This window comes from Clostridium algidicarnis DSM 15099 (genome assembly GCF_002934235.1).
Taxonomy (GTDB): Bacteria; Bacillota; Clostridia; order Clostridiales; family Clostridiaceae; genus Clostridium_L; species Clostridium_L algidicarnis.
Window position 1 is genome coordinate 1 of record NZ_PTIS01000004.1, and the last position, 57,671, is coordinate 57,671.

At 29.8% G+C, this 57,671-nt stretch carries 53 protein-coding genes, 2 riboswitches and 1 other annotated feature; of the genes, 38 read left to right on the top strand and 15 right to left on the bottom strand.

Annotated elements, in window-relative coordinates:
- Positions 1 to 954 (top strand): hypothetical protein (locus tag BD821_RS13380; RefSeq protein WP_169993970.1); only part of this gene is annotated, 954 nt, incomplete at its 5' end.
- Between the two features lie 99 nt (positions 955 to 1,053).
- Here the strand turns inward: BD821_RS13380 and BD821_RS04345 are convergent.
- The gene (locus BD821_RS04345; protein ID WP_104409486.1) at positions 1,054 to 1,611 is read right to left on the bottom strand and encodes a hypothetical protein; all 558 of its coding nucleotides are present in this window, start codon (positions 1,609 to 1,611) and stop codon (positions 1,054 to 1,056) included.
- 365 nt (positions 1,612 to 1,976) lie between these two features.
- On the opposite strand from BD821_RS04345, the gene BD821_RS04350 reads away from it, so the two are divergent.
- Positions 1,977 to 2,141: a zinc-ribbon domain-containing protein gene (locus tag BD821_RS04350; RefSeq protein WP_104409487.1), complete on the top strand. Its 165-nt coding sequence runs from the start codon at positions 1,977 to 1,979 to the stop codon at positions 2,139 to 2,141.
- Positions 2,142 to 2,308: 167 nt separating this feature from the next.
- On the opposite strand, the gene BD821_RS04355 is transcribed toward BD821_RS04350, so the two are convergent.
- The gene (locus BD821_RS04355) at positions 2,309 to 2,893 is read right to left on the bottom strand and encodes an MORN repeat-containing protein (RefSeq protein ID WP_423236756.1); all 585 of its coding nucleotides are present in this window, start codon (positions 2,891 to 2,893) and stop codon (positions 2,309 to 2,311) included.
- Between the two features lie 295 nt (positions 2,894 to 3,188).
- Here BD821_RS04355 and BD821_RS04360 point away from each other — a divergent pair, with 295 nt between their 5' ends.
- From BD821_RS04360 to add, 3 genes are all read left to right on the top strand, one after another.
- Positions 3,189 to 3,998: a ZIP family metal transporter gene (locus BD821_RS04360; protein ID WP_104409575.1), complete on the top strand. Its 810-nt coding sequence runs from the start codon at positions 3,189 to 3,191 to the stop codon at positions 3,996 to 3,998.
- A gap of 173 nt (positions 3,999 to 4,171) precedes the next feature.
- Positions 4,172 to 5,347 carry a THUMP domain-containing class I SAM-dependent RNA methyltransferase gene (locus BD821_RS04365; protein ID WP_104409489.1) on the top strand — a complete coding sequence of 392 codons (1,176 nt, stop codon included), beginning with the start codon at positions 4,172 to 4,174 and terminating at the stop codon, positions 5,345 to 5,347.
- A 92-nt stretch (positions 5,348 to 5,439) separates the two neighbouring features.
- Positions 5,440 to 5,539, top strand: a riboswitch (purine riboswitch).
- A gap of 58 nt (positions 5,540 to 5,597) precedes the next feature.
- Positions 5,598 to 6,590 carry an adenosine deaminase gene (gene add / locus BD821_RS04370; protein WP_104409490.1) on the top strand — a complete coding sequence of 331 codons (993 nt, stop codon included), beginning with the start codon at positions 5,598 to 5,600 and terminating at the stop codon, positions 6,588 to 6,590.
- A gap of 157 nt (positions 6,591 to 6,747) precedes the next feature.
- Here add and BD821_RS04375 read toward each other — a convergent pair whose 3' ends face one another.
- Together BD821_RS04375 and BD821_RS04380 are read right to left on the bottom strand one after the other, a co-directional pair.
- Positions 6,748 to 8,403 carry a DEAD/DEAH box helicase gene (locus tag BD821_RS04375; RefSeq protein WP_104409491.1) on the bottom strand — a complete coding sequence of 552 codons (1,656 nt, stop codon included), beginning with the start codon at positions 8,401 to 8,403 and terminating at the stop codon, positions 6,748 to 6,750.
- Between the two features lie 79 nt (positions 8,404 to 8,482).
- Positions 8,483 to 8,878, bottom strand: a complete 396-nt coding sequence (locus tag BD821_RS04380) for an RDD family protein (protein WP_104409492.1) — start codon at positions 8,876 to 8,878, stop codon at positions 8,483 to 8,485.
- Between the two features lie 387 nt (positions 8,879 to 9,265).
- Here BD821_RS04380 and BD821_RS04385 point away from each other — a divergent pair, with 387 nt between their 5' ends.
- The 8 genes from BD821_RS04385 (at position 9,266) to BD821_RS04420 (ending at position 17,373) form a co-directional block, all read left to right on the top strand.
- Positions 9,266 to 10,651 (top strand): L-cystine transporter, encoded by a 1,386-nt coding sequence (locus BD821_RS04385; protein WP_104409493.1) that lies wholly within the window; start codon positions 9,266 to 9,268, stop codon positions 10,649 to 10,651.
- Positions 10,652 to 10,967: 316 nt separating this feature from the next.
- Complete coding sequence (locus BD821_RS04390; protein ID WP_104409494.1) at positions 10,968 to 11,432, top strand: C-GCAxxG-C-C family protein; 465 nt, start codon at positions 10,968 to 10,970, stop codon at positions 11,430 to 11,432.
- Between the two features lie 18 nt (positions 11,433 to 11,450).
- Positions 11,451 to 12,575: a sodium/glutamate symporter gene (locus BD821_RS04395; protein ID WP_169993973.1), complete on the top strand. Its 1,125-nt coding sequence runs from the start codon at positions 11,451 to 11,453 to the stop codon at positions 12,573 to 12,575.
- 226 nt (positions 12,576 to 12,801) lie between these two features.
- Positions 12,802 to 13,251, top strand: coding sequence for a GNAT family N-acetyltransferase (locus BD821_RS04400; RefSeq protein WP_104409496.1), 450 nt, complete (start codon positions 12,802 to 12,804; stop codon positions 13,249 to 13,251).
- Between the two features lie 61 nt (positions 13,252 to 13,312).
- Positions 13,313 to 13,852: a histidine phosphatase family protein gene (locus tag BD821_RS04405; RefSeq protein WP_104409497.1), complete on the top strand. Its 540-nt coding sequence runs from the start codon at positions 13,313 to 13,315 to the stop codon at positions 13,850 to 13,852.
- A 141-nt stretch (positions 13,853 to 13,993) separates the two neighbouring features.
- On the top strand, positions 13,994 to 14,653 hold the full coding sequence (locus BD821_RS04410; RefSeq protein ID WP_242971459.1) for a hypothetical protein: 660 nt from the start codon (positions 13,994 to 13,996) through the stop codon (positions 14,651 to 14,653).
- 201 nt (positions 14,654 to 14,854) lie between these two features.
- Positions 14,855 to 15,031: riboswitch (Lysine riboswitch) on the top strand.
- Positions 15,032 to 15,176: 145 nt separating this feature from the next.
- Positions 15,177 to 16,898 (top strand): Na+/H+ antiporter NhaC family protein, encoded by a 1,722-nt coding sequence (locus tag BD821_RS04415; protein WP_104409576.1) that lies wholly within the window; start codon positions 15,177 to 15,179, stop codon positions 16,896 to 16,898.
- A 214-nt stretch (positions 16,899 to 17,112) separates the two neighbouring features.
- Positions 17,113 to 17,373 carry a pro-sigmaK processing inhibitor BofA family protein gene (locus BD821_RS04420; RefSeq protein ID WP_104409499.1) on the top strand — a complete coding sequence of 87 codons (261 nt, stop codon included), beginning with the start codon at positions 17,113 to 17,115 and terminating at the stop codon, positions 17,371 to 17,373.
- Between the two features lie 94 nt (positions 17,374 to 17,467).
- On the opposite strand, the gene proS is transcribed toward BD821_RS04420, so the two are convergent.
- Entirely contained in the window at positions 17,468 to 18,904 is a 1,437-nt protein-coding gene (gene proS / locus BD821_RS04425; RefSeq protein WP_104409500.1) for a proline--tRNA ligase, read from the bottom strand.
- 152 nt (positions 18,905 to 19,056) lie between these two features.
- Positions 19,057 to 19,270, bottom strand: a binding site (T-box leader).
- A gap of 300 nt (positions 19,271 to 19,570) precedes the next feature.
- Between proS and BD821_RS04430 the strand changes: the two genes are divergently transcribed.
- Positions 19,571 to 21,037: an NADP-dependent glyceraldehyde-3-phosphate dehydrogenase gene (locus BD821_RS04430; RefSeq protein ID WP_104409577.1), complete on the top strand. Its 1,467-nt coding sequence runs from the start codon at positions 19,571 to 19,573 to the stop codon at positions 21,035 to 21,037.
- A gap of 178 nt (positions 21,038 to 21,215) precedes the next feature.
- On the opposite strand, the gene BD821_RS13630 is transcribed toward BD821_RS04430, so the two are convergent.
- Positions 21,216 to 22,541, bottom strand: a complete 1,326-nt coding sequence (locus tag BD821_RS13630; protein WP_242971460.1) for a sensor histidine kinase — start codon at positions 22,539 to 22,541, stop codon at positions 21,216 to 21,218.
- Between the two features lie 207 nt (positions 22,542 to 22,748).
- On the opposite strand from BD821_RS13630, the gene BD821_RS04440 reads away from it, so the two are divergent.
- From BD821_RS04440 to BD821_RS04450, 3 genes are read left to right on the top strand one after another with little or no spacing between them, the layout of a single operon-like run.
- Positions 22,749 to 23,969 (top strand): hypothetical protein, encoded by a 1,221-nt coding sequence (locus BD821_RS04440; protein ID WP_104409501.1) that lies wholly within the window; start codon positions 22,749 to 22,751, stop codon positions 23,967 to 23,969.
- A 15-nt stretch (positions 23,970 to 23,984) separates the two neighbouring features.
- Complete coding sequence (locus BD821_RS04445; RefSeq protein ID WP_029451596.1) at positions 23,985 to 24,674, top strand: response regulator transcription factor; 690 nt, start codon at positions 23,985 to 23,987, stop codon at positions 24,672 to 24,674.
- Between the two features lie 5 nt (positions 24,675 to 24,679).
- Positions 24,680 to 26,092, top strand: coding sequence for a sensor histidine kinase (locus tag BD821_RS04450; protein WP_104409502.1), 1,413 nt, complete (start codon positions 24,680 to 24,682; stop codon positions 26,090 to 26,092).
- A 78-nt stretch (positions 26,093 to 26,170) separates the two neighbouring features.
- Here BD821_RS04450 and BD821_RS04455 read toward each other — a convergent pair whose 3' ends face one another.
- Together BD821_RS04455 and BD821_RS04460 are read right to left on the bottom strand one after the other, a co-directional pair.
- Positions 26,171 to 26,383: an alpha/beta-type small acid-soluble spore protein gene (locus BD821_RS04455; RefSeq protein WP_029451593.1), complete on the bottom strand. Its 213-nt coding sequence runs from the start codon at positions 26,381 to 26,383 to the stop codon at positions 26,171 to 26,173.
- Positions 26,384 to 26,501: 118 nt separating this feature from the next.
- Positions 26,502 to 27,461: an alpha/beta hydrolase gene (locus BD821_RS04460; RefSeq protein WP_104409503.1), complete on the bottom strand. Its 960-nt coding sequence runs from the start codon at positions 27,459 to 27,461 to the stop codon at positions 26,502 to 26,504.
- Between the two features lie 171 nt (positions 27,462 to 27,632).
- Here BD821_RS04460 and BD821_RS04465 point away from each other — a divergent pair, with 171 nt between their 5' ends.
- Entirely contained in the window at positions 27,633 to 27,908 is a 276-nt protein-coding gene (locus BD821_RS04465) for a hypothetical protein (RefSeq protein WP_104409504.1), read from the top strand.
- 122 nt (positions 27,909 to 28,030) lie between these two features.
- Here the strand turns inward: BD821_RS04465 and BD821_RS04470 are convergent, their stop codons facing one another.
- Both BD821_RS04470 and BD821_RS04475 read right to left on the bottom strand, forming a co-directional pair.
- On the bottom strand, positions 28,031 to 29,134 hold the full coding sequence (locus BD821_RS04470; RefSeq protein ID WP_104409505.1) for an HD-GYP domain-containing protein: 1,104 nt from the start codon (positions 29,132 to 29,134) through the stop codon (positions 28,031 to 28,033).
- Positions 29,135 to 29,290: 156 nt separating this feature from the next.
- Entirely contained in the window at positions 29,291 to 31,192 is a 1,902-nt protein-coding gene (locus BD821_RS04475) for a type I glutamate--ammonia ligase (RefSeq protein ID WP_104409506.1), read from the bottom strand.
- A gap of 294 nt (positions 31,193 to 31,486) precedes the next feature.
- Between BD821_RS04475 and murI the strand changes: the two genes are divergently transcribed.
- From murI to BD821_RS04510, 7 genes are all read left to right on the top strand, one after another.
- Positions 31,487 to 32,275: a glutamate racemase gene (gene murI / locus BD821_RS04480; protein WP_104409507.1), complete on the top strand. Its 789-nt coding sequence runs from the start codon at positions 31,487 to 31,489 to the stop codon at positions 32,273 to 32,275.
- A gap of 128 nt (positions 32,276 to 32,403) precedes the next feature.
- Entirely contained in the window at positions 32,404 to 32,919 is a 516-nt protein-coding gene (locus tag BD821_RS04485) for a peptidylprolyl isomerase (RefSeq protein WP_104409508.1), read from the top strand.
- Between the two features lie 25 nt (positions 32,920 to 32,944).
- On the top strand, positions 32,945 to 33,316 hold the full coding sequence (locus BD821_RS04490) for a DUF3783 domain-containing protein (protein WP_104409509.1): 372 nt from the start codon (positions 32,945 to 32,947) through the stop codon (positions 33,314 to 33,316).
- 1 nt (position 33,317) lies between these two features.
- On the top strand, positions 33,318 to 34,019 hold the full coding sequence (locus BD821_RS04495; protein ID WP_104409510.1) for a S24 family peptidase: 702 nt from the start codon (positions 33,318 to 33,320) through the stop codon (positions 34,017 to 34,019).
- 312 nt (positions 34,020 to 34,331) lie between these two features.
- Positions 34,332 to 37,823, top strand: a complete 3,492-nt coding sequence (locus tag BD821_RS04500; protein WP_104409511.1) for a S8 family serine peptidase — start codon at positions 34,332 to 34,334, stop codon at positions 37,821 to 37,823.
- 68 nt (positions 37,824 to 37,891) lie between these two features.
- Complete coding sequence (locus tag BD821_RS04505; protein WP_029451581.1) at positions 37,892 to 39,241, top strand: peptidoglycan-binding domain-containing protein; 1,350 nt, start codon at positions 37,892 to 37,894, stop codon at positions 39,239 to 39,241.
- A 203-nt stretch (positions 39,242 to 39,444) separates the two neighbouring features.
- Positions 39,445 to 41,238 (top strand): heme NO-binding domain-containing protein, encoded by a 1,794-nt coding sequence (locus tag BD821_RS04510; protein ID WP_104409512.1) that lies wholly within the window; start codon positions 39,445 to 39,447, stop codon positions 41,236 to 41,238.
- An 89-nt stretch (positions 41,239 to 41,327) separates the two neighbouring features.
- Here the strand turns inward: BD821_RS04510 and BD821_RS04515 are convergent, their stop codons facing one another.
- Both BD821_RS04515 and BD821_RS04520 read right to left on the bottom strand, forming a co-directional pair.
- Positions 41,328 to 42,230, bottom strand: a complete 903-nt coding sequence (locus BD821_RS04515) for a radical SAM protein (protein WP_169993979.1) — start codon at positions 42,228 to 42,230, stop codon at positions 41,328 to 41,330.
- Between the two features lie 76 nt (positions 42,231 to 42,306).
- Positions 42,307 to 43,371 carry a YkvI family membrane protein gene (locus tag BD821_RS04520; RefSeq protein WP_104409513.1) on the bottom strand — a complete coding sequence of 355 codons (1,065 nt, stop codon included), beginning with the start codon at positions 43,369 to 43,371 and terminating at the stop codon, positions 42,307 to 42,309.
- A 144-nt stretch (positions 43,372 to 43,515) separates the two neighbouring features.
- Here BD821_RS04520 and BD821_RS04525 point away from each other — a divergent pair, with 144 nt between their 5' ends.
- The 5 genes from BD821_RS04525 (at position 43,516) to BD821_RS04545 (ending at position 48,516) form a co-directional block, all read left to right on the top strand.
- Positions 43,516 to 44,604 (top strand): hypothetical protein, encoded by a 1,089-nt coding sequence (locus BD821_RS04525; protein ID WP_104409514.1) that lies wholly within the window; start codon positions 43,516 to 43,518, stop codon positions 44,602 to 44,604.
- 110 nt (positions 44,605 to 44,714) lie between these two features.
- On the top strand, positions 44,715 to 45,656 hold the full coding sequence (gene mnmL / locus BD821_RS04530; RefSeq protein ID WP_104409515.1) for a tRNA modification radical SAM protein MnmL/YtqA: 942 nt from the start codon (positions 44,715 to 44,717) through the stop codon (positions 45,654 to 45,656).
- 80 nt (positions 45,657 to 45,736) lie between these two features.
- The gene (locus BD821_RS04535) at positions 45,737 to 46,846 is read left to right on the top strand and encodes an ABC transporter ATP-binding protein (RefSeq protein WP_104409516.1); all 1,110 of its coding nucleotides are present in this window, start codon (positions 45,737 to 45,739) and stop codon (positions 46,844 to 46,846) included.
- Positions 46,847 to 46,865: 19 nt separating this feature from the next.
- Positions 46,866 to 47,810 carry a PucR family transcriptional regulator gene (locus BD821_RS04540; protein ID WP_104409517.1) on the top strand — a complete coding sequence of 315 codons (945 nt, stop codon included), beginning with the start codon at positions 46,866 to 46,868 and terminating at the stop codon, positions 47,808 to 47,810.
- A gap of 1 nt (position 47,811) precedes the next feature.
- Complete coding sequence (locus BD821_RS04545) at positions 47,812 to 48,516, top strand: 2-phosphosulfolactate phosphatase family protein (protein WP_104409518.1); 705 nt, start codon at positions 47,812 to 47,814, stop codon at positions 48,514 to 48,516.
- A 131-nt stretch (positions 48,517 to 48,647) separates the two neighbouring features.
- Here the strand turns inward: BD821_RS04545 and BD821_RS04550 are convergent, their stop codons facing one another.
- Positions 48,648 to 48,833, bottom strand: coding sequence for a hypothetical protein (locus BD821_RS04550; RefSeq protein ID WP_104409519.1), 186 nt, complete (start codon positions 48,831 to 48,833; stop codon positions 48,648 to 48,650).
- A gap of 127 nt (positions 48,834 to 48,960) precedes the next feature.
- Between BD821_RS04550 and BD821_RS04555 the strand changes: the two genes are divergently transcribed.
- From BD821_RS04555 to BD821_RS04570, 4 genes are all read left to right on the top strand, one after another.
- Positions 48,961 to 50,889 carry an ABC-F family ATP-binding cassette domain-containing protein gene (locus BD821_RS04555; RefSeq protein WP_104409520.1) on the top strand — a complete coding sequence of 643 codons (1,929 nt, stop codon included), beginning with the start codon at positions 48,961 to 48,963 and terminating at the stop codon, positions 50,887 to 50,889.
- Positions 50,890 to 50,915: 26 nt separating this feature from the next.
- Entirely contained in the window at positions 50,916 to 51,131 is a 216-nt protein-coding gene (locus tag BD821_RS04560) for a (2Fe-2S)-binding protein (protein WP_104409521.1), read from the top strand.
- A gap of 129 nt (positions 51,132 to 51,260) precedes the next feature.
- The gene (locus BD821_RS04565; RefSeq protein WP_104409522.1) at positions 51,261 to 51,458 is read left to right on the top strand and encodes a DUF6199 family natural product biosynthesis protein; all 198 of its coding nucleotides are present in this window, start codon (positions 51,261 to 51,263) and stop codon (positions 51,456 to 51,458) included.
- A 196-nt stretch (positions 51,459 to 51,654) separates the two neighbouring features.
- Positions 51,655 to 52,383, top strand: a complete 729-nt coding sequence (locus BD821_RS04570) for an HAD family hydrolase (RefSeq protein WP_169993982.1) — start codon at positions 51,655 to 51,657, stop codon at positions 52,381 to 52,383.
- Between the two features lie 95 nt (positions 52,384 to 52,478).
- On the opposite strand, the gene BD821_RS04575 is transcribed toward BD821_RS04570, so the two are convergent.
- A complete protein-coding gene (locus BD821_RS04575) occupies positions 52,479 to 53,027 on the bottom strand; it encodes a hypothetical protein (protein WP_104409524.1) in 549 nt (182 codons plus the stop codon).
- A gap of 353 nt (positions 53,028 to 53,380) precedes the next feature.
- Here BD821_RS04575 and BD821_RS13585 point away from each other — a divergent pair, with 353 nt between their 5' ends.
- The 3 genes from BD821_RS13585 (at position 53,381) to BD821_RS04590 (ending at position 56,818) form a co-directional block, all read left to right on the top strand.
- Positions 53,381 to 53,569 carry a hypothetical protein gene (locus BD821_RS13585; protein WP_207655266.1) on the top strand — a complete coding sequence of 63 codons (189 nt, stop codon included), beginning with the start codon at positions 53,381 to 53,383 and terminating at the stop codon, positions 53,567 to 53,569.
- Between the two features lie 300 nt (positions 53,570 to 53,869).
- Entirely contained in the window at positions 53,870 to 54,391 is a 522-nt protein-coding gene (locus BD821_RS13390; RefSeq protein WP_169993985.1) for a sigma factor-like helix-turn-helix DNA-binding protein, read from the top strand.
- A 171-nt stretch (positions 54,392 to 54,562) separates the two neighbouring features.
- Positions 54,563 to 56,818, top strand: coding sequence for a glycoside hydrolase domain-containing protein (locus tag BD821_RS04590; protein ID WP_104409525.1), 2,256 nt, complete (start codon positions 54,563 to 54,565; stop codon positions 56,816 to 56,818).
- 88 nt (positions 56,819 to 56,906) lie between these two features.
- On the opposite strand, the gene BD821_RS04595 is transcribed toward BD821_RS04590, so the two are convergent.
- Positions 56,907 to 57,281, bottom strand: a complete 375-nt coding sequence (locus tag BD821_RS04595) for a hypothetical protein (protein WP_104409526.1) — start codon at positions 57,279 to 57,281, stop codon at positions 56,907 to 56,909.
- A 131-nt stretch (positions 57,282 to 57,412) separates the two neighbouring features.
- Here BD821_RS04595 and BD821_RS13395 point away from each other — a divergent pair, with 131 nt between their 5' ends.
- Positions 57,413 to 57,589 carry a hypothetical protein gene (locus BD821_RS13395; protein WP_169993988.1) on the top strand — a complete coding sequence of 59 codons (177 nt, stop codon included), beginning with the start codon at positions 57,413 to 57,415 and terminating at the stop codon, positions 57,587 to 57,589.
- Positions 57,590 to 57,671: the final 82 nt, after the last annotated feature.

Here is a 57,671-nt window from a genome sequence, read left to right on the forward strand (position 1 = left end):
AGAGGGGGTCATTGTTTTTTTAGGTTTAAAATAGAACAAACCCTTGCAATAGCAAGGATTGAAATAAATAAAACAACGATAGTGTTAACACTATCAAATCCACCAGAGGAGAAAATAGATGATGAATTAAAAGATACTATTCAGAATAATTATGATATACAAGAACACACAACTGAGAAATTGAAAGAAAATATTAAAGAGCTAAAAGAAAATGTGTATATGAATGAAGATAAATATAAAAATAGTGAAAGTACAATCACCTATAAATCTAAAACTACAGTTGAAAATACTACAGTATTAAGATGCTGCAAAAATGAAGATATTAAATCAGATTTTTTATTAAAGGATGCAGTTGTTAAGATTCCTGTTGTATTATCTGAAATAGAAGTGCCAATTTTTATAGTGGCTACTGAAGAGTTCAAAGAGCCTATATTGAAAATAATGTCTTTAGATAAAAAGGTAGTATTAAAAAGATGTCAACTAGTTACGTGTACGAATAAGTTATTTATAAAAGGAGTTGTAGAGGAGGAGATAGAATATTCTACTGTAAATTATTCTGATAAGGACTCTGTAAATGGAGAAATAAAAAAGGTTATTTTAAATATTCCATTTAAATGTTCAACAGAAATTTCTTTTGTTACTAAGCCTATACTTAATAACAATTCATATCTTTTGAATATGGAATCATTAATAGAAGGTATTAATGATAAGGGTACATATGAGAGATGCAATGAAGACTTAGACCATTTTAGTGAAAGTGTATTTTGCAACCTAAAGAGCAGTAGAATAATAGAAGTTAATAATAAACAGCATAATAAGGAATCAGAAAATGTATTAAAAGAAACAGATACATTTAAAAGGATAGATAAAAAAATGATTTTGGTTTTAAAACTTACATTATTACAAAATCAAGATGTATTTAATTATAATAAAAATAAGTCAATAACACCTTGATTTATATAAAGGTATATTAAAGTAGTACAAGTAATCATTAATTCCTACTACTTATATTTAAATATGGGTAGTTATAACTACTTGTACAACTTAAAAACCTTATTCAACTATAGATAATTCTTCGGATGCATAGTAATTATTGATGTATCCTTCATAAATGATCTCTTTATTACGTATTTTTAATAAGTCATTTGTTTTTATAAGCGATGGAGTTTTATTAGATTCATAGAGATTACAATTAATTAAAATCTCAGAAACAAATTCAGAACAAAAATAATGAGTCTTTCTCTTTATAGGGACATTAGCCAATATAGCAAATAAGCCTATAAAATTATACTTGTATTTGTACTTTTCCTCTAAGAATCTATTTACTTCTTTTTTTATAGAATTAAATTCAATTTCAGATACTTTAACTTTGTATATTAAACATTCACTATCAATAAACTTCTTGTACACACCTTCATGCAAGTTTTCTTCAACGAATCCGCCTAAGAATGGATTATTAGGATGAAGTCTGCCAAAAGAGTACATAGTAGTGAAAGATTTATCAAAGCTAATTGAGGAATGGACATATTTAATTTTACTTATTATAGTAATAAGTCTAGAAAGCCAGGTTCCTGTTTTTGAAAAGACTAGATAAATATAGTTATCATTCATAATAATATAAATTCAACTCCCTAAGTAATGGATAAGTACAGGTAATGCATTGTTGTTTAGAAAAAGATTAAAACATGTATATTTAGAATAGGGGAATATATTAATATAAAAATCTTCCTATAAACACTATTGTATGTTATAATAAAGATAGTTAATTATAACATATAAAGTTATTTAGTAATAAAAAATAATATTTAAAGATATTAAAAAATGGTTGCTTATTTAAAAAATGTATGTTATATTTAAATAGTCGCAAGAATAAAAAAAGCGACGGAGATTTAATATGATTTAAACATTACCTTTTTAGGCATATAAAGTAAATCAGTTTTTAAATCTTAATATAAATAAAAAGGAGAAATGTTTAAATGGCAGATAAGAATTTAATATGTAAAGACTGTGGTAAAGAATTTGTTTTCACTGAGGGAGAACAAGAATTTTACAAAGAAAAAGGTTTCGAAAACGAACCACAAAGATGCCCTGATTGTAGAAGAGCTAGAAAGCAACAAAACAACAGAGGATTCCAAAGATAGTCTAAACAGAATGATAAGAGTATAGAAAGCAATTTCTATACTCTTTTTTATATACCAATACTTATTGTATTTGGTTAAAGAAATTATTACTTAAATACATAAAGGTATTATAAGTAATAAAAGACGGAAGATATCTTAAAATATCTTCCGTCTTTTAGAATAATTAATTATTCTTGTATACTATCATTTTTAAAGGTACCAGTTTCTGTACTTCCATCTGCATATACATACATACCAACCCCATGCTTTAGATCATTTTCAAAATTACCAATATATTTGTTGCCATCTGACCAGGTGTGGATACCATATCCATGTCTTAAGTCATGGTCCCAGTTTCCTGTATATGAGTCTCCATCATACCAAGTGTAGGTACCAGTACCTGATTTTTCTCCATTATTCCACTGACCTATATATACTTCCCCATCGGGCCAAGTATATATACCGTACCCATTTTTTTCATCATCTTTCCATTGACCTATATATTTTTCTCCATTAGACCATATGTGGGTTCCATCCCCATCCATCTTATCATCTTTCCATTGGCCTATATATTTGCTTCCATCTTTATAAATATAAGTTCCATCTCCATGCATCTTACCATTATTTTTTTCACCTAGGTAAGTTCCTCCATGAACATGTGTAGACACAGCTTTTTTATTGCTGTCTATCTTCATTTTATTTAAGATATCACCCTTTAGTTTAATTTTATTGAAATTAGTATTTTGTATGTTTTTAATTTTAATTTTAAACACCATCCTTTGTAATTTTGAGTAAGATGCAATATTGTAACCTTTAATTTATCCAAAATTAATAATTTGTTTCGGATAATAAAGAATTAAGAACTTAATAATAGATAATTATACTAAAATAAGTTAAGAATTACTTGATAGAAGAGTTATAACTTCATTATATCATAATTCATATAAAGATTATTTTTATTATGAAAGAATAGACATTGATAATATACAAATAAAATATTAAAATAATATTGATAAGTAAACATAAACTTTGAAATTAATATTATTTTATAAGGAGGAATTTATGATTATTCAATGGTTTAAAGGATTGGATCCTATAATGCAAGCTCTTTTTGCAACTTTATTTACTTGGTTTGTAACTGCGCTTGGAGCAGCACTGGTATTTCTTTTTAAAACAATAAATAAAAAGGTTTTAAATGGAATGCTAGGTTTCGCAGCGGGGGTTATGATAGCTGCCAGTTTCTGGTCTTTGTTAGCACCTGCAATAGAGATGTCAGAAGCTAGTGGTGGAAGTGCCTGGATACCTGCCGCTGTAGGGTTTTTAATGGGGGGTGGATTTTTATGGGCTGTAGATAAGATATTGCCACATCTTCATATAGGAGCGCCTATAGAGGAAGCTGAAGGTATTAAAACCAGTTGGGAAAGAAGTGTGCTTTTAGTATTGGCTATTACTCTTCATAACATACCAGAAGGATTGGCTGTTGGTGTTGCATTTGGAGCTATAGCTGCAGATTTACCATCTGCATCTTTAGCTGGTGCTATGGCGCTAGCTATTGGAATAGCTATTCAAAACTTTCCTGAAGGCGCAGCAGTTTCTATACCATTAAGAAGGGAAGGTCTTTCAAGATGGAAGAGCTTTTTATATGGTCAAGCATCAGGAATAGTTGAGCCTATTGCAGGGGTTCTAGGGGCAGTTGCAGTAATTGCAATGAAACCTATTTTACCTTATGCCCTATCATTTGCAGCAGGAGCTATGATATATGTTGTTGTAGAAGAACTTATACCAGAAGCTCAAGCAGAAAGAAATAGTGATGTTGGAACTATTGGAGCTATGATAGGCTTTGCAATAATGATGGTACTAGATGTTGCTCTTGGGTAGAAATTAGCAATATAACTTTATAAAAGTTTAAATAAGAGGTAGATTATATGTTTTAAATTATAGTCTTCCTCTTTATTTTTAAAGATATGAATTAAATAAAACATTAGTGAAAACCTATTATAAATGATAGAATAAATATATAAATATAAAATTTACTTGTAGGGGAGAAAAACATGGAATATACGATAATAGCAACATCCACCTTTGGATTAGAAAAGGTTGTAGCAAATGAGCTTAAGGCTTTAGGATATGAAGATTTAACTATAGAAAATGGTAAAGTTATGTTTCAAGGCGATGAAATGGATATAGTAACATGTAATATGTGGCTTAGAACAGCAGATAGAGTCTTAATAAGAATGGCTGAATTTAAGGCAGAGAATTTTGAGGAGTTATTCCAAGGAACATTGGCTGTAGAATGGGGAGATTTAATACCTATAACAGGATTTATGCATATAGTAGGGAAGTCCATAAAGTCAAAGCTTCATAGCGTACCAGATTGCCAATCTATAGTTAAGAAGGCAGTTATAGAATCTATGAAAAGAAAGTATAGAAGAGATCTCTTTTCTGAAGATGGGGCTGAATATAAAATAGAAGTAGCTATATTAAAAGATATAGTAACTCTTACAGTAGATACTACAGGTCCTGGACTTCACAAAAGGGGATACAGAGGACTTTCAGGAGAAGCACCTCTTAAGGAAACATTAGCTGCGGCTATGGTGCTTTTAAGTAAGTGGGAGCCTTCGAGAACTTTAGCGGATCCTCTTTGCGGGTCAGGAACTATTGCAATAGAGGCTGCTATGATAGGCAGAAATATAGCACCAGGTATTAATAGAAGCTTTGTATCTGAACAGTGGGAAATGATACCTAAGGACCTTTGGGAAGATATAAGAAAGTATGCAAAAGAAGCTGTAAATGATAAAGAATTTAAAATATTAGCATCGGATATCAATGGTAGTGTACTTAAGACAGCAAGGGAAAATGCTGAAAAGGCAGGGGTAGGAGAAAATGTTGTGTTTCAAAAGCTAGATATAAAAGACTTTAGCAGTAAGAAAAAGTATGGATTTATAATAACAAATCCGCCTTATGGTGAAAGACTTGGAGAAGCTAGTGAAGTAGAAGCTTTATATGAAGATATGGGCGTAGTATATAAGGAATTAAATGAATGGTCATTCTTTGCTATAACCTCACATCTAGGATTCCAAAAGCTTTTTGGAGAAAAGGCTCATAAAAACAGAAAGTTATATAATGGAAGACTACTTTGCTATTACTATCAATATTTTAGCGAGGAACCAAAAAAAGAAAAAAGAGAAGATAACAAAGAAACTAAGAGTGAAGAGATTTGGAAATAAGATCTAATAAGTTATAAATTCAATGATGTTTAAATTATTAATAGTGTTGACAGACTATTTAAATATGATAAGATAATTAAAAGATAAGTTTTAATAAAAATATAATTAAGTTTCGTATAACTCTAATGATATGGTTTAGGGGTGTCTACCAGGGACCAATAATTCCTGATTACGAAGAAGGTATACTTTTGTATATCTTCTTTGTGGTCAGGATTTTTTTGTTTTAATAATTTTAAATGGAGGAAAGTATATGAATTTAAAGGATTTACCGAAAATAGAGCTTCACTGTCACTTAGATGGAAGTGTTAGGCCAAAGACCATAATTGATATAGCAAAAAGAGAGAAGATTGATATTCCAAGTTATGATATAAAAGAAATAACAGACCTTATGATAGCTCCTATGGAATGTGCTTCTCTTGATGAATATCTAGAAAAGTTTTCATTGCCTATAAAGATAATGCAAAGTGAGTATAGTCTTAAAAGGATAACCTATGAATTACTAGAAGATGCAGCAAAAGAAAATGTTAAGTATATGGAAATAAGGTTTGCTCCTTTGCTGCATACTAATGGAGGTCTTGATACTAAAAGGATTATAGAAAGTGTCTTAAGTGGCATCAAACAAGCAGAAGGGAAATATGATATTAAAGGTAATCTAATATTATCATTTTTGAAGACGTCTCCACCTAGCAGCATTTTTGAAGTTTTAGAAATTGGGAAAGAGTATTTAAATAAAGGCGTAGTAGCTGTAGATCTTTGCGGAGCTGAAAGAAAAGGCTTTGCAAAAGAATTTATTGAGCCTATGGCTTTAGCTAAAAGATATGGGTATAGAATTACTATTCATGCTGGTGAGACTGGAATTGGAGAAAATGTATTAGATTCAATTGAACTTTTAGGAGCAGAAAGAATAGGGCATGGAGTAAATATTGATAATTGCAAAAGGGCATATGATATGGTTCAAGACAGAGGAATTGCACTAGAGATCTGTATGAGTAGCAATGTACAGACAAAGGCTGTGGATACAATAAAAAACCACCCTATGTATGATTTTTATAAGGATGGAATTAAAGTTACATTAAATACAGATAATAGAACTGTTTCTAATACAGATATGAGTAAGGAAATTTCCTTAGCATTAAAAGAATTTGATATTAGTAAAGATGATTATAAGAAGATTTATTATAATGGGATAGATGTATGCTTTGCTAATGAAACAACAAAAGAAAGATTAAGGGGGTATATGTAAAGATTTTGTAAGGTCAAAAGTAACGTAAAAAAGAGCTTCTCAATTGAAAAATTAATCTCAATATTATGTTTTTTGAGTTAAGCTCTTTTAATTTACTTTTACAATATAGCTTACTTAAAAGTTCTAGCTATTTTTATATTTGATTTTTTTGAATAGCTTATTTTGAACTTTTAGCTATTTCAATGTTTACTCTTCTGCCTTCAAGACTTTTTCCTGAACAATTGTTTAATATACTGTCTACAGCATCAGATTTTACATCTATAAATGTAAATTTATCAAGTATATCTATATTTCCAATAGAGTTTCTATCTGCATTTGAATTATCAGTTAAAAAGTCTACTAGAGATTTAGGTTTTACTTTATCTAAGTGACCTATGCTTAAGAATAATCTTGAAACATTGCCATTGTTACTATTACTACGTCTATTGTTATAACTATTGCTATTATTGCTATAGCCATTGCTATTGCTGTAACTACTGTTGTTATTTGATGCAATATCATTATTTTCATTAGAATTATAACTTATTTCTTTTCCGTAGATCATAGTCATTAAAGCAGCGCTAACATCAATTAAATCATATTCTTCGTCTAGTTCTGTTACAATAGGTACAAACTTGCTGTACTCTTTGTTTTCTAAAGTTTCTTTAACCTTTTTGATAATACTTGCATACTTTGCAGTGAATATATCATCTATTGTTGGTATTGGTTTTCTTTTAATCTTGCCTTTTGTAGCACTTTCTATTTGTTTTAAAGTTTTATACTCTCTAGGACTTACTAAAGTATAAGCTACACCCTTTTTGTTTGCTCTACCAGTTCTTCCGATTCTATGAACATAAGATTCTGTATCTTGAGGTAGGTCATAGTTTATAACATGAGTTATATTAGTAACATCAATACCTCTAGCAGCAACATCTGTAGCTACTAAGAAATCTATACTGTCATCTTTGAACTTTCTTAAAGTATTTAATCTTTGGTTTTGGTTCATGTCTCCATGCATTCCTTCAACACTATATCCTCTAGATTGCATAGATTCTACTACTTCGTCTACACCCTTTTTAGTCTTACAAAAGATTAGGCAACTTTCAGGTCCTTCTACATCAAGAATTCTACATAAACTTTCAAATCGCTCATTATGCTTTATTTCATAATAAAACTGCTCTACTGTTGATACTGTCATTTGATTTTTTAATATAGAAATATGCTTAGTATCTTTTTTCATGTATCTTTGTGCAATTTTCTTTATAGTATTAGGCATTGTTGCAGAAAATAAAAGTGTTTGTCTTTCTTCATTTGAAGATTGGATTATAAGTTCTATGTCTTCAACAAATCCCATATTTAGCATTTCATCAGCTTCATCAAGTACAAGGAAGTCTATAAACTTTAAGTCTAAAATCTTTCTTCTTAAAAGGTCTAGAACTCTTCCTGGGGTTCCGACTATAATGTCGGGGTTTCTTCTTATAGCTTGAATTTGTCTATCTATAGATTGACCGCCATATACTGGTAGCATTTTTAAATTAGAATCCTTACCAATCCTTACTAGTTCATCACTAACTTGTATAGCAAGCTCTCTTGTAGGTGTAAGTATTATACCATGAATTTTATTTGAAGATCTGTTAAGATTACTTATTATTGGTGCTCCAAAAGCTAAAGTTTTACCTGTGCCTGTTTGAGCCTGACCGATAACATCAAAACCTTCTAAGATAATAGGTATTACCTCTTGTTGAATTTTAGATGGTTCTTCAAATCCCATACCTTCGATGGATTTAAGTACATTTTCATTAAGTGTTAAATCATTAAATTTTAAATTTTCCATTATTTCTCCTCCAAACATAACAACTAATTATAATATAGTATGCCAACTTTTGCAAGGAATATTTATAAAGTTGTTAATGTTATATTTTTATTACCTTAGTATTTGCAAAGATATCATGAATGCCTTGGTTATTTGGGGCAGTATTTATTAAGTAAAAAGAAAAGAATATTAATATTAAACCTAGTAAGGGTATTGTATACATTAGCTTGGCTACTTCTCTATATAATATCTGGATGGGTGACACACTAGTCGCATCCTTTGAGCAAATTTTAAGGTTAAACAAATACTTTCCAATGGTATAACCTTTAGTTATTATAGGTAATAACACTAAGAATATTATATATAATATTCCACAATATAAATAAGATATATTTATATTGAATCCAAGATTTTTAAAGATAACTAAAGGTATGGCAATAGATATTAGTAAATCTATAATTAATGACCCTAGTCTATTTATAATTTCGAATTTCATTTAATTATTAAACCTCCACTTAATTATTTGCATTGAAATTTATCCGATGGCTACCATCCGTAACATCCCTATCTTCTTCAAGGTGGGGTATGACGGCTGCTACGCCCCTGGATAAGTTCTTCTAAGACTCAAATGGAGAGATGTATTCCTTATAAGCAAACTCCACCTGAGTCTAAGAATCACTTGATAGCGCCAAATGCTATATTATGATAAAATATAAGATAACATAGAGTTTTTAAAAAGTTATAATTGAAATAATCATTTCCATTATAACGAAAGATATAGCTATTAATCAACTTAAATCAGAGCTTTAAACTTTTAAATTCTAAAAAAACAACCTTTTTTAGAAAAACTCTTAATATTAGACTAAAAATCAGGAGGGATAAGATGAGTACAGGAATTTTAGTATTAATTAATGCATTGATTATGTTAGGGCTTGTTTATGTTCTTGCAGTTATGCAAAAGAAGCACTATTCTTTTTCAAAGAGAGTTTTCCTGGCCTTAGGCGTTGGTATATTATATGGAGCTATATTGCAATTGGTTTATACTCCAACATCAGATGTTGTGTTAAAATCTAATGTTTGGTTCGCTATAATAGGTACTGGATATGTAAGACTTTTAAAAATGATAGTTATTCCGTTAATCTTTGTTTCCATCACAACTGCTATTATAAATCAGGATTCAAAAAATTTAGGTAAGATGGCAGGATTAATAATTGCCGTTTTAGTTATAACAGCAGGAATATCAGCAGGAGTAGGAGCAGGTACTGCAAAAGTTTTTAACTTAAATGCAGAAGGATTGCAATCAGGAGAAAATGAAGCTAAAGCAAGTGAAAAGCTTGAATCAACACTTAAAGATTTTGAAACAAAGTCTGTTCAAGATCAGATAATAGAGATAATACCTACAAATCCTTTTTACTCAATGACAGGTCAAGGGAGTGCTGCAACTTTATCAGTGGTATTTTTTGCAGCCTTTTTAGGTGTTAGCACTATAGGTGTAAAGAAAAAGAAGCCAGAATCTGCTGAGTTCTTTATTAAGTTTTTGAACTCACTTCATGATGTTGTAATGAGGATGGTTACACTTATATTAAGGCTAACTCCTTATGGGGTACTTGCTTTAATGACTAGGATGGTTTCTACCAGTAATTTTAGTGAGATACTAAGGTTACTAAGTTTTGTTATAGCATCTTATGTAGCATTAATTATAATGTTTGCAATACATTTGATAATAATTGCGGCTTTTGGATTAAATCCAATTACCTATATTAAAAAGACCGCTTCTGTTCTAACATTTGCTTTTACAGCAAGAACAAGTGCTGGAGCTATACCTTTAAATGTTGAAACACAAGTAGAAAAGTTAGGAGTACCAGCTGGATATGCTAACCTTTCGGCATCTCTTGGATCTAGCATAGGACAAAATGGTTGTGCGGGTATATATCCTGCTATGCTTGCAGTTATGATAGCACCCACTGTAGGTATAAATCCATTAGCACCTGCATTTTTAATTAAGCTTATAATAGTTACAGCAATAAGCTCTTTTGGAATAGCAGGGGTAGGTGGTGGAGCAACATTTGCAGCTTTAACAGTATTATCTGCCATGGGGCTTCCTGTAGGTTTAGTTGGACTACTAATAGCAATAGAACCATTAATAGATATGGGCAGAACTGCACTTAATGTAAGTGGGTCTATAGTATCAGGAGTAGTATCTAGCAGAATAATGAAAGAACTAGATACAGATATATACAATGGTGATATACAAAAGCTAGCAAAGTAAAAAGTTTTATCAAATAATTACTTTGTAAATATATACTTAAAACAATAAATTAAGAGGCTGTGGTACTAAAAAATTAGTACCACAGCCTCTTGGTTTTTTAGAGTTACTAATGCGAAGCTAAATACTTTGATTTTTGGAAATATTTAAGATTTGCGATCTATGATAATCATAGGGTAAAATTGTACAATAAAATAATGATAAAGATCATGTATTTAAAAAACCAATTGATTATATTATAGCTATTCATATTAGCTATTGGACAGGCAATTTGTTAAATGATACATTTAAAATCAAAATATGTTTAGGAGGTATTTATATGAAAAAAGATCAGTTTGTTGAGGAAGTAAGACATACTGCAGAGGGGTATTTTGAAAGAGGAGAATTCTTCTGCTCCGAAGCTGTGGTTAAAACAATTAATGATATGTTAGATAAGCCTTACGATGAAAATGTTACAAAATTAGCTTCAGGATTTCCAGTTGGTATTGGTAAATCAGGCTGTGTCTGTGGAGCTGTAAGTGGCGGTGTAATGGCATTAGGTATGGTTTATGGAAGAGAACATGGGGAAGATATGCAAGAAAAGATGTTTCCTATGTCAGCAGATTTACATGATCATATAAAAGGAATATACAAGAGTACTTGCTGTAGAGTAATGACAAAAAACTTTGAATTTACATCACCAGAAAGAAAAGCTCATTGCATAAAGATTACTGGAGAAGTAGCTGCATATATAGCAGAAAAATTATATGAAGATGATAAATTAAATAAAGATGAAAATAATTAATAGGGTGGAATGTTAGTTATGGAGCTTAATATACTTCAAACATTAGCAGTACTTATAATATTCCTAGTTATAGGATATACTCTCCAAAAAAGTGTAAATGTTTTAAGAGAGAGTTACGTGCCTGCACCAGTGATAGGAGGACTGCTATTTTCCATAGTTTTAGCTATTGCAAAGAATTATGTTACCTTAAAATTAGACTTCTCTGCACTTCCTATATTTGTAGCAGGATTTTTCTTATCTATAGGTCTTAGAATAGACTTTGCTACATTTAAGAAAAATTTAAAGTTACAGTTATTATTTTTGTTTTTAGTTATAATGGTAGCTTTAATGCAAAACGTAGTAAGCCTTGGAATAGGAAAGGTTCTTGGAAAATCATCCTATGACATAATTATATCAGGCTCATTAGGACTTATGGGTGATCACACATTAGGGGGACTCGTACCTAGTTTCCTAGAAGGTGGTAAACCAGTAATGCAGTCACTTACATCCCTTTCTATACTAACTTTATACATAGGTGCTATAGTAGGTGGGTTATTTTTTAAGAAGTTAAAAAATAAGGTAGACTTGTCCAAAAATTTAAGGATACCAGCACCGAGTTTTACACCTCAAGAATTTTTGCAATATATTTTAATCTTTGTGGTGGGGATAGCCATTTCATTGTTGCCAACTCAATATGGATTTAGTAAATATATAAATCCAGCAGGAGGAGGTTTTATATTAGGGTTAATACTAAGATGGATTTTTGACGCTTCAAAGGTCTATGAGGTTAAAGCACCTAATGTAAATCTTATAGGTAATTTTTGTTTATCCATGCTACTTATAACTACATTTTCTATGTTTGATATAACAATGATATTTAAAGTAAGCTTATATAATTTAGTTCTTATGATTATACAATTAGCTTGGTTAATAGCACTAAGTTATTACGTGGTATTTAAATTGTATAAAAAGAATCCGCTAGCATCTTATGTTGCAACGGGATTAATAGGGTTCAGTGTAGGAATGCCAGCAAGTACAATGAGTAATTTGCAATGCTTAACTGAAAGAGAAGGGGCACTTCCAATAGTTTTATTCATTGTACCACCAGTAGGGGCTTGGATAATTAATATATTTAATATGTTCATTATAAAGTTGTTTTTATAAAACATCATTAAATTTTATAATTACCTATTATGTAGATAATAAAAACACAATATTTTATGAAAAAATAGAGATAGGCTAAAGCCTATCTCTATTTTTATATGATAAATTTAGAACCTTTAGATATTAAAGAATATCATGGATTACATATTTAATTTGTCTTCATATGATATAATTAAGGTTACAATAATAACATGTAGTACATTAATTTTAGGTGGTAGGTGAAAATATGCAAGTATTTATAAAAGAGTTTAATGAACTTTCTTTAGATGAATTATATGATATCCTTTCTTTAAGAAATGAAGTGTTTATTGTTGAACAAAACTGTGCCTATGAAGATTGCGATGGTAAGGATAAGTTTTGTTACCATGTTTATTATAAAGAAGGAAAAGAGATTATAGCTTATGCAAGGATCCTTAAAAAAGGATTATCCTATGAAGAAGTTTCTATAGGTAGGGTTATTGTTAAAAAACCATATAGAAGAAAAAGACTTGCATTTGAACTTATGAAAAACGCTATAGAATTTATTCAAGTATTTTTAAAAGAAGATTCAATTAGATTATCTTCTCAGGTTTACGCAAAAGGACTATATGAATCACTAGGATTTAAAGAAGATTTAGAGGAATATCTAGAGGATAATATACCACATATAGAAATGATATATAATACAAAGATATAAACTTTAAATAGCAGTATAGCTATAAAGATATAATTTTAACACAAGCATTGGGGGGATAAGATTGAAGATAGGACTAGTAAGGCACTTTAAAGTTAATATAGAACATAAAAGATATATGAATTCAACAGAATATAATGAATATGCAAATAGATATAATATTTCAGAGGTATTTGAAAAAGAAGTAGATTTAGGCAATGTAACATGGAATAAATGTTATTGTAGTAATCTTTCAAGGGCTATATTTACGGCTAAAAGTATATATAAAGGAGATATAATTGTAACAGAGTCTCTTCGTGAAATTCAAACTCTGTCTAGGTTTAATACAAGGTTACCATTACATTACTATCTTTGGGATGTTATAGGTAGGGTGGCTTGGATTAAAGATCATCCATCTCAACCAGAAATAAGAAGTCTTACTAAAGTCAGAGTTGAAAATATTTTAGATGAAATAATAGCAGATGCTAAAGAGGAAGATAATATACTTATAGTAAGTCATGCGGGTATAATGTATTCAATTAGAAAAGAACTTGAAAGACGTGGATTTAAAGGCCATAAGTTCTTAAAGGCAGAAAATGGTAAGTTGTATTTATATGAAAGGTAAGATTGATAGAAAATAAATAATGAAATAATCTATACTTTATACTAAATATATATATATAAATAAGTTTTAGATAAAAAGTTTTATAAAAACCTTACTTTTTGGGTATTAATATAAGTAGTACTTATCCAAGGAGTGAGGTTTTTGAGTTTAATTACAATACCAGATCATCTAATAGGAACAGTTATATCTGCTTTAGCTATTATATTAGGTACACTTATAGGTGCTTTTTGTAGCTGGGTTATAAGCAGTAAAAACACAAAAAAGAGTATAGAAGAACAGTATAGGATTATGAAAGAAAATATAAAATATGAGGAAATATATAAGAAACAAAAGCTTTGTGAAAACGCAAATATGATAAGGCTAGATATATGTACAACTATCTTTCAAAGTATAAGATTTTTAAGAGATAATAAAGGACATGTGGAAACACAATATCCAATACCTATAAATAAGGATTATTCCTGTGTTGTATCTTCTTTAAGTGATAAGTATTCACTTAAAGAATTAAGTTACATATATCAACTTTATGGAATAATTGAAAAGTTAAATTTTGATATATTAAATTGTGGTACATATGAAGATAGCTGTAACTTTAATAAAATATGTGAGGGATATAAGTCTGTTTTAGTTAAATTATATGGAGAAAACTTTAAGAGTATTTTAAAAGTGGATATAGAAAGGATAAGCTACGAGGAGCTTTATAATAATAAATATATAAAAGAAGGCTATAAAAAGGTTTTAAAAAGGCTGGATCATTTATGTTTTGTAGAAAACTTAAATAAGTCTTCTGAAAAAGAATAATGGCAAAAAAGGATTAAGTTTATTAAAAGGTTTATGGAGCAATACAACTAAAGGCATTTGGAGGCTAAAATTAAGTAGACAATTACATGTCGTTTATTTAGGATATCTTTTATTAAGAACACCATAAAGGGTTTAAAAGATATAAAAATTGACATTGACAAGTCCTATAACATAGTGTATAAATATGTATAAAGTGAATATGGTTGTGATAGAGGAGCGGTATCTAAGAGTAACTTTACTAAGTTAAGCACTATGATGTAAGGTAAAAGGGGTTATCGCCGAAGAGTAGAACTAATGCTTTAATGTTCTATTTCTGGTTTTACATAAAATATATGTTTAATTGTCGCAAATTTTAATTTGTGGAGAGCTATCATGCAACGGAACCTTTGTTTTAATTTAACATTTTGTTATTATGGGTCCTGGAGTATGAATACTCTAGGGCTTTTTTTAGGTTCTAGCATTGATATTTATTAAATCTACCTTCCAAGTATTCACATAAAAACGGGGAGGGTTTATCATGAAAATAAAAAACAAAAGAATTTTGTTAATGACGGTTATGTTTATTTGTATATTATCTACAGTGGTTTTAGCGGCAGAAGTGTCTGAAACTGCGGATATAAATTCCATAAGGCTAGGTATATTCACCTTGCTTCCACCAGTGGTGGCAATAGTATTAGCATTTATAACTAAAAATGTAGTCATATCTTTATTTTTAGGAGTTTTAGTAGGATGTTTTTTACTTAATTTAAATGGACTTAACATATTTATGGCCTTATTTTATTCCTTTTTAGATTTGGTAAAGTATGTACTTAATTCTTTAGCAGATCCATGGAATGCAGGCATAATATTACAATGTTTAACCATAGGAGGCCTTATAGCACTTATAACAAAGATGGGCGGAACAAAGGCAGTTGCAAAAGCTCTCGCTAAAAAGGCTAAGGGTCCAATAAGTGCTCAAGTCATAACTTGGTTTTTAGGTCTACTTGTGTTCTTTGATGATTATGCAAATTCATTAATAGTAGGGCCTATAATGAAACCAGTAACGGATAGCATGAAGGTGTCAAGGGAGAAACTGGCCTTTATAATTGATGCCACAGCAGCTCCTATTGCAGGGCTTGCGCTTATATCCACTTGGATTGGATATGAACTAAGTTTAATAAAAGATGGATATTTAGCAATAGGGCAAGAAGTTGATGCTTTTGGAATGTTTATATCTACAATACCTTATAGATTTTATAATATATTTATACTTTTATTTACTCTATTTACTGCCATATTTTTAAGAGAATTTGGGCCTATGCTTAAGGCTGAAAGAAGAGCTAGAACAACAGGCAAGGTTATGAGTGATACAGCAAATCCTATGTTAGTAGAAAATGCGGATGAGATGGAACCAAAAGAAGGTATAAAGCTTAGTATATGGAATGCTATAATTCCTATAGGAACTCTCATTATAGGAGCCTTTGCAGGGTTTTATTATAATGGATATGTGACAATAATGGCAGGGGAAGATGCGGTAGCACAGTCTATTATAACTTCATCTCCACTTTCAATAAGAGCTATACAAAGCGCCTTTGGAAATGCAGATGCATCTATAGTTATATTTCAAGCAGCCTTACTTGCATCTATAGTAGCTATAATAATGGGTATTTCTAAAAAGATATTTAAAATAGGTGAGGCCATAGATATATGGGTGGGTGGAATGAAGTCACTTATTATAACTGGAGTTATTTTATTATTAGCTTGGTCATTAAGTAGCGTTATAAAGGAACTTGGTACAGCAAAATATTTAGTATCATTATTATCAGATACTATACCACAGTTTTTATTACCTGCTCTTATATTTCTTTTAGGATCAATAATATCCTTTGCAACAGGTACTGCTTATGGAACTATGGGTATATTAATGCCACTTACAATTCCACTAGCAAGCTCAATGTCATCAGATCCAAAGTTTGTTATTATGAGCATAGGAGCAGTACTTACAGGTGCAATATTTGGAGATCACTGCTCTCCGATTTCAGATACAACTATACTTTCATCTATGGGGTCTGGGTGCGACCACTTAGATCATACTAAGACGCAAATATGGTATGCTATATTTGTAGCAATGTTTGCAGTTATATTTGGATATATACCTGTAGGGTTAAACGTTCCAGTTTATATAGTTTTGCCTGTAGATGTAATTATATTAGGGGCGCTTGTATATTTAATAGGAAAACCTGTAGAAGTTAAAGAATCTAAATAAAGAATATAAGATTTAATATAGGCAGGTTTTTAAACTTATAGCTAGTAAAATGTTAGTTTAGGTATAGAAACCTGTTTATGCTATTTTATAAATATGGTATTATATAGTTAGAAGTATCATATTAACTTTTAATTATAATATAATATGATAAGAAATAATTAAAAGCAAGTTAGTTGAAAGGCGGTGAGCTCCTTATAATGATTAAGGAGATATTATGGTAATTGAAAGTGCAATTGCGTTCATTGTAGCTTTAATATTATTATTTATAATAGTTAAGTTATTTTCCTGGCCTTTAAAGATATTATTTAAATTAATCATCAATGGTGTACTTGGAGCATTGACTTTATTATTAGTTAACTTTATTGGAGGACACTTTGGAGTAACAGTGGGTATTAATGCAGTAACAGCGTTAATAGCGGGATTCTTTGGTGTTCCAGGGGTAATATTTTTAGTGATATTTAAAAACTTTTTATAGGGATAAAATAATTTTAAATGGATTACTTTTATAAAAGCTCGGTATATATCTTAAATAGGATATACCGAGCTTTTAAAGTTATGACAGTCTAGTATTAATAAGCTTTTCCCCAATATACTAAATGAGTGGCATCTTTACCACAACATACGCATTTATCAGATAAATTTTCTTGATTAAAAGGCATACATCTTGAAGAAGTTCCTGCTATTTCTTTAATTTTTTCTTCGCAAGCTGTTTCTCCACACCACATAGATTTTATAAATCCAGGTTTAGTATCAGCTATTTCTTTGAATTCCTCCATAGTTGTAGCTGAATAAGTCTTTTCATTTCTTAAAGTCTTTGCTTTTTCAAAAAGAGACCTTTGTATATCTTCTAATAATTCTTCTAGTTTAACTTCTAATTCATCTATTGATACTACTAGTTTTTCACGAGTATCTCTTCTTACTAGTACTACTTGGTTATTTTCAATGTCTTTTGGTCCAACTTCTAAACGAACAGGAATTCCTTTCATCTCATATTCATTGAATTTCCAACCTGCCATCTTATCTGAATCATCAAGTTTTACTGAAGCCACCTTAGAAATTCTATCCTTTAATTCGTGAGCTTTGTCTAGGACCCCTTCTTTGTGCTGAGCAATAGGTACTATAACAACTTGAATTGGAGCTATCTTTGGAGGTAGCACAAGTCCACTATCATCTCCATGAACCATTATTATAGCGCCTATAAGTCTTGTAGTAACACCCCAAGAGGTTTGGTGAACATATTGAAGTGTACCATTTTTATCTGTGTATTGTATGTTAAAGGCCTTTGCAAAGTTATCTCCAAAGTTGTGTGAAGTACCATTTTGGAGTGCTTTACCATCATGCATTAAACTTTCTATTGTATAGGTAGATGTAGCTCCTGCAAACTTTTCCTTTTCGGTCTTTTTACCTTTAATTACAGGCATTGCAAGAACATTTTCACAAAAGTCTGCATATACATTCAACATCTTTATAGTCTCTTCCTCAGCATCTTTTTGTGTAGCATGAGCAGTGTGACCTTCTTGCCATAAGAATTCAGTAGTTCTTAAAAATGGACGAGTTGTTTTTTCCCATCTAACTACAGAACACCACTGGTTATATAGCTTTGGTAAGTCATTATAAGATTGAATTATCTTTGAGTAGTGTTCACAAAATAATGTTTCTGAAGTAGGACGTACACATAATCTTTCCGTTAACTCTTCATCACCACCATGGGTAACCCAAGCCACTTCAGGAGCAAAACCTTTAACGTGATCTTTTTCTTTTTCAAGTAAACTTTCAGGTATAAATAGTGGCATATATACATTTTCGTGACCCGTAGCCTTGAACTTGCTATCAAGTTCCTTTTGTATGTTTTCCCAAATTGCATAGCCATAAGGCCTTATTATCATGCACCCTTTAACAGTTGAATAGTCTGTTAGTTCAGCTTTTTTTACTATGTCTGTATACCACTTAGCAAAGTCTTCTGACATAGGAGTTATGGATTCTACGAATTTTTTATTTTTACTCATATATTTACCTCCAATAGTTAATTTATTTAATAAGTAATATTGATTTATTAGATATTTAAGTTAATTCAATAAAGTAAACTTAAGGGCTTATCTAGTATAATTTTAACCTCTAAATACATCTATAACAACAAAAAAAGATCCTATTCATATAATGAAGGGACCATGGTCGGCGTTACCACCCTAATTAGTACACCATTAAAAGGTATACTCTCTCTTTATTATAACGGAAGAATTCCGCTGTAGCCTACTAAGATTCGGTACAGAGCTCTAAGGTTGGTTCAAAATATGTTCTTAGAAACCTTTCATCTTAAGTTTCTTTTCTGTGAAGAAGTGAATATTTTTACTTATCCTTTTCATAGCCATATATTTAATTAAAAAGTTATAATCATTTAATTAAAATATTAAGTTATAAGTTGAAAAAAGTCAATATAAAGATTTGCTTCATAGTAAGGATAAATACTATAGAATAACATTTATTCAATATTTGCCAAAATATAATTCCTCACGCAACACATAGAAGTCTATATTTTTATAAAAAGTAATATGGTGAAACTTGAATAATTATTAGAAGTAGTGAAAAACTAATTTCAAAAAGATATATGTGTAAAAGCAAAATATACAGATTAAATCAAAAGATGAAGGGGACATGATAATATGGCGAAAGACATATTTAAAAATTTAAAAGATAAAAATAAAATATACAAGAATCTTTATGATGGATATTGGGAGGAAAGTAAGTCAGGTAAATACACCGAGATTTTTTCTCCTGTAGATAATAACATTATGGGTAAGATACAGTCAATGAATAAAGATGATATAGATAAAGCTATTATGAATTCGAAAGATGCTCAGCTTCTGTGGCAGGAGGTTCCAGTTAACAGAAGATCAGATATATTAAATAGGGTAGCAGATATCTTATATGAAAAGGCAGAGGAACTTGCAGAAATACTTACAATGGAAATTGCAAAGGATATGAAGAGTTCTATAGCTGAAATTCAAAGAAGTGCAGATTATATTAGATTTACTGCAGATGCAGCAAAAAGCTTAGAAGGAGAAACAATTCCAGGAGATAGTTTTCCTGGAACAAAGAGAAATAAGATTTCGGTTGTTACAAGAGTACCTCTAGGAGTAGTTCTTGCTATATCCCCATTTAATTATCCGGTAAACTTATCTGCATCTAAGATAGCTCCTGCACTTATGGCAGGGAATTCTGTGGTATTAAAACCACCAACACAAGGAGCTATATCAGCATTATACCTTGCAGAAGTATTTAACATGGCAGGACTTCCTAAGGGGGTATTAAATACAGTTACAGGAAGAGGAAGTGAAATAGGAGATTATTCTGTAACTCATAAAGAAGTTGATTTCATAAACTTTACAGGGAGTACAGAGGTTGGACAGCATATATCAAGGATAACTACAATGAAGCCTTTGCTTTTAGAATTAGGAGGTAAAGATGCAGCAATTGTACTTGAGGACGCAGACCTAGATATAACGGTAGATAATATAGTTTCAGGGGCTTACTCATATTCAGGACAGCGGTGTACTGCTGTTAAGAGGGTATTAGTTATGGAATCTGTAGCAGATATGCTTGTAGAAAAGTTAAAAGATAAAATAAGCAAATTAAAGGCAGGCGATCCAAGAGAAGAAGGGGTAATAATAACACCACTTATAAATAAAGCTTCAGCAGATTTTGTTATGGGCCTTATGGAGGATGCAGATAAAAAAGGCGCTAAGCTTTTAGTTGGAGGAAAGAGAGACGGAAATTTAGTATATCCAACCTTATATGATAACGTCACATTAGATATGAGGCTTGCATGGGAAGAACCTTTTGGACCTATACTTCCTATAATAAGAATTAAGTCCATAGATGAAGCTATAAATATAGCAAATGAATCTGATTATGGATTACAAAGCTCTGTATTTACAAAAGATATAGATAAGGCCTTTTATATAGCAAATAAATTAGAAGTTGGAACAGTACAAATAAATAATAAACCTGAAAGAGGGCCAGATCATTTCCCATTCCTTGGAGTTAAGTCCTCAGGTATGGGTATTCAAGGAATTAGATACTCTATAGAAGCTATGTCTAGACCAAAGGCGGTAGTTTTTAATCTTAATAATGTAGAATAATAAATGTAAAGTAATGTATACTTATATATATTTAGAAATGTCTTTTTATTTTTATATAAAGAGACATTTCTTTTTAGTTTATAAGTAAAATATTCATATTAAAAGGTAACCTTTAATCCAGTCTATATGCAATTATTCATCAACGTTTTCTTTATATGAATAGAATCTTAATTTGATTTTAAGAATATATATCAGAAAACTCTATGTTTATTTTTTCTATATTTTGCGTTTGGCAGCTTTCAAAGGTTGGTTTGGTATTTAAGTTATTTGACAATGCACAAGGAAGATTTACTGTAAATTCTGAACCGTGTCCATAAGAACTTGATACATGAACGTTGCCTTTATGCATTTCAACTAGAGATTTTATTAAGGACAAACCTATCCCACTTCCTGAAGAGTTAAGGTGAGAAGATTTTTCTGAATGACAAAATCGTTTAAAGATAATATCTTTTTTATCTTCAGGGATACCTATACCAGTGTCCTTTACTGAAATGGCTATATAATCATCCTTATCATATATGTTTACAAATATGGAACCACCTTCTGGGGTAAACTTAACTGCATTTGTAAGGAGATTTAAAACGATCCTTTCTATTTTATCAGGATCGCAAGCTATTACCTTTTCTTCTAACTCTGTATCAAATATAAGTTCTATATTTTTATCTTCTATATAATTAGCAACGGATAATGTTATATCCTCAACTATCTTTATTATTTCGTGATCTTTGATAGAAATGTTATAAAAACCAGCATCTATTTTACTTATATCTATTAGATTATCTATAAGCCTTAGTAGTCTATAGCAATTTTGTTTTATCATCTTATTATAACGCTCAAAAGATAAGTCAGTATCATTAGACAAAGATGGTTTTAATCCAAGCATCTGCACAGCACTAAAGATTATGTTTATTGGAGTTCTTAACTCATGAGATACATTGGCTAAAAATTCCGTCTTACATTTATCCTTTTCAATAATATCTTTTATTTTAGAACAATTAAACTCACACTTATGTTCCATTTCGTGGATTGTATTTTGAAGATTATGTAAGGAAGTGACATTACTGCATATAAGCAATGTACAATTTGTCTCTTTTATATGATAAGCTTCAAAATTGTTTATATTTCCGTGGAAATTAAGATTTTGTTGGAATTTATAACTATTAAGAGAGCCACATATAACTTTATCAAGATTTATTAGGTCATCATTGCTTAATCGAGATTTAAATTCTTGTAAACCTACAACTTTAGATGAATTACCAGAATCATTATTATTATTATTATTATCCATTGTACTAATAAAGTTATTTATAGATTTATGATTATAATAATAAATGCTTTCACTACTAGTAACTAGTGTTATATCTTCATCTAAAATTTCTAAGATGCTTTTCAAATAAAGCTCACTTTTTTTTGTGGATTTTAGATTTTTAAGCGCGTAAATTAAATAGGCGATAAAAGTAATTAAAAAGATATTAATGAGCACAGAAATAAAAGTACAAATCATATGTATCCTCCTTAAAGCATTTATAAAGTTAACAAAATACGTGTGTAACTTTGAAATAAATATAAGTTACATAATGCTTAATTCGATATATAATTTCAAAATCCTCTAAAGATAAAGATAAAATATGTAATACTTTTATAAACTATTTTTAAAATTAATATGGTATTATGTTTGTATAAATAGATTTATAATATAGGAAGTGATTTTTTGATAAGTAATTCTAAAAGATTGTTTAGAATTTTAGTTGTGCTATCATTAACATTTATATTCTCAGGCTGTGATTTTTATGATGTGCCATCTTCACTTATAAGCTCACCAAAGCTTTCGGCAAATGAAGATTTTGAAGATATAGATAGTGTGGATATAGATAAATTAAGGATATTAGTGCAAAAATTTATGCCTAAAGGTGGTAAGCTACTAGAAGAAAGTAAAACTTCTGGTAAAAAGAATATAGTATCTATAGATGTAGATGGAGATTTAAATAATGAGCTTATAGTGCTTTTTAAAGATGATTCTAATTTTAAAAAAGGCTTTTTTGTATTAAAAGAAAACAGTGGTGAGTGGGTAAAGATATATGAAAGGTCATTAGAGGGGAATTCTATATCAACATTAAAAACTTTAACTGTTAAGAATAAGGAGGATAAAAGACTTTTAGTAGGTTATTTAATTTCTGGTAATGCCGGTACAGATTTTTATCTATATGATTTTAAAGATGATAATGTTAAAGAAGTTTCTATGGGTAGATGGAACAGGATGGAGATAATTAATACTCCAGATAAAGAGGAAGATAAAAACCTTGTGTTTGGAGCACAAGTTAATGAATTTAACAAAGATTACAGTAGCTATGTTATAGGATTTGATGGTGAAAAATTCTATGCAGCAGAAGATTTCTATGATGATTATTATACAAAAAATGTTGAATATTATAAAGGCGAATTAATTCAAGAAATGAATAATGAATTAATTTGGTATTATTATATAGAGTCTCAAATAAAATCAAAGCAGTACACTAAGGCATTAGAATCTTTAAATGAAGTATTTAAGAGTAAAGAGGATAAAAATGGAGAACCTACAATTCAAGTGGGATACTATAAGTTTTTGATATTAAAAGCGGAAGCTTTAAATGGATTAGGAGAGTACAGTCAGGCTACAGATATACTAAATAAGATTAAGAATATAGGATCATTAAACGATAATGATTATTTTTATAATGAACCTAAAGAATATTCTACAATAGATATATATTATGAGCTTGGTGTAGCATATAAAGGATTAGGTGATAAGGTAAAATCAGAAAAATGCTTTAAGTATGCAATTGAAGAATTTGAAAAGTTATCTTTAGATGATTCCTTTTCTGAAAATCCTACATCAAATATTTTAAAACAAGTAATATATTACCCTTTGTCAAAAGAGATAAATAACAAATAATAAAGAGGTGATTTAATGAGTAAGGTATTAATAGTTGAGGATGAAGAAAACATAAGAAGTTTTATAAAGATAAACTTAAATATAAGTGGATTTGAAGTCAGGGAAGCAGGTTCGGGAGAAGAAGCACTTATTATTTGTGAAAAAGAGAAGTTAGATCTTATAATTTTAGACATAATGCTTCCAGGCATAGATGGTTATAAAACCTGTGAGTTGATAAGAAAAGATAACCCTGAGGTTGCAATAATAATGTTAACAGCAAAAAATCAGGATATGGATAAGATAATAGGGTTAGAATTAGGTGCTGATGATTACATAACTAAACCTTTTAATCCAACAGAGCTTATATACAGGATAAAGGCTATTCTAAGAAGAAGTGGAGGAGCTACAAAGGAAGATAAGGAAAAGATAGTATTTAACGGTCCTTTATCTCTTGATGACAGATCACAAAAGGTATTTATAGAAGAGGATGAAGTTAAACTTACTTTAAAAGAGTTCCAAATAATTAAATTATTTATGTATAACCTAGATAGAGCATTTAGTCGCGATGAGCTTTTAGATAATATCTGGGGTGAGGATTTTTATGGAGATATAAAAACTGTTGATGTTCATATAAGGAGACTTAGAGAAAAGATAGAAGAGGATCCTTCAAAGCCAAAGTACATAGAAACTGTGTGGGGCTATGGATATCGCTTTAAAAAGGTTTAAGATATATGAATAAATTAAAAAGATTTAGAAGTATAAAATTTAGAATAATAAGCTATTATTTTATAACTATATTAATAACTATATCCCTATTAGGATTGTTACTTTGGATAAGTGTAAGAGGATATTATTATAAAGCCATGGAAACCATATTGAAAGATCAGGTTAATCTATCTACAAAATTTTATTCTAAATATCTAAATGATTCTGACGTTAAAAGAGTTTATGAGGATTTAGAAGAAAACTTTTTTTCTAATTTAGATGTTCAAGTTCAAATATTAGATAAAGAAGGTAGGGTTATATGGGATGATCTTGGCATTATTCCTGGAACCAAGTTAGAATATATAGATATAAAAAAGGCCTTAGTAGATGAGACTGCTGTTTGGGTAGGAAAACCTGACGGATCCTATTCATCTAACAAGATAATGTCAGTATCAGCACCTTTAAAAATAGATTCTAATATAATAGCAGTTATACGAGTTGTAAGTTCTATGGATATGGTAGATAAGCTTTTAGATCGAATAGCCCTTTTAATTATAAGTGTAGTATTTATTGTTATGGTAATAACGACAATTTTAAGTTTAATTATTTCTAACACTATAACAAATCCTTTAAAAAAGGTTACAAATGTAGCTAAGGATATGGCAAATGGGAAATATGATGTTACATTAGAAAAGATTTACGAAGATGAAGTTGGAACTATGGCAGAAACTTTAAATTATATGGCTCAAGAAATAAAGAAAAATGAAAAGTTGAAAAATGAATTTATTTCATCAATAAGTCATGAACTTAAAACACCGCTTACATCTATAAAGGGATGGGCTGTTACCTTAAAGTTAAAAGAGTTTACTGACTTGAATCAAAGAGAGAAGGCTTTAGATATAATAATTCAAGAAAGTAAAAGACTTAGTCTATTAGTAAATGAATTATTAGATTTTTCTAAGTTCGCATCTTCAAAGATGAAAGTAAACTTAGGAGATGTTGATATAGAAGAATTATTAAAAGATATAATTTTAGAAATGAGTCCTAGGGCGAAAAGAAATGATTTAGAATTAATTTATGAAATACCAAGGTTGCCTATAATAGAAGGGGACAAGAATAGATTAAAACAAGTTTTTATAAATTTATTAGATAACTCTATGAAGTTTATAGAAAGGCAAGGGAAAATACATATAAAAGCTGAAGAAAAAGATGGATTTGTGGTAATAATCATCAAAGATAATGGAATAGGTATAAAGGTTGAAGATTTATCAAAAGTAAAACAAAAGTTTTATAAGGTAGATCCTAGTAAACATGGAAATGGTCTTGGACTTTCTATTTGTGATGAGATAATAAGCCTTCATGGAGGAAGTTTAGATATTGTTAGCAAGTATGGAGAGGGTACAGAAATAAAGATAAAATTAAAGGTGAGTAATTCATGAATATGAATTTCTCACCTTTAACTTAATTTAGTTTAGGTTGTTTTAGTTTTGATTAGTTAAAAATCATGGTATTAATTATTATTTTATATTGTGTTCATAAGATTCTACCATTCTTTTAACCATCTCTCCACCTACTGAACCATTTTGTCTTGATGTTAAGTTACCCTTATCAGTTTGTTCGTAATTAGTTAAACCAAGTTCACTTGCAATTTCCATCTTGAATTTGTTTAACCCTTGTTTTGCTTCAGGTACCACCAATCTGTTTGAACTAGTGTTATTATTGTTTGCCATTTTACATTCCTCCTTTATTTGCTTTGTAACCTTATTATGTGCTGATTTAGATTTTATAAACTATAAAGTTAAATGCAATTAATCCAATAAGTTCTAGTCTATGATTTTATTTCATGTCTTATTTATTTTTTTCAATAAATCGTAAGGTTTCCGTAGCAATTTTTATCATATCTATATAATCTATATTAGATAAGGAATGATCACCATTAGCCACTTTGAGTAAATTTATATTCATTCCTGCATCTATGCCTTTTTCATATAATTTTATTGATTGATCTATAGGTACTGTTGAATCCTTTTCTCCATGTATTATTAATGTAGGTGTAGAATTTGAATCTATATAATTTATGGGACTTGCAAGATTTAATAAATCCTCTTTATATATATTATCTTCACCTAAAAGATTTTTAATAATACTCATAGAAGTTTCATCTGATGATCTAATATCATTTATATCAAAGTTTGTTGGACCGGAATAATCTATAACATATTTTATATTACTTTTATATGAAGAAAGACTTTCATCTCCAATAAAATCATTTTCGTTGCTATATGATGAAAGTAGTGCTAAATGAGCACCAGAAGAAACACCAAGCAGTCCTATATTATCCGTGTCTATATTATAAATATCTTTATTTTTATAAAACCAGCGAATTGCATCTTTGCAGTCTTCTACTGGAGATGGAAAGCTTGAATCTGATGAAGAAAGTCTATAATTTATGCTAGCTATAGCATAGCCTTTTTCTTTTAACTTATTTAAGATGGGAATAAAACTATCATCAATAGACTTATCTCCAAATGCCCAGCTTCCACCGTGGATATAAATAATAAGCGGCCAAGTGGTTTTGTTGGATTTTGAAGGTGCATAGAAATCTAGTGTTAATTCTTCTTTTTCTAAGACTTTGTAAGATATATCTAGATATTCTTCACCTAAATGAACTGTGGATTCAGAAACCTTAGGATTTTCGTCTATATTTGTAATAAAGTTTCTAGGACCTCTTAATAAATACACTATTATAATAGGCACCAGTATTAAAACAAGTAAAAGAACGAATATAGTTGTCTTTTTATTTTTCATTTTTATCACCTACTATCTATACGTATTGGATAAATTAAAGGCTATCTTTAACGCGAACACAATGTTAAAAGTATAAAAATCCATTGACGTAAGAACATATATTCAATATAATAAAAACATAGGTTCGTGTCATGGGGTTTTATTCCATATTTTTATTAGGAGGCTAGGTTTATGAAGAAAAAGAGTGGGTTGTTTGTAAAGATAAATTATAAGATGGATTTAGGATTAAGGAAGGAATTAAATAATGAAAGTAAGGCAGTTAATTTAAAGTATAGTAAATATCTAGTTTGTGCAGGGGTATACAATAAAAATGGTGGAACTATGATATTTAGAGCTAAAGATATTAATGAAGCAGAAGATATAGTAAAAAACAATCCATTTTCTAATACACCTATGTATAGTTATGAAATATTAAGTAAAGATAACATTTCTCTTTCTATGATGTAAGATTTAACAAGTTTAGATTACTATAATTATAGATTTAAAACCTGTTTATTTGCTAAAAATATAATATGATTATATTTTTAATGGGAATGCATTTTCACATTCCCAAAAGAAGATATAAAAGTTTAAATTGTATATTGAATATTTTCTATAACTAGTGATAAACTCTTTACTAGTTTTATTTTTAGCCCATTTCTAGAAGGATCAGAACTTTTTACTATTTTTATATTGGGTCTTAAAGGAAAGTTTGGAAGCGTATCCTCAACTACTGCTATATCTCCATTGCTAAGCTTAACTAAGGTTCCTTTACTATAAGGTACTATAACTCTAGAAAAGGCTTTTACTATTTCATAATCAAATTGTGTAGAGGAATTAGCCATAATGTATTCAATAGCTTCATTGGGACTTAAAGCTCTTCTATAAGGTCTATCAGAAGTTAATGCATCATAGACATCAGCTATAGATACTATTCTAGAAAATTTATTAATTTCTTCACCACGTCTATTTTCAGGATAACCAGTGCCATCATACCATTCATGGTGCTGCAAAGATATTATACGAGATTTTGCTGAAATTCCTGAGATATTTCTAAGATAATCATAGCCTAATGTAGTATGAGTTTTCATTATTAAAAGTTCATCTTTCGTTAAAGGACCTTCTTTAAATAAAAGAGTAGTAGGTATAAAAGATTTACCTATATCATGGACTAATGCTCCTATACAAAGATCTAAAAGATCATATTTATTTAGTTGAAGTTGAATACCTAATATAAGGGAAAGTACTGCAACGTTAACGCAATGTTGATAGGTATAGTTATCTAGGCTCTTTATATCTACTAAGTGCACCATAACATGATTGTCTGATAAAATTTGATCTAATAACTCTTCCGCAACATCATATATTGATTCAAAGTATAATTCTCTTTCTTTTATTAATTTATTGCTGTACTTAGAAGGTGAAGATTTTGAAAATTTATCTAGACTAGAAAAGGTTTCTTTTACTGATGTTATAGCCTTTTGTCTAAGTTCAGGTTTTATAATATCATCTATTTCCATATCGCTATACTCATCAATTATATAAAGAGAATATACTTGAATGGATTTTATCTTTTCTATAATTTTATTGGAAAGCTTCGCCCCTTCACGAAGTAGGGGACGTCCTTCGTTATCAAATATAGTCTTAGCTAAATAAGTACCTTCCTTAACACACTCTATAGGAATAAGTCTCATTGTTAAACACCCCATTAAAATTATATTATACCACTATGTAAATTATTGTTTTAGGTTATGCAAAAGTAGTAATTATATAATATTATGAATTACTAAATATAATAGGTAATTAATAAGATTATACCTTGAAAGTGTATTAATATCCATGTAAATTACTTACACATCTAAAAGATTTCTCCTATAATTTGTATATAAGGTTCTGAGTAAATTCATTTTATCTTCAAGTTCTAATTGAAAATCTGATACAGATGAATAATTTTTATCTATTATAGACTTCTTTATTTTTGTAAATAAGCATCTATTAGAATAACTGTCTTTCATTATGTAATGGCGTAATTCATTTACATTCATCCAATTTGTTACATCTAGATCTAAAGCTTTATCTAAAGAGTGCAACATTTTATAAGAACGTATCTCATCCATATAGCTATTTATTATTCGGTTTTTTATTTCTGTAACCCATCTTTCTATAACAGAAATTTTAAAGCTGTTTATAATTGAATCATTAAATACATTTCCCATTTTTAAGACATCTAATTTATCTGGATACATTTCAAAAGCTTTTAGATTTTCATAAACAGTTGCAGGTGCCTTACCAAAGTACTTTATTCTTTCATCTTCACAAAAGAAATCAAATACATCTTCCTCTGTACGATAAGCTCTTTCTTTTTCTAGGTATATAGAAGGCTCGCCGGGGGACTTTGAAAGTTCAGCTAATAAGTCATCTTCGTTTTTATTATTTTCTAAAGCATATTTTATGCCATCGATCATACTCATGTATAAAACGGATATTGCAATATAAGTATTTGTATGTGGATTAGGTGAACGAAGTTCAAATCTTGTAGCCATAGGATTTATAATATCTCTTATAAGAGCTATTAAAATAGTTCTATTTCTTGAGGGCACTTCAATTGTAACACCTAAGGAGGTTGTTATACATATAGGAGCTTCAAATCCTGGCTTAAGCCTTTTAAGCGAATCGTTAGTAGAAGATATGAAGGGATTTATTATCTCGTAATTTTTAAGGATACCCATAAGTGAACCATAGCCTATAGAACTTAAAAAGTGATTTTTGTTAGATGCAAATAAGTTTATGAGCTTTCCGTTTTTTAACTTAAGACAAATACCTACATGAATATGTTCCCCACTTCCTGCTACTCCATCTATAGGCTTTGCTAGAAAGGTAACGTCAAGGCCATTTTGTCTAAAGGTTTCTCTTACTATATTTCTAACTAATAGCTCATTATCTGCAGCTTGAATAGGAGTAGAGAACCTCCAATCAATTTCCATTTGCTCCATTATGTGAGTAAGGTTTCCAAGGTCATCTATTTTAGCTTTGACTCCACCTACTTCTTTATGTCCCATTTCAGGTTCTAAACCATAAGAATCCATAAGCATAAGACTTTGTTCTAAGGCAGTTCTTACAGAACCTTTCGTTCTAGTCCAATATTGCTCATGCAATACTTGAGATGTAGAAAGCTCTTCAAGTTCAGCTTCATCATTTGGAGTTTTAACCCAAAACTCTAATTCAGTAGCGGAAGTTACATTAATATCTTCAATGTCTTCAAAGGATATGCCATGAGAAGAAAGGCTGTTAGGATTTTTTGAAAGCAGACTTAGAATAGTACTTTTGAAGTAATCAATAGATCTTTTTAAAATGTGTCTTGAATCTACAGGATTTCCATTATGATATAGAAAACAAGGTATTCTAAGAGTTCCTATTGGTTTATTACAAATTGGATCTATGTTTTCATAATTATAATCTATGTACCAGTTGCAGTTTAAATCACACATCATGTCAATCTTAGCATTGTTTAAGCTTGCTATACCCGGTAGAGTAACAGAGGATCCATCAGTTTGTGCTGCAACTCCATTTAAGAATGTATCTAAATCATTTAAAAAGGCTTTTATTGGAATTCGCTCATCGGTATCATTTCCAGCAAGATCGATACCTACTAAGGATATGAATCGTATTTCTGGATGGTTGTTAATTATTGATTTTAACGAAGTTTCATTATGAGAAGTTTCTGGAATTAAAAATATTAGGTCATTTTTCATAAAATTTTATCTATACCTTAATTAAAGTATAGACATTTCACATCCTTTCTTTTAAAATAGACAAAATGATATAAGAATAATATTATTATAATTAGAACAAAAATATCATTTTATATGATAAAATATAAAGAAATTTTAGTACAATAAAATTTTTATGTCAAGAAAATGATGTAATTTTGATAATTTGATAAATTTAAATGTATCCAAATACTAGTTTGACATGGATAGATTTTCCACCCATGTGTATTTATAAAGATAATAAACATATAATTATTGGAGAAGGGAAGTTTTAGTATGGAAGATAACTCGTATAATAAAAATAAGCCTATAGGGATTTTTGATAGCGGAGTAGGTGGTATTAGTGTGCTAAAGAAAGCTATAAAAATACTTCCAAATGAAGATTATATATATTTTGGAGATTCGAAAAATGCACCTTATGGTGTAAAAACTGTAGAAGAAATAAAAAAGTTAACTTTTAAAGCTATAGATCTTTTATTATCGAAGGGCTGTAAGGCCATTGTTGTAGCTTGTAACACAGCGACTAGTGCAGCAATAGAAGACTTAAGAAAGAAGTTTAAAGACCTACCTATAATAGGAATAGAACCAGCTGTAAGGCCTGCTGTAAATCTAAATAGAAAAGGTAAGATATTGATAATGGCAACGCCTATAACTTTAGCAGAAAATAAATTTAATAATTTAGTTGAAAGATGTGCAGTAAGCTCTGAGGTAGTTGCTCTTCCCTGTCCTGGTTTAGTAGAAATGATAGAAGAGGGTGTAGTTGAAGGAAGTGATATAAAGAATTATTTAGTAAGAAAGTTTGAAGGTAAGATAGATAAAGATATATCTTGCATAGTTTTAGGCTGTACTCACTATCCTTTTATAAAAAAAGAAATAGTTTCTGTGATAGGAGATGAAATACCTATAATAGATGGAAGCGAGGGTACAGCAAGAGAACTTAAAAGAAGATTAGAACAAAGTGATCTTTTAAGTAATAGTGATGAAAAAGGTGATATACAGATATTTAATTCAAAGGATAATAGTAATTTAATAGATCTTAGTTACAAGTTATTAGAATTAAAATGATAAATGTTAATCATTATTCTCAATATAATAAATAATATATTGAGAATAATAGGCGATAAAGGTTATAATATTATTAACTTATGGTATATTGAATATATTAGATTTACATATTAAAAGGAGGAATTTTTATGAACCCAGTAGTAACAATGGAAATTAACAATGGAGGAATAATTAAAATAGAATTATTCCCAGAAATAGCACCAAATACAGTTAATAATTTTATAGATTTAGTAAGTAAAGGCTTTTATGATGGATTAACTTTTCATAGAGTGATACCTGGTTTTATGATTCAAGGTGGCTGCCCAGAAGGAACAGGTATGGGGGGACCAGGATATGGTATAAAGGGAGAGTTTTCTGGAAATGGAGTTAAAAATGATTTGAAACATGAAAAAGGAGTTATATCCATGGCAAGATCAGGTCATCCTGATTCTGCAGGAAGCCAATTTTTTCTAATGGTAGAAAAGGCTCCACATTTAGATGGACAATATGCAGGATTTGGAAAGATTATAGAAGGTATGGATAATGCAGACAGCATAGTTAAGACTAAGTGTGATTATAATGACAAACCATATGAGGATCAAATTATGAACAAGGTCACAGTAGATACATTTGGGGTTCAATATGATGAACCTAAAAAAATATAAGATAAAGTTTAGGGAGTGAGATGTTTTGGCAAATAAGATGATTTTGGCTTATGGTCTTGAACAAAAGGATCTAGAAGTATTTAAGATGTCTAACATAGAATATAAAGTTATAACAACTAAAATATTTCATGATAAAATAGAAGACATAATAGAAAGGTCTGCAAAAGAAGAAGGAGATAAATCTCTTCCAAAAGAAAAGGTGATTTTATTTAATGGTTTTAGTGATGATGAATTAGATAAAATTATAAAGCTCGTAAGAGCCACTATAGGAAGGTCACCCATTTTAGCAGTAGTTACTGATACCTCAAAAAAGTGGACATTTGGGTATCTTGTAGAGCATCTTATAGAGGAAAGAGAATGGTATAAGAAGATGCAAGAGGAGAAAGGAAGTAACTAAATTGAGTAGAGTAGGAGAAAAAATCAAAAAGGCAAGATTAGATTCTAAAATGACTCAAAAACAATTAGCTAAAAAGCTTGGAGTAGCTGAAAGCTTTGTGAATGATGTAGAAATGGGAAAAAGGATAATAAATGAAAGCTTAATTACTAGAATATCAAAAATTCTAGATAAAAACATAAACGATATAAGTATGTCTATTGATGAAGAAGCTTTAAATGAGGAAACAGTGAAACCGAAGGCTCCTATTTATACAGCAGATAGCTTAAGTAATAAAAAGGGTAAGCCAAAGGAAGAGGTTCAAGATATATGGAATGAAGCTTTTGGTGATGTATTAAAAAATGTTCCTATTTTTAATTATGATATGTCAAAGGTAGTAGATAATAAAAAGCTACCTGTGATATCTAATAAAATAGAAGGTCATCCTCAAGATAAGGTGTTTTTTCTTCAAATAGAAAATGATGATATGGCAGGATTTAGAATGAGAAAAGGGGATTTAGCACTGTGTCATTTTATAAGTGATATGGAGGTTAATACCATATGCCTTATAGAAGTAGAAGGTAGAAAGATAATAAGAAAAGTAAAAAGGCTAGATAACAATAAAGCTTTATTATTAAATCATAATGTTGATTTAGATACAGAAACAGTTTTAATTAAAAATGTGAAGTTTATAGCAAGATTAGACAAATTAGAAATACTTCTTTAATCTTAAAAAGATAAAACTTGGCATATCTATATTAGTTTAATTTAAAAGAGATATTTTTAAATGCATATTTAAAAATGTCTCTTTTTTGTTCACGTAAATATTAAAATTGAAGATTATAAAGAACGTACATATGAAATACTTTATTTTAGGGGCAAAACTTATAACAGCTCATAAAATGTATAGATACTATTCATAGGAGGTCTTTTTATTAATATCAAAAAGTCAATTAATAAAGATAAAAAGCTGTTAATAAGAGTTGAAGATGAAGCTTTATCAAGTGATTTAATTCATAGAAGAGAAGTACTTAAAACTATGCCTTCAGATTTAAAGGAAAAGCTTATTAACTTATCTAGTATAGATAAGTTTAAAGCAGGGTATATTGAATTTTTAGTTTTATATGGAGAAAATACCATAAAAGTAAAGGTAGCGGTTGGAAATTTGGATGGGGAATTTGAGGATTTAGGTTATGGATTTGGAATAATTACTTTTAAAATATCTGATGCAGATAATATAACTAAGGTAGAAGGTATAAGTTATTTTGAACTTCCGCAAACCTTATATATAAATTCTCTTGAAGGGAATAAGGCATCTTGTGTAAATGGCCTTTGGGATCTTTATGATCTTTCAGGTAAAGGCGTATTGATTGGATTTATAGATTCTGGAATAGACTATAGACATCCAGCATTTATGGATACTGAAGGTAATACTAGAATTGAGTATATTTATGATATATCCTTAAAAAAGGGTTGGAATAGAGAGGAAATAAATCAAGCTATAAATTCACAAAATCCTTATGATTTAATAGCCCATAGGGATTTTGTAGGCCACGGAACCCATGTCGCAGGTATAGCATCAGGTGGTGGAAATATAGATAAAGTTTATTATGGAGCTGCCTATAATAGTTCTATTGCTATGATTAAAATAACCCCACCTGGAAACTTAAATTATACTCAGGCTAGTCAAATAATGAGAGCTATTAAAATCTTATTAGACAAAAGGGTAGAATTAAATATGCCTTTAGTTATAAATTTAAGTTTTAGTACTAATAATGGTGCTCATAATGGAAGTAGTATATTAGAGCAATATATAAGTACTATTTCCAATATAGAACCTATAAGTTTTGTAATAGCAGCAGGAAATGAAGGAGAAGCAGCACATCATGTAGGAGGGACTTTTCGGGATAGTCAAAATATATCTATAAATATTGCACAAGAGGAAAAGAGCATAATAATACAATTATACAAAGAGATATTAAGTGACATTTCAATAGAAATAACAAGTCCTTCAGGGAAGACTACAGGTAAAAACACAGTAGTTCAAGGTAGTACTGAGAATAATGTTGATTCGAACAAGGCAATAATATATTACACTGGCCCAAGGCCTTTTGACATAAATGGAGAGATTATAATAAGTATTTTAGCTTTAGAAGGGAAGTCTTTAATTGAAGGTACATGGAATATAAACATAACTCTAGAGAATGATTATAGAGGAAGATATGATATGTGGCTTCCTATTTCAGAAGGATTAAATCCTAAAACTAAGTTTTTGCAACCTAGTATAACTAATACTTTGGGTATACCAGCTACGGTAAGCAATGTAGTATCTGTTGGAAGTTATAATTATTCTACTATGAATATATCGGGGTTCTCAGGAAGGGGTAAGGATGTAATAGGAGAAACTAAACCAGATTTAGTGGCTCCTGGTGAAAATATAGTTTCTGCATCTCCTGGAGGTGGTTATGATAGTAAAACAGGTACATCTATGGCAACGCCTTTTGTTTCAGGTATAGCTGCTTTACTTATGGAGTGGGGTATTATAGATGGAAATGATTCTTTGTTATTTGGTCAAAGGCTTAAATATTTTCTATTAAAAGGTGCAAGGAGGAATAGGACTACACTAGTTTATCCTAATTATAGTTTTGGATATGGTGAGGTTTGTGGAAAGTCATCTTTAGATTTAGCTACATCTTTAAGAGGGGAGGAAGGTTTTATCATGGAGTCTTTGCGTTTAGATTGTGGAAGTCTTTATTTAAATCCGGATTATAACAGTTACCTAGTTGAGTATGATGGTGATATTGTGAAGAGTTTAGAAAATATAAGTGATATTTGTGCTTTTGTTTTAGATGAAAGCTTTGCAGTTATATCAGTGAAGAGTGATATGGAAAACAAGATATTAAAAGGCATAACCAATATAGTATATAAAGAAGATACTAGTTTATATACATTATCTGAGGTGTCTCCTATAGAAGCAGCTGATATACCACAGTTTCACAATCATCCTTATTTACCGCTTGATGGATACGGTGTTCTAGTTGGAACTATAGATACTGGTATAGACTATTTGAATAAAGAATTTATGTACGAAGATGATACTACTAGAATAAATTATATATGGGATCAAACCTTAACTAACGGATCTAAACCTTTAGGATTTAGTTATGGAGTAGAATTTAATAAAGAAGAAATAAATCAGGCCATAAAAGCAATGGAAAATGGTGAGAATCCTTATAAAATAGTACCTAGTAAGGATGACATAGGTCATGGTACTAGTATGGCTGGTATTTTAGGTGGAAGAGGAAGAAATCCTGAATTAAAAGGCGCAGCCCCAGGATGCGAATTTGCTGTAGTAAAGTTAAAACCAGCTATAGGATTAGATTTATCTAAAGATACAAGTGGAAAAGATAGGGTAGCATATAACAATACAGACGTTATAATGGCTATAAAGTATTTAAGTCAGCTTGCAAGTAGGCTAAATAAGCCCTTGGTTATATATATATCCGTAGGTACTAATGCGGGTGCTCATGATGGTAATAGCATTATAGAAAGATATATTGATGAGGTATCAAGAATAAGAGGAGTGGTAGTGGTTAGTGGAACAGGAAATCAAGGGGATGAAGATCTTCATGCCTCGGGTATGTTTCAAAATACAGGAGAAGTTAAAACCTTAGAGGTTAAAATATCAAAGCAGCAAAGAAACTTGGCTTTTGAAATATGGATAGATAAGCCGGATAAGGTATCCATAGGAGTGATTTCTCCATCAGGTGAAGTAATAGAAAAGGTGCCAGCAAAACTTAAGAAAGGGGAAGAAATAGAATTAGTGTTTGAGGGGAGTAAGGTATTTATAGAATATTATTTTCCAGAGGAACTTACAGGTGATGAACTTATAAGGGTAAAAATTGAAGATGTAAGAGAAGGAATATGGCAATTTAAACTTTTTGGTGATTATATAGTAAGTGGCAGATATAATGCATGGTTGCCTCAAAGAGATCTATTAAAAGGTGATACTAGGTTCTTAACTCCAAATCAATTCATAACTTTAATGGTTCCGTCTACTAGCAGAAGCATAATAACTACATCTTATTACAATCAAAATAATAATTCATATGTAGCATCTTCTGGAAGAGGATACACAAGAGATGATAGAATAAAGCCAGATTTAACTACCGGAGGAATAAATGTAAAGACCACAAAGGTTGGAGGTGGAGAAACTATAGTTAGTGGAAGCAGTGCTGCTACTGCAGTTTTAGCTGGTGCATGTGCCCTACTATTTCAATGGGGTGTAGTTGAAGGAAAAGACCCTACTATTTATGCACCTAAGATGAAGACCTATCTCATACGAGGAACTAAAAAAAGACCTGGAGATAAATACCCTAATCCGGAGTTTGGATACGGCATGTTAAGTCTGCAAGGATTATTTGAAAATATACGAAGTATATATTTCGAAGATACTAATAAGGTGCAAAACAAAGATTTTATAGAAAGTAAATTAGGCGACTTATTTATAAGGATGCCATTAAACAAATAAAATGGAGTAACAATAAAACCTAAGGATTCATAATCTATATAAAGATTATTATTATAAGGGGCATATTTATGGCTGAAAAAGGTAGGGTTCAAGTTCAAATATTTAAAGAAGAAAGTTATATACCTATAGAAAAGGCGAAGGTTACAATAGTTGAGGTGGGAGAGGAGAGGTTAAGAAGACAAAGTGTAGTTTTAACCTCTGATTCTTCAGGGTTCACTGCGGAGATAGATGTCAAAACTCCACCTATAGAAAATTCAATGAGACCATCAGACAAACTTCCATACAGTTTTGTGGATATAAATGTTGAGGCTGAAGGGTTTAAACCTGTATTTATAAAAGGATGCCAAGTTTACCCTGATAGGGTAGCACTTCAACAGGTTAGTATGGTTCCGCCCAGTAGAAATAGTCGTCAAACTGAAAGACTTATAGTAATTCCACCTAATACTTTGGTTGGTGACTTTCCACCTAAAATACCAGAAGATCCTGACAAACCATTACCGCCTCCACCTAGTGGGTTTGTAGTTCTTCCAAGTCCTGTTATACCGGAATATATAGTAGTGCACGGAGGAGTACCTGATGACACTACGGCGCCCAATTATACTGTAAGATTTAAGGATTATATTAAAAATGTAGCTTCTAGTGAGGTATTTTCAACCTGGTCTGAAAGTACTTTAAGGGCAAATATATATTGCATGATATCTTTTTCTTTAAATAGAGTATATACGGAATGGTATAGAGGAAAAGGCAAAGGATTTCAAATAACCAATTCAACAGCTTTTGATCAAGCTTTTAATTATGGAAGAAATATTTATGATAATATAAATAGAATAGTAGATGAGATATTTTCTACTTATGTACAAAGAATTGGGGCGAAACAACCTTTGCTAACACAATACTGTGATGGCTTCAATGTTCAGTGCCCAGGGTGGCTCACACAATGGGGTAGTAAAAATTTAGGGGATAGCGGAAAAACCCCCTATGAAATATTAACTAACTTTTATGGAAGTGATATAATTCTTACTACGGCAGAATTCGTTCAAGGAATACCATCCTCTTATCCTGGACGTGTTTTAACTATAGGATCTAGAGGGGCTCCAGTTAGGTCTATTCAAACATATTTAAATAGGATAGCACAAAATTATCCAGCTATAAACAAACAAGCTGTAGATGGTGTATATGGTGAAGCTACAAAAGAGGCAGTAAGGCAATTTCAAAGTGTATTTGGATTACCAGCTACAGGAATAGTAGACTATCCAACTTGGTATAAGATATCAGATATTTATGTGGCGGTAACAAAGATAAGTGAGTTAAGATCAAGTGTAGGAAATACAGGACGTACATTTTTTCCACCTACCACCTGTGAGGGATATAATAAAGAGCACATGCCAAGCGTGAGATACACTGATGGGTTAATATAAGTTATAAGATCAAAAGGAGTTTTTAAAGGGCATATAAGGTCTTTTAGAAATTCCTTTTCACTTGATAAAGGGAGTCTATTCTTGTTTAATGATAGGAAATATAATAAATAAAGATTATACATTATAACAAATATGAGTTAAAATAAAAATACAGATTAATAAACATACTTAAACTAAGTTTACATAAGAAAGGGAGTATAAAAGTGAAGGGAACGGTAGTATCAACTTGGATGAAAACTTGCAGAAGACTTTATGGCAATACTACAGTAGATAAGGCTATGGAGGATTCCGGATGGTCCGCTACTAAAATTTTTACACCTATAGAAAATGTTGATGATAATGATATTAAAAAGGTGATATCTAATATAGCTGTAAATAATAACCTAGAAGTTAAAGAACTTTGGCGGATAATCGGAAAAGATAACTTAAAGGCTTTTTACAGAGACTATCCCGCATTTTTCCAGCAAGAAAACATGTATTCATTCTTAAAGTCTTTGTTTGATATTCATGTAGTAATGACTAAAAAGTTTAAAGGGGCTAAGCCACCATTGGTAACTATAGAGCCCATATCACAAAGAGAAGCTATATTTTTTTATAAATCAGAAAGAGGAATGTTTGACTATTTTTTAGGTCTTACTGAGGGATGTAATGAATTTTTTAAAGAAGATGTTAAATATGAAGAGATGGAAAGGACAAGCAATTCATTAAAATTAAAGATGACATTTCCTAAAGATATATATTATAAAAAGAAATACTTTTGGAATAACTTTTTATCTTTTGGTTTCATTAAAAACTTTTCAGTTAAAGCTGGAATATTCACATTTATTACAACGACTTTAGTGGCACTTCCTTTAGTTGGGGTTAGCTTTAAGGCTTTGATCTTAGGACTATTGTCAGGAATATTTACAGGCGTTGGTGTGACCTTGCTTAATATGCCAAAGGCTATGATTGAGGAAGAATTAAAGAAAATAACATCAGGAACCTATAATTATGAAAGCAATATGGTTACTAATGACTTTTTTGAAGATATATTTGGACTTATAAAAGGTTACAAGAAGGGTATGAAAGCTGATCTTACACAGTTTAAGGGTATAACAGATGAAATGAATACCTTCGTTGAAAGTATAAATAAGATATCTGATGCCATGAGTCATACATCAGAAGAAATAAGTCAAGTAGTGGAGCAAGTAGCGAATGGAGCTGTGTCACAGGCAGAAAATACAGAAGATGCTGCCCTAAAGTTAAATGAAGATATAGAATCATTAAAGACTATAGTTGATAATGAAAATAATAATAAATTAGAACTTGAAAAGGCATTAGAAAAGATTAATAACAGCTATAGCAATATAGAAAATACTAGCAGTAAAATTCTTCAGTCTTTAAAAAGCTTTTTAGATGTTAAAGATAAAGGAGACAAACTACAAACTAAGGCAAAGGATATAACAAGCATTGTATCTATAGTTTCAGGTATAGCTGAACAAACGAATTTACTAGCACTTAATGCTTCTATTGAAGCTGCAAGAGCTGGTGAGCAAGGAAGAGGATTTGCAGTGGTTGCAGAATCTATAAGAAAGCTAGCAGAACAATCTAAGGGAGCAGTAAAAGAAATAAATGTTAACTTAGATGAATTTGTAGATGATATAAAACTTCTTGTAGATAATATCGATGGACAATATTATATATTAGAAAATGAATCAAAAAGTTTAGGAGAAGTAAAAGACATAAGCTATGAGGCAACGAAGTCTATACAAATTGTTTCAAAGTCTATGATAAAAACTATTAATGAACTAAATAATGAAGCAGAGTCTATAGCAAATCTTTATAATACTATTGAAACTTTAGCAGCTATAGCAGAAGAAAACTCAGCTTCGTCAGAAGAAGTAAGTGCTAGTGTCTTAAATTATACTGAAGAGCTTCAAAATCTTATAGGAAACATATCTAACTTTAAGATAATAACTGAAAACTTTGGAAAAGACCTAGAAAAGTATAATATATAAAGATTATATATACAAAAAGAGCCAAAAGGTACATGAATTAATCCATGTACCTTTTGGCTCTTTAATTATTAAAATTGATATTTAAAGTGTTAAAGGCCTATGAAGCTTTTAAAATCTGGAATAAATTCTTTAGAATCTGATCCAGAGTCTTGAATAAAGGCATTAGTAACCCCTAAATCTAGAGCATAGTTTATGAGGGCGTCATAGTGTGAAGTCTTTAGGGGCTTGTTTATTTCCTCATAATCTGATGCTTTAAACATAGGTGTATATTGATTCATAATACTTATGTATACATCATCTTTAAAGGACTTATAAATAAAATCTATAATCTTTTTAGAATCAAATAAAAGCCCTGGAAGCATTAAATGTCTAATTATAACACCTTTTTGCATTAAACCACTTTCGTCAAATTTAATCTTTCCTACTTGATTGTACATTTCTTTAATAGCAATAGAGGCTTTTTCAAAATAATCCTTTGATTTTGAATATCTTAATGAATACTTAGAATTAAAATATTTTAAGTCAGGAAGATATACATCTATATACCCATTTAAAGCATTTATAGTGTCTAGGCTATCATATCCGTTAGAGTTATAAAGTATAGGAATAGATAGCCCTTTAGATTTAGCTAAGATTAATGATTCTATTATTTGTGGTACATAGTGAGTTGGAGTGACTAAGTTTATGTTACTCGCACCCTTTTTTTGAAGTTCTAGAAATATATTAGACAACCTTTCTATAGAAACTTCCATACCTAAACCTTCTTGACTTATGCAGTAATTTTGACAAAATACACAATTTAAATTGCAATTAGAAAAAAACACTGTGCCAGAACCTTTAGTTCCTGAAATACAAGGTTCTTCAAAAAGATGAAGGGCTGCTCTTGAAATAATAACTTTATCACTAGATTTACAAAATCCAAGTTCACCATTTAATCTATTTACACTACACTCCCTAGGACATAGTTTACATTCATTTAACATCGATAACATAAGTAAAACCACCTTATTAAATTATATATATAAATATTATACCATTTTCAAAGTATATCTTTATAAGATTATTTTACTAATATTTTTTAAGCTTAATGGGTTTTATACTAAAATAAATAAGCTGCCCTATAAATATAAGACTTATTACTCCAAAAGCAGGATAAAGAATTGTTATTAATTTTGAAAATCCTATTTTAGATATAGGAATTGCTATAAGCATTACAAGAAAGATACAATTATTAAATGGTATATTAAATTTTTGTTCTAAGGTTTTAGATATACTATATATATTTGAAACTTCTGTTGAGAACATTTCAAACCAAATTATTATGAGAATCATAATTTGGAGTGGCTTACCAAATCTATTGGCTATATATAAAAGGGGTATTTCATATTGATATATATATGGTTTGTTAAGCATAAGCATAATATTTAAAAATAAACACAGTACAGTAAGAACAATAGATCCTAGGAGTATTCCTCTTCTCATACTAGATTTATTTTTAATTTCTCTACTTAAAGGCACAAGGACACCACTACAACTTAAAAGGTTAAATCCACAATAAAGCAAACAAGATATAATCCAAGGCCTTTTTTCAAACGAAACCATTTTTAGATCGTATACAATGGTTTTATAATTTGAATAAAACAAAATGTAAAGTAAAAAAGTTATAACTATAACAGTAACTAATGAAGGAACTATAAATGAATTTATTTTGATTAGGCCATCGGTATCTTTTAACAATATAAGTATAGATAAGATAACCATAAGAATAGTACCTATCCAGTTAGAAATTCCAAAATACTGATGTATAAGAGCTCCACTTCCAGCAAGTATTATAGAACTTCCACTTAGTAGAAAAAATCCTGTTACTATATCTGTTACCATACCTAAAAAGCCAGGACTTACTGTTCGAATAAGGTCATTATAAGATTTTAAATTATATTTTAAACTTATGTCAGATATAAGTGACCCTATAAAAATATACACAATACCACAAATTAATATACCCATAAAACTTTTATATCCGTAAGATGTGAAAAATTGAGTTATTTCTTTCCCAGAAGCGAGACCAGCTCCTACTATAGTACCTATAAAAACTGTGGCTATTTGGTATACTTCTTTTAATTCTCTTTTCAAGGTTCTCCCATCCTTAATAATGTTTTCTATATAAATATATATAGAAATTTATTTAAAATGCTTATAATTTTAACATTTAAGATTTAATTTTTGAAAAGAGGGAAAGATAAATTATACAAAAGGCTATGAAATAGAGGTGGTATTGTGAAAAAAGCATTATATTTTATATTAGTGATGTTGATGTCAGTAATTATCATAAGTTGCAAAGGCAGTGATATTAAGAAACAATCCAATGAAAAACAAGAGGATAAATTCAATAGTAAGATTGCAACACAAACAGTAAAAAATTATTTGGAGGCTATAAGTAAAGGCGACATAAATACTGCAAAAAAATTATCTGTTGAAAAGATGCGGGATAAATCTTTAGAGTTTATATCTCCTGATATAGATATATCTGGATATAGTCTTGAGGATTTTAATGAATTAAAGGAGTCGTTGGTTATAAAAGCTAAAGTTAGTAGAGTATCTAATGTAGATTCTAGAGCTAATTTAGATACCTATAATATAAAGGTAATTAAAGAAGACACAGATGAATATAAGATATCTGATATAAATGTTATGACAGAAAAAGAAGCATTTTATGAAGATGATGAAATTAGAATAAGAAATAAAGATAATGTTAAAACTAATTTGTTAATAGATAAATCAGGGATACCCCAATATGGATTTTCTAAAAATGATAAAGGAAATATGATAAAGATATCTGTACCAAAGACTAATTTTGGAACCATAGCTTTTTCTTTTTCTGGGGATAGGATTGCTATTACGACTTATGATAAAGATTCATTTGTTTCAATTGTAAAATTAGATGATAGCCTTATGGTGCAAGGAGAAGGTTCAAGTGAGCAAACAGATGGGGAAGGTGGAGGAAATAAGGATTCTAATAAGGTTAAGGTGCGTGAAATACCTGTTGGTAAAGAGATAATTTCTCTAGATATTTTAAAAGACACTATGATTAAAAAATTATGTTTCTCTTTAGATGAAAAATATTTTATGACACAATATGAGGTAAGAGATAAGGGTACAGGGGTAAGGGTATATAATGTAGATAAAGGAGACTTATTAGATATAGATTTAGAAAAGGAATTTCCAATAGAAGAGTTTAATGTTACCTTCTATTCTTTTGATAAAGATGGGATGATATTTGATGTGTCAGCAAAAGAAAGCAAAGATAGAGAAAAAGAAGGAAGATGGAAGATAGAGTTTAAGGATATGAAACTTATTAAAATGTGATATAATTTTAAGTGAAAATTAGTAGATAAAGTATATAAGTTTTTATTTAATAAGTTTAGTAAAGCCTAATATTGCGAATAATATATATTTCAAAAAATTAAGGGGGACATATGCAAAAAAGGTGGGCTGGTAAAAGGTACAATAATTTGAATTGTTTTTTAAGAAATAAATTTGGAGAAAAGGTTTTTAAAATTTCTATAGATGGAGGGTTTTCTTGCCCAAACAGAGATGGAAAGATAAGCTCTGGTGGATGCATATTTTGCAGTGAAAGAGGATCCGGAGATTTTGCAGGTGATAGACGACTTTCCATATCAAATCAATTTGAAGACGTTAAGGCTATTATGAATAAAAAGTGGGCTAAGGGTAAGTATATAGCATATTTTCAAGCATATACTAACACTTATGCACCTATAGATATATTAAGAAAGAAGTATAAAGAAGCTCTAAAGGAAGAGGGTGTGGTAGGGCTTGCTATTGCTACAAGACCAGACTGCTTAGATGATGATGTCATTTCTCTTTTAGAAGAAATGAGTAAAGAAACTTATTTATGGGTAGAGCTTGGGTTACAGACAAGTAAAGATGAAACAGCAAAAAGTATAAATAGGGGATATAATCTGGAGGTTTTCGAAGATGCTATAAAAAGACTTCGTGAAAAGGGTATAGATGTAGTGGTTCATACTATATTTGGATTACCGGGTGAAACAGAAGAAGACATGTTAAACACAATAAGATATATATCTTCATTAGATATACAAGGTATAAAGTTTCATCTTTTGCACCTTATGAAGGATACTGAGCTTTTAAAGCTTTATGAAAGTGGAGGATTAGAATTTCTTGATATGGAACAATACGTAAGGCTTGTATCAGAGTCCATAGCTATATTACCAGAATCAGTGGTAATACATAGGTTAACAGGAGATTCACCACGTGACTTATTAGTAGGGCCTATGTGGAGTTTGAAGAAATGGGAGATACTTAATTCTATAGATGCTTATCTTGAAAGAGAGGATATATATCAAGGGTTGTATTATTCCACAAATACACTTCAATAGATTTGGTACTTTTGCAAATAGATTTAATCTGTATTAGAAGTTAAGATATAGTTAATAAGATTTATTTGGAGGGATTAAATATGGCTAATTTATCATTGAAAAATATATATAAGGTGTATCCAGGAGATGTTACAGCAGTAAAGGATTTTAACTTAGAAATAGAAGATAAAGAATTTATAGTATTTGTAGGACCATCAGGTTGTGGTAAATCAACTACACTAAGAATGATAGCAGGGCTTGAAGAAATATCTAAAGGGGAGCTATACATAGGAGATAAGATAGTAAACGATGTAGCACCTAAAGATAGGGATATAGCTATGGTTTTTCAAAACTATGCACTATATCCACATATGACCGTATATGATAACATGGCTTTTGGGCTTAAACTAAGAAAGATGGACAAGGCTTTAATAGAAAAAAAGGTAAGAGAAGCAGCTAGAGTTTTAGATATAGAACATTTGTTAGAAAGAAAACCAAAGGCATTATCAGGAGGTCAAAGACAAAGAGTTGCTCTTGGAAGAGCTATTGTTAGGGAACCTAAGGTATTCTTAATGGATGAGCCTCTATCAAACCTTGATGCAAAGCTTAGAGTTCAAATGAGAACTGAAATATCAAAGCTTCACAAGAGATTACAAACTACATTTGTATATGTAACTCATGATCAAACAGAAGCGATGACTATGGGAACTAGGATTGTAGTTATGAAAGATGGGCTTATACAACAAGTTGATAGTCCTCAAAATATTTATGACCATCCTAAAAATGTATTTGTTGCAGGCTTCATAGGAAGTCCACAAATGAACTTAATAGATTCTAAACTTTTTGAAGAGGATGGAGATGTATTTGCTTCCTTTGAAGAAGATAAGATATTACTACCAAAAGATAAGGCTATGTTCTTAAAAGAAAAAGGATATGTAGGTAAAGAAGTCATTTTAGGTATTAGACCAGAAGACTTAGATGATAGCGAAGATTTTATAAGTTTACACAAAGATGCTATAATAAATGCTAAGGTAGAAGTTACAGAACTTATGGGAGCTGAAACATATATATACTTATCTAAAGAAAGGTCGAATTTTGTTGCAAGAGTTAATGGAAGCTCTAAGGTGAAATTAGATGAAGTTATAAAAATTGCTTTAGATGAGGATAAGATTCATATATTTGATAAAGAAAGTGAAATTACTATACTATAATTTAGGAGGACTTTAATAGATGTACAATTTTCAAACCTTTCTTCAAGAATTAAGTTTAAATTCATCAATACCTTTTATGTTAACCTGGATGGATGGAAAGGTTATATATGAAAAGGAAGATAGTTCATCAGATAAAGACTTAGTAGAAACTATTATTGAACTTGGTAGACAAAAAGCCACATTAATAGTTGATAAAAGATATGAAATGTGCACACCTTTATTAAAATACTATATAGAAAATAAGTATAGTGAGTTATTTTCTATAAGAGATCAAGTTTTAAGTGATGTTTTAGAGGGCAAGCCTTTTTTAGAGGAAAGAGTTGAAAGACACTTTCCTTTTCTTTTAAAAGGGTTTAATCTAATGGTTATAAGTGTAGAGGGTAGTAAATATGAGGCCCTTAATATAATAAGGCAAATGTATACCGAAGATGACATTGCATCTTTAATATTTGAAGAAACTATAGTATTAATAGGTGATTTTGAAGATACAAAAGAGCATGCTGAAAGTATAAGAGAAGCGATAATATCAAATCTTTATTGTAGATGCTATATAAGTTATTCTGACATTAAGTATGAATTAAAAGATATATTAGAAGGTTATAAATCAGCTAAAGATTCTATTATAATTGGTAAAAGGTTTGGAATAAAGGATGAAATTTATGATTTTAGTAACATGGATTTTGAAAAGATAGTTTATAATATATCAGATTCATTAAAATATGAATTCATAAAAAGGTTCAAAGGTAAATTTGAAAACTTTGATAATGAAATGTTAAATACTGTAGAACAATTTATAAAGTCAGATTTAAATATAAGTGATGCAGCAAAAAAGCTATATATACATAGAAATACTTTGATATATAGATTAGATAAGATATATAAAGATACTGGATATGATATAAGAAGCTTTAAAGATGCCACAATATTTAGGATAGCTTTTCTTATGTGGAAGGAGGAATTATAAGATGAAAATAGATTTAATAATTTCAGCGGACTATATAAAAGATAAGATTATAGAAGGAAAAACAGTAGTAGTTATTGATATACTAAGGGCTACATCTGTTATAATTACTGCTTTAAATAATGGATGTAGTGAGGTTATTCCTGTTTTAACTGTTGAAGAAGCTTTTGAATTGTCAAAGCATAGTAGAAAAGATTATATCTTAGGAGGAGAAAGAGAAGCTCTTAAAATAGAAGGTTTTGATTTTTCTAACTCCCCTTTAGATTATAATAAAGAAGTAGTAGATGGGAAGACTGTAATACTTACAACATCAAATGGAACTAGAGCAATTAAAGGCTGTAGCTCTGCTAAATCTATATACATAGGTGCTATGATTAATGCAAAGTATGTAGCAAAGAGGATTATAGAAGAGGGTAGAGATGTAGTTTTTGTAAATTCAGGTACTAAGGGTCAGTTTTCTATGGATGACTTTATTTGTGCAGGGTACATGATAAATTATATATTAAACGAAGGTAGTGCTGAGGTATCAGATATAGCAAAAACAGCTGACTACGTTTATAAAAATAATAAAGACATATATAGCTTCGTTAAAGATGCAACACATTATGATGTTTTAAAAAGTTTAGAGCTAAATAAGGATTTAGATTATTGTATAAAGAAGGATATTATAAAAATAGTTCCTGAATATAAAGATGGTTTAATTAAGTAAGTTTAAGATCTAGTTCGCAATGGCATTATAACCATGTAACATAAATAAGACTTTTAGAATTATAATTATTAAGATATAAGAAGTAACAAAAGAATGTCCTAGTGAGTGGGGCATTTTTTTGTTATTTATAGTCACTTATCTTTTGAATCTAGGTTTTGCTTTTGAGCAGCAGAAGTTAATAATAAGCTCCCTACAGCAACTATAAGGTTACCGAGTACATTTAGTTCATCAGCAGTCTTACCTTTCGAAAGTTCAACTGATATGGCAGCAGAAAGTATAATAAGATCATCAGGACTAAGACAATTTAGATTGTACAATATAACTCACCTCTCCTTATTGTATTAAATGCATTAAGTAGCTAAATTGTTAGGAAATAAAAAAGTATTATGCTATCATATAATGTGTATATTAAACATTTAATTTAATAGTTGAGAGGAGATTTATATGAATCTTATATCTTTAGAAAATATAAGTAAAAGTTATAGTGACAAAAGTCTTTTAGATAATATATCTTTAGGAATAAATCAAGGTGAAAAAATAGGGCTTATTGGAGTTAATGGATCAGGTAAATCCACTCTTTTAAAGATAATATCAGGTATTGAAGTTCCGGATGAAGGTAATATAATAAAAGGGAATAAGGTTAGAATAGAGTATCTTCATCAATCACCAGAGTTTTACAGTGAAGCTAGGGTTATAGAACAAGTATTTAAAGGTGAATCTTCTGAAATGAAACTTTTAAGAGACTATGAGAACACCTTAAAGCTTGTAGAAAAGTCAAAAGATCAGGATGAGACTTATGAATTAAATAATAAACTGATAAAATTACAATCTGATATAGATTCTTTAAATGCCTGGGATTTAGAAAGTGAAGCTAAAACTATTCTTACAAAACTTGGGATAGAAGACTTTGATGCTAAGGTTGGTACACTATCTGGGGGACAGAAAAAGAGAATTGCATTAGCATCAGCACTTATAACACCATGTGAGCTTTTGATTTTAGATGAGCCTACAAATCATATGGACAATAAGACTATAGAGTGGCTTGAACAGTATTTAAACACTAGAAAAGGATCACTTATAATGATAACTCATGATAGATACTTTTTAGATAGAGTTACTAATAGGATTTTAGAAATAGATAAAGGGAAATTATATAGTTATTCTGGTAATTACAGCATATTTCTTGAAAAAAAGATAGAAAGACAAAACATGGAAGTTTCTAGTGAAAATAAAAGAGAAAAGTTATATGAAAAAGAGCTTGCTTGGATAAAAAGAGGAGCAAAAGCAAGAAGTACCAAGCAAAAGGCTAGAATAGACAGATTTGAAAAGCTAGGAGAACAGAGTATAGATATAAAAGAAGACAAAATGGATATTTCTGTTTTAAGCAGTAGACTTGGGAAAAAGATAATAGAAATGAAAGATTTAAATAAGTCCTATAAAGGAATAAGTTATATAAAAGACTTTAGTTATATTCTATTAAGAGAAGACAGAATAGGAATAGTTGGAGATAACGGCATAGGTAAATCCACATTAATGAAAATTATATCTGGAGAAATTGAGTATGACAGTGGAACTTTAGATATAGGAGAAACCGTGAAGATAGGATTCTTTTCCCAGGAGAATAAGTACATGGAAGAGGATATGAGAGTCATAGAATATATGAAAGAAGTTGCTGAATACCTACCTTTAGCTGATGGAGGAAAAATTACAGCATCACAAATGTTAGAAAAATTTTTATTTACAAAAGATATGCAATGGACACCTATATCTAAACTATCTGGTGGTGAAAAAAGAAGGCTATACTTACTAAGAGTGCTTATGGGATCACCAAACATACTAATACTTGATGAGCCTACTAATGATTTAGATATATCTACATTAACCATACTAGAAGACTACCTAGATAAGTTTGATGGAGCTATAATAACTGTATCACATGATAGATATTTTCTAGATAGGGTGTGTAATAAAATATTTGCATTTGAAGCACCGGGTATAGTATCTCAGCATCATGGAAATTATAGTGACTTTATGGAGCGCATGAAAGAAATCTATATAGAAGAATCCAAAGCTTCTAAAGAAGTTAATTATAAAGATACAGACTATGAAGACAAAAAGGCAAATAGTGAAAAGCCATTAAAGTTTTCATTTAAGGAACAAAAAGAGTTTCAAGAAATAGATGAATACATTGAAAGTCTTGAGGTTAAGATAGAGGAACTTAATAGAGGAGTAGAAAAGGTATCTACAGATTTTGTTAAATTACAAGAAGTCTTAGATGAAAAGTCGCTTTTAGAAAAAGAACTTGAAGAAAAATATGATAGATGGACATATCTAAATGAGCTATCAGAAAAGATAGAAGGATCTAAGAAATAATATATAAGTGAAAGGAAGGATTGTAGATGGAGAATAATGCTAGTGAGGAAATAATGGATAAATTAACTAAGGTTTGTTTATGTAAGGCCATACCTAGGTCTAAGATGAAAGAAGCAATAAAAGGTGGTGCCACAACAGTAGAAGAAGTTCAAAAAGCTACAGGAGCTGGATCTGGGGGATGCAGTGGTAGAAGGTGTACACCAAAGATAGAAGTATTATTAGAAAAGTACTCCGATAAATAATTTAAAGTTAAAAGATAAAACATTATTTTTAAAAGTTCTGCCCAATTATTACTATTCACCATATAATAATAATGAGTATTAAAAGACACAGAAAGTCATGAAAGGAGTAATTTAAAAAGGAGTTTTTTTATGGTGATTATCTTTTTACTTATGCTAACTATTGGAATTTTAGAGGTTATCTTCCCTAAAAGAATGCTTATGTTAGGTAATAAAAGAGAGCTTAAAAAAGAGGAAGAGCCAAGTGACTTTTTTATAAATATAACAAGGATTGGTGGAGTTATATTGATAATAATAGCCATCACATTTGCAGTTGGAGCTTTCTCATAATAAGGAATGGTTATTTAAGTAACTTTGTTTTAATTCAATGTAATTAAGATAGGCTTTATTATATATAAAGCCTATCTTAATTTGTAGTATTAGGTAAACTATAATCTATTATTTAAACTTGCAATAGATGCAATTTTTAAAGATATAATGTATCATAATTTATGTACTATTAATTTTTATGTTAGGAGAGGTTTTTGTGAAACAGACCATTATTTTTGATTTAGATGATACTCTTATTCATTGTAACAAATACTTTCATAAGGCTGTAGATGCCTTTTGCAGTAATATGAATAATTGGTTTAGTAAATATAACATAGGACTTTTGGAAATAAAGAGTAAACAACAAGAAATAGATATTGAAAGAGTTATAAGAGAAGGTTTTGCTGATACGCATTTCTCTACTTCCCTTATAGATACCTATTGCTATTTTTCAAAAGAGACAGGAAGAAATAAAGACAAAAAGGAAGAGCAGTGGATTAATGAGATAGGTGAAAGTGCATATGAAAAAGATTTAGAGTGTTATCCTTCCATGATAGATGTGCTTAATTGTTTAAAAGAACAGGGGCATAACTTATACCTATATACTGCAGGAAATCCAATTATACAAAAAAGGAAAATTGAAAGGGTTAATATTGGTGATTATTTTGAAGAAAGAATATTTGTAACTCCTCATAAAAATGCTCAGGTTTTAGAAGGTATAATAAAAAAGGAAAGATTAGATAAGCAAAATACATGGATGATTGGAAATTCTATGAAATCAGATATAATGCCAGCTGTAGAGGCAGGTATAAAAGCTATTTATATACCTGGGCTTTTTGAGTGGTCATATGATAATGTGGTGTTAAAGGATGAACACTTAAGTTCATTTAAGACTGTTGAATCTTTGAAGTGTTTGAAGGATATGTTTTTAGAAGAGGCAATTTAAAGTATATTAAAGGTACTTAAATATTAAATTTAGAGTAAAAAAACTTTTAAGTTTTAAAATGTAATATTTAAAACTTAGAAGTAATAATTAAAAAGTTATTTAATCATTTTGGATTTACGTGGAGCATATTTTGACATTAACTTACTTAATTCATCTTTATTGTCTTTTACTTTTCGCTCAAGGCCACTATTAGTTCCTCTATGTTTGAATTGCAAAAAGAAAACATCATTATCTTTTTTATCTTTTTTAAGGCTCCATTGAACAATATCCTTCCAATCTATAAATTGTAGATAAATGTTTAAAAAGGAAGGCTTTACACCAATACCACTTGCTGTTATTACAAGGTTCATATCCAAGGTCATATACATAAATACTGAGTAAAAGAGCATAAATATTGAGAATGCTACCCTATAAATATTTATTTCCCCATTTATAAGAGGCATTATAAACGATACTATAATAAGGATTGGAAACACCATACTTAAAGTTTTTGTAGCACCGCTATTAGGAATATAATATAGTATTTTATGAGTTTTAATATCATGCTTTTTATTGGCTTTTATATATTGAGATAATTGCATAAAGAATAAACTAATTAGAGAAATCATTATTATTATATTTAAGACACCAAAAGAATTAGACATAGAAAATCCCCCTTTAATATTGAATTATAACAAGGTTTATTTTTAACGTTAATATAGGATATATTCAAAAAAAATCAATATGCTAGTTTATTTTGCATATTGAACTGTTGTTTTTTGAGAGACTTAAAATTATTGTAAATATATAATGAATTATAGCATAAGATCAATTTTAATTCCATATTCATAACAGAAGTTCAGAAGTTTAGCACTTGAAAGTTTTTTAGGGCGATAGCCCGTTGATTTATAATGATTTGTATCAAATTAAGAAAAGAGTTATTAATTCCGATTTTTATTGAAAATTATAAAGTGTTTAAAGCTGGTATTATTGCAGAGATGCAAATAAAGAATTGGTTGTGAAGACAAAAAATAAGAACTATACAAAAATAAAGGTCTGGGATGAAGATAATTTTGAAATGTCTAATTCAGATATAAAAGTAAGATTCATAAGGTTTATAGAAGAAGTACATAAAAAAGATAAAGTAGAAATCAAAGAATCGTGGATTCTAACTACAGTAAAAGCAAATTTTTCACCGGGATTTTAATGCGAAATCTCTGATCAATTAGCTTTTTAAAACAACCTTATAGCCTCAGGCATCATCATTTTAAAAACTAATGTTTAGTGATGATGGAACAATAAAAACTATTGATAGTCTTTTAACCTGTCCCATACTGGAAGAGTGTATACATAGATTTATTTAGGATATTTATAACTTTTATAAATATCCTATTATTTTTTTCCTCTTTAAAAGAAAAATGCATATATGATATTTGAGGAGTTTACAATTAGCAAAATAAAACTCTTTTTAATAAATATATACAAAACTTCTAAGGGGGAATATGCCATGGAATCCTTATGTAATTTAATAAAAAAAGCCAAAAACTTTGATAAAGAAAGTATGGAATTATTAATAACTAAATTTGACCCTATAATAACTAGTTTATCAAGAAAGCTTCAAAATGAAGATGCTAAGAATGATTTAACTGTATTTTTTATAAGAATGATCTATGAAATCAAGCTAATAAATCTAATTAATTCATCTGATGGAGCTTTAGTAAATTATATAAAGCAAGGATTATATAGAGAATATCATAAACTAAATAAAGTGGCTCCTATTATTAGTGTTGAATTTAATGATATTTTTACTGTTGATACTAATGATTATGTACAAGTTGAATATAAAGTGTTTCTAGATGAACTTGTAATGAAGAAAGTACTTAATGAAAAGCAAAAATATGTTTTACTTAAAAAATACTATTATCACTGTACTGATGAAGAAATATCAATAGAACTTTGTATAAGTAGACAAGCTGTAAATAAGATTCATAGAAAAGCTATTGATAACTTAAGGAAATATTTAAATTAAATGAATGAATGTGAAATAAAATATGAGAAATTAAAAAAAATTATTTTAGGTTTACAAATTTAAAATAAACCTCTCTTTTATAGGTGTAATTACTTAATCGATTAAAGTAAAATAAATAAACTTTTACTCTACGAAAACTTCTAAAATACAAAAAGAAAGAAGGAATTTATTATGGCAGATAAAATGGTTAAATTAGGTCAAGAATGGTTGAATACGACCTATGGAAATGATAGTAGATATAATGTCATCCCTAAAGAAAAGATTGGATATACTAATTGGCCCACAATCTATGCTTTAACAAGAGCTTTGCAAATAGAGCTCGGAATTACATCTACATCTAATAATTTTGGTAACGGTACCCTTAATGAAGTTAATAAAATTAGCCCTATTAATCAGAACTCCAATACGAAAAGTAACATTGTGAAAATTATCCAAGTTGGTTTATATTGTAAGGGGTATGGTCCAGGCGGTGTTACTGGCACATATGGTTTAGGAACTACTTCAGAGGTTAATAGACTTAAAATAAATATGGGCGTAAATGATGGCGTAGATGGGATAACAGGAAAAGTCTTTAAAGCTTTATTAAACATGGATTATTATGAGGCTTTTTATGATGGATCTAGTGAAAAGGTCTCCTCTATTCAGCGTTGGTTCAACAGTAAATATGGTAATAGACGAGATTATTTCTACATGCCTTGTGATGGTTATTATTCAAGAGATACGCAGAAAGCATTAATATTTGCCCTACAATATGAAGGTGGTATGGCAGATGGAGTAGCTAATGGAAATTTTGGACCTGGAACACAAAACATTGTGAAGAATCATTCAATAAGCGTTGGAAATACAGGAGTTTTCGTATACTTACTAAAGGCAGCCTTAATCTTCAATGGATACGACTGTACTCTTTCAGAGAAATTTTCCACAGATGATGAATTTATCCTACAAAAATTTCAAAACTTTTCTTTGCTTTCACCTACAGGTATAGCTAATTTTCAAACTTGGTCTTCATTGCTTGTTAGTACGGGAGATCCAAATAGAAGAGGTAAAGCTTGTGATTGTGTAACAGAGATTACTCAAGCAAGAGCGCAAACTTTAAAAAGTCAGAGGTATGAAATTGTTGGTCGTTATCTAACTAATGTTGAAGGAACATCTTTAAACAAAAAAATTCAATCTGGTGAACTTGATGTGATTTTTAGTAATGGATTGACAGTATTTCCAATTTATCAAACCTATGGTGGTGAAGCAATCTATTTTAATAAAGATCAAGGCAAAAAAGATGCATCAGCTGCATTTACTGCTGCAAAATCCTATGGATTCAACATTGGCACTATTATTTACTTTGCAGTAGATTATGATGCATTAGGAGAAGAAATCACATCAAATATCATTCCTTATTTTAAAGGTATAAAAGAAAAAATGGGGGAATTAGGAGGAATTTATCAACTAGGCATTTATGGTCCACGAAATGTTTGCATTAAAGTAACAGATGAAGTTGGAGTAAAAACAAGTTTTGTTAGTGGAATGTCAACAGGGTTTAGTGGAAACTTAGGTTTCCCATTACCAGTGAACTGGGCTTTTGATCAAATATCAACCATTTCAGTTGGTTCAGGTGATGGCTTCATTGAAATTGATAACAATATTAAATCTGGAAGAGATTTAGGTCAAAAAACGGTAAATGCTTCAGTAGATAATACCACTCCTGATGTGGTTACTAAAATTCAGTATATTTATGAATTAAAACAAGAAGTAGCTACATTAGTAGATAGTAAAATGACCGCAATTCAAAAGATGAAAGCGCTCAGATCAAGAGATGCAGCAGCTAATATTGTACTATCTCAAGATATAAATTTAACTCAAATAAGTCAAAGATTTAACATCAGAAAGGCTTTGATTCAAACAGTTTTTATGTGGGAATGTTGTTTAGAAGGTATAGATGATATTGCATCTGATACGTTGGTTTTAGCAACATATAATTATTACAAAGCCCTTGAAGAATGGGAAAATCTTTCTGTGATTGAAAAAGCAATAGTTCCAGCACCTAAACCACCTATTCCAATTAAAGATGATTCTAGTACAGGTATGTGTCAAATTTTTGCTAGAACTGCTATTAAAGCAATAAATTTTTCAATAGATAGAGGATTAATTTCAGGAATGAAATACGATACCAATGACTGGCATAACGTCGCAGAGGTTTGGCATAAATTACACAATGATTTGGATTACTGTGTATATATTTGTGCATTAGTATTAATGTGGGGAGCTAATGATATTAATATAGGGGATAATTACTACGATTATAGCCCAGAAGAAATAAAAAAGGTAATTGCAAGATATAATGGAACTGGCTCTGATGCCTCTGAGTATGGCATAAGAAATTATGAATTATATAATATTTTTGAACATTATAATAAATTGAGCAGATCATAACTAACCCTATAAAAGATAAGTAATATGCGAAAAGATTTAGTAACCCTAAATTTTTTCGCATACTTAGTAATTTAATCTAAGTATTCTTCTAATATCCTAATATGGTTAATACAAATACCCAACTATGGTGAAATGTATAAAAAATAGAAACAGCACTAATTAATATTAAGAAGATAATTCGGTATATTGAATTACTAAGCTTAAATACAGTTATAATCCAAGTAGATAAACCTTTAAAGACTACAATATATATAAATAAATATATTAAAAAAACTGGAATGCCTAAAATCAACATACTTTGATCATTTTCTATTTCATTCATAGGATATCCACGTGGAACCCCAAAATAATCAAGGGCAAAGTGAAGTAGCCAATCTATTAACCAGAATAAATAATAAGTGGCAATGAAAAAAAATACTATAGATAAAAAAACTCCAATATAGCTCTTAATACGATATTTCATATATGTAACATCTCCTTTAGTTAATATCATAGCTCAAATAGAAATGAAATTCACTAAGAAAATCATTTATTTAATTTGTTTTAATTTTGTTTGTTAAAGTAAATTTAATTATAAAAAGGAGTGCTTCAAATATGATTAAATTAATTGAGTATAACTTTAAGAATACATATCAATTTTTATTTAGAAAGTTTGATATAGCAATAAGGTTAATTATGGGAATGTTTATATATGGTAGATTTGTGCCAAATAAGATATTAGAATCTTTTTTTTGTAAAGCTCTAATATTTTTATTCCCTACTATAATCTGAGTTGTATTGCTTACTGTATTGATTTATATTGTAGTGGGTTTCACAAAAGTGCAATATAATAAAGAAGAGAGTTCTTAAAATT

Coding starts and splice junctions, on each gene's coding strand:
- BD821_RS04345 (WP_104409486.1), bottom strand. CDS start 1,611: ATGAATGATAACTATATTTATCTAGTCTTTTCAAAAACAGGAACCTGG.
- BD821_RS04350 (WP_104409487.1), top strand. CDS start 1,977: ATGGCAGATAAGAATTTAATATGTAAAGACTGTGGTAAAGAATTTGTT.
- BD821_RS04365 (WP_104409489.1), top strand. CDS start 4,172: ATGGAATATACGATAATAGCAACATCCACCTTTGGATTAGAAAAGGTT.
- add (WP_104409490.1), top strand. CDS start 5,598: ATGAATTTAAAGGATTTACCGAAAATAGAGCTTCACTGTCACTTAGAT.
- BD821_RS04375 (WP_104409491.1), bottom strand. CDS start 8,403: ATGGAAAATTTAAAATTTAATGATTTAACACTTAATGAAAATGTACTT.
- BD821_RS04380 (WP_104409492.1), bottom strand. CDS start 8,878: ATGAAATTCGAAATTATAAATAGACTAGGGTCATTAATTATAGATTTA.
- BD821_RS04385 (WP_104409493.1), top strand. CDS start 9,266: ATGAGTACAGGAATTTTAGTATTAATTAATGCATTGATTATGTTAGGG.
- BD821_RS04390 (WP_104409494.1), top strand. CDS start 10,968: ATGAAAAAAGATCAGTTTGTTGAGGAAGTAAGACATACTGCAGAGGGG.
- BD821_RS04395 (WP_169993973.1), top strand. CDS start 11,451: ATGGAGCTTAATATACTTCAAACATTAGCAGTACTTATAATATTCCTA.
- BD821_RS04400 (WP_104409496.1), top strand. CDS start 12,802: ATGCAAGTATTTATAAAAGAGTTTAATGAACTTTCTTTAGATGAATTA.
- BD821_RS04420 (WP_104409499.1), top strand. CDS start 17,113: ATGGTAATTGAAAGTGCAATTGCGTTCATTGTAGCTTTAATATTATTA.
- proS (WP_104409500.1), bottom strand. CDS start 18,904: ATGAGTAAAAATAAAAAATTCGTAGAATCCATAACTCCTATGTCAGAA.
- BD821_RS13630 (WP_242971460.1), bottom strand. CDS start 22,541: ATGATTTGTACTTTTATTTCTGTGCTCATTAATATCTTTTTAATTACT.
- BD821_RS04445 (WP_029451596.1), top strand. CDS start 23,985: ATGAGTAAGGTATTAATAGTTGAGGATGAAGAAAACATAAGAAGTTTT.
- BD821_RS04450 (WP_104409502.1), top strand. CDS start 24,680: ATGAATAAATTAAAAAGATTTAGAAGTATAAAATTTAGAATAATAAGC.
- BD821_RS04455 (WP_029451593.1), bottom strand. CDS start 26,383: ATGGCAAACAATAATAACACTAGTTCAAACAGATTGGTGGTACCTGAA.
- BD821_RS04460 (WP_104409503.1), bottom strand. CDS start 27,461: ATGAAAAATAAAAAGACAACTATATTCGTTCTTTTACTTGTTTTAATA.
- BD821_RS04465 (WP_104409504.1), top strand. CDS start 27,633: ATGAAGAAAAAGAGTGGGTTGTTTGTAAAGATAAATTATAAGATGGAT.
- BD821_RS04470 (WP_104409505.1), bottom strand. CDS start 29,134: ATGAGACTTATTCCTATAGAGTGTGTTAAGGAAGGTACTTATTTAGCT.
- BD821_RS04475 (WP_104409506.1), bottom strand. CDS start 31,192: ATGAAAAATGACCTAATATTTTTAATTCCAGAAACTTCTCATAATGAA.
- murI (WP_104409507.1), top strand. CDS start 31,487: ATGGAAGATAACTCGTATAATAAAAATAAGCCTATAGGGATTTTTGAT.
- BD821_RS04485 (WP_104409508.1), top strand. CDS start 32,404: ATGAACCCAGTAGTAACAATGGAAATTAACAATGGAGGAATAATTAAA.
- BD821_RS04500 (WP_104409511.1), top strand. CDS start 34,332: ATGCCTTCAGATTTAAAGGAAAAGCTTATTAACTTATCTAGTATAGAT.
- BD821_RS04505 (WP_029451581.1), top strand. CDS start 37,892: ATGGCTGAAAAAGGTAGGGTTCAAGTTCAAATATTTAAAGAAGAAAGT.
- BD821_RS04515 (WP_169993979.1), bottom strand. CDS start 42,230: ATGTTATCGATGTTAAATGAATGTAAACTATGTCCTAGGGAGTGTAGT.
- mnmL (WP_104409515.1), top strand. CDS start 44,715: ATGCAAAAAAGGTGGGCTGGTAAAAGGTACAATAATTTGAATTGTTTT.
- BD821_RS04535 (WP_104409516.1), top strand. CDS start 45,737: ATGGCTAATTTATCATTGAAAAATATATATAAGGTGTATCCAGGAGAT.
- BD821_RS04540 (WP_104409517.1), top strand. CDS start 46,866: ATGTACAATTTTCAAACCTTTCTTCAAGAATTAAGTTTAAATTCATCA.
- BD821_RS04545 (WP_104409518.1), top strand. CDS start 47,812: ATGAAAATAGATTTAATAATTTCAGCGGACTATATAAAAGATAAGATT.
- BD821_RS04555 (WP_104409520.1), top strand. CDS start 48,961: ATGAATCTTATATCTTTAGAAAATATAAGTAAAAGTTATAGTGACAAA.
- BD821_RS04560 (WP_104409521.1), top strand. CDS start 50,916: ATGGAGAATAATGCTAGTGAGGAAATAATGGATAAATTAACTAAGGTT.
- BD821_RS04565 (WP_104409522.1), top strand. CDS start 51,261: ATGGTGATTATCTTTTTACTTATGCTAACTATTGGAATTTTAGAGGTT.
- BD821_RS04575 (WP_104409524.1), bottom strand. CDS start 53,027: ATGTCTAATTCTTTTGGTGTCTTAAATATAATAATAATGATTTCTCTA.
- BD821_RS13390 (WP_169993985.1), top strand. CDS start 53,870: ATGGAATCCTTATGTAATTTAATAAAAAAAGCCAAAAACTTTGATAAA.
- BD821_RS04590 (WP_104409525.1), top strand. CDS start 54,563: ATGGCAGATAAAATGGTTAAATTAGGTCAAGAATGGTTGAATACGACC.
- BD821_RS04595 (WP_104409526.1), bottom strand. CDS start 57,281: ATGAAATATCGTATTAAGAGCTATATTGGAGTTTTTTTATCTATAGTA.
- BD821_RS13395 (WP_169993988.1), top strand. CDS start 57,413: ATGATTAAATTAATTGAGTATAACTTTAAGAATACATATCAATTTTTA.